The organism is Pseudomaricurvus sp. (assembly GCF_965662505.1).
Taxonomy (GTDB): Bacteria; Pseudomonadota; Gammaproteobacteria; order Pseudomonadales; family Cellvibrionaceae; genus Pseudomaricurvus.
The window spans coordinates 1-57,515 of record NZ_CBFIHX010000007.1 but is presented as its reverse complement, the minus strand read 5'-3'; the positions used below and the strand labels follow the sequence as shown (position 1 = coordinate 57,515).

Genomic DNA, 57,515 nt, shown 5'->3' with positions numbered 1-57,515 from the left:
GGGCAGGCGCCAGTTCGCCCCAATCTGAGCATTGGTGACACCATTTCAGGTATCCATGCGGTACTGGGTATTGTTATGGCTCTGCTGGGCAAAGAGAAAGGTAACAGTGCCGGGCAGGTGGTGGATGTGGCGCTGTATGAGTCCATGTTCAACCTGATGGAAGCGGTGGTGCCTGAGTTCTCCGGGGCTGGTGTGGTTCGTGAGCCTTCCGGTACCACATTAACGGGGATTGTTCCCACCAATACCTACCGCTGCAAAGGCGGTAAATACGTGGTGATCGGAGGCAATGGCGATTCCATTTTTCAGCGGCTGATGATTGGTGTCGGACGGGAAGACCTGAGCGCCGATCCTCGATTGGCCACCAATGCCGGCAGGGTTGAGCACGAGGCCGAAATTGATGAAGTGCTGGCTCAGTGGTGCATGACTCATGAGTTGTCAGACATTCTTGCGGTGATGGAAGAGCAGCGTGTGCCAGCGGGGCCGATTTACAGTGTCGAGGATATGTTTAACGACCCCCATTATCAGGCTCGTGGTATGTTTGAGCGGGTTGAAATTGACGGCAAACCGCTGGACATCCCGGCGATTTTGCCCAAGTTAAGCCAAACGCCCGGGCGGACTCAGTGGCCGGGCGGAGACGTCGGCAGTCATAACCAGGAAGTTCTGGAGAGTATTTTGGGGCTCGGGAAAGAGGAGTTGGCGATATTGGCCAAACAAGGGGTGGTTTCGGAGCTTTAAAACTGAACAGTTAAACAGTTGTTTGAATTTTGCGGTATACTCGCCCGCAGAACATCAATATGTATATCTGGGGCTGATGGTTCGGAGATGTCCCATTGCCCGGATAGATTAAACATAACCCAAATAGAGGTGTAAGAGATGAGTCAACGTGAAGTCGTCATTCTAAGCGGTGTGCGCACTGCCATTGGTACCTTCGGCGGTAGCCTGAAAGATATTCCCCCCACAGATCTGGGCGGTATGGTGGTGAAAGAAGCCGTTGAGCGTTCAGGCCTGAAGCCCGAAGACATCGGTCATATCACCATGGGCAACGTGACTCACTCTGATCGTCGTGACATGTACATGAGTCGTGTATCAGGTCTTAAGGGCGGACTGCCAGAGTCGACTCCTGCACTGACGGTTAACCGCCTCTGTGGCTCTGGTCTGCAAGCCGTGATTTCTGCTGCTCAGTTGGTGTTACTGGGCGATGAGGAAGCCGTTGTTGCCGGTGGTGCAGAATCCATGAGCCGTGTGCCTTACTGGTTGCCAAAAGCTCGCTGGGGCGCCCGTATGGGGGATGCTGAGATGGTAGATGCGATGACTGGTGCTTTGACTTGTCCGATGGAAAACTACCACATGGGCATCACCGCTGAGAACGTCGCTGAGAAGTGGGGCATCAGCCGTGACGAACAGGATGAGTTGGCAGCACTGAGTCACAATCGTGCCCAGAACGCCACAGAGAACAAGTACTTCGAAAGTCAGATTCTGCCGGTAGAACTGAAATCCCGCAAAGGTCCTGTGCAGTTTGCCGAAGATGAGCATGTGCGCTTTGATGCGAAAGCAGAAGACATGGGCAAGCTGCGTCCGGTGTTCAAGAAAGATGGCTCCGTAACAGCGGGTAATGCCTCCGGTCTGAATGATGCGGCTGCAGCCATGGTCATGATGGATTCTGAAGCCGCTGCTGCTCGCGGATTGAAGCCTATGGCTAAACTGAAAGGATACGCCTTTGCCGGCGTTGAGCCGAAATACATGGGTATTGGTCCAATCCCTGCGGTACGTAAACTACTGGATAAAGCTGGCCTGACCGTTGATGATATTGATACCTGGGAAGTGAACGAAGCGTTTGCAGCTCAGGCTCTGGCCGTGGCTAAAGATCTGGGGCTGCCTATGGAGAAGGTTAATCCAAACGGTTCCGGTATTTCTCTGGGTCACCCGGTTGGCGCTACCGGTGCAATTATCACCGTTAAAGCTCTGTACGAGTTGGAGCGTATCGGCGGTAAATACGCTGTCGTGACCATGTGCATTGGCGGTGGTCAGGGTATTGCAGCACTGTTTGAGCGCTGCGAGTAACAAGGTGTACGATTCGCTATTCGAAGCGCATCCGACACTGAGCAAAAAGCCACTCCTATGAGTGGCTTTTTGCTGTCAGGGCTTTCACTATAAGAAACTAAATTAGAAACGAAAAACTGAAATCGGGAGATACCCAAATGGAACAACCTGAACTGAAAGATGCCAGCCTAACGGTTGAGGGAGCTGTGGCAACCTTCACTATGCAGCGCCACGATGTGCGCAATGCATTGACCGGCACCCAGTTGGCGGACGATATTATTGCAGTGACAGACTGGGTCAATCGCAATAAAGCCATCTCCGTGTTGGTGCTCACCGGCGAAGGGAGTGCTTTTTCAGCCGGTGGAAATATTAAAGACATGGCCAATCGCGAAGGCGATTTCTCCGGTGATGTGGAGGCTCAGGCAGAACTCTATCGGCAGGGTATTCAACGGATTCCTTTGGCGATGAATAAAGTCGAAGTCCCTGTGATTGCTGCCGTCAATGGCGCGGCTATTGGAGCCGGATTTGATCTGGCGAATATGTGTGACATTCGTCTGGCCTCATCGAAAGCCAAATTTGGGGAAACCTTTATTAATCTGGGTATCATCCCAGGCGATGGCGGAGCCTGGTTTATGCAGCGACTGATCGGTTATCAGCGCGCAGCCGAGCTAACTTTTACTGGACGAGTGATTTCCGCAGAAGAAGCGTTGGAGTACGGCGTCGTACTGGAGGTTTTGCCGCCGGAGGATTTGATGTCTCGTGCGAATGAACTAGCGCAGGAAATGGCATCGAAACCGGCGCATGCGGTTCGCATGACCAAGCGGTTAATGCAGATGGCACAGCGTCAACAGCTGCCAGACTTTTTGGATTTATGCGCGGTTTTTCAGGGGGTATGCCACAACAATCCCGAGCATATGAATGCCGTGGAAAAGATGCTTGCAGCGATCAACAGCAAATAGCGATTTAGCGTGTCAGTAACGTCTAAGCTCGTTAGCTGCGTTTGTAAGGTGAAGGCCGAAAAAGCGAAAACACCAAAAAAGAAGCTCTGTACCAGAGTCACTATTTGTACGTGAGTCATCAATAGGAAACAGAGCTTCTTTTCGTCAGAGCAGGATACTAATCCGCAACGACATTTTCGGCTTGGGGGCCTTTTTGACCATCGGTGACATTGAAAGAAACTTTTTGGCCTTCAGCAAGGGTCTTAAAGCCAGAGCCCTGGATGGCGCTAAAGTGAACAAATACGTCGGGACCGGATTCCTGCTCAATAAAACCAAACCCTTTGGATTCATTAAACCATTTCACTTGTCCAGTGTGCGTTGTTGACATAACTTAAATTCTCGAACTGTTTTAAAAGGACCCCCGAAAGGGATTGAGCAAAGAAATCCAGGCGGGTTTATGACGGGCAAGGCAAGGATGCGCGGAACTGGAAAGTGCCGGACGGCAATTTGACGGGTCTATCATAAAAACCAGATACATAAATACTTGAGCGTCTTCTAACTGACCAACTAATCTTACTGAAAGCCACCTTCTACACCGCAGTAAGCACTCCAAGTGTCGAACATGACTTATCAGGAGAAACAGGATCACATATCAGTGCACAGGTACAAAACCTGAATCTCTCACTTACGAGACTAGCAGCAGATTTTTCGGTTGCAAAGTATTTCTTAGCCACTTTTTGAGTGAAATGTCGAATGGGTTTCGACTGTGTCAGCTGACTTATCGTTAACCCCTTGTTTTCGTTATAATTGTTACAAATGAATGAGCGTGTGCCTCCATATCAGGTAGATGAGTTAACAGAATGTCAGATAATGAGTTAAAAGACAGCGGGTCAAAAGAAAGCATCATTTTAGTTGGAATGCCCGGTGCAGGAAAAAGCACACTCGGTGTGATGCTGGCTAAATCGCTCGCTAAAGACTTTGTGGATACGGATCTGCTGATACAGCTAAGAGCACATGCGACTTTGCAGGAAGTGCTGGATGCGGAAGGGTATCTGGCGCTGCGTCGACTGGAAGAAGAGACGCTTCTGGAATGTGATTTTGCAAATCATATTGTCGCCACCGGCGGTAGCGCGGTGTACAGCGAAAAAGGCATGGCGCATCTGAAGACTTATGGTCCTGTGGTGTATCTGGATGTGGCCCTGAATGAGTTGCGGAGACGGATCAAGGATTATGATTCCCGAGGGATCGCCAAGCGTCCGGATCAAAGCTTTGAATCTTTATTTGAAGAGCGATGCCAGCTGTACAGGCAATACGCGGATATCACGGTAAATTGCGGGGGATTGTCTCTGGAGGAGACCCTGTCTTCAGTGATGCAGCAACTGTCAGACAGGGTTGCATCTCGTCAGCGCTGAGCAGCAGAGTCGAGAGGCAGGGCCGTGGTGTATTTCACGGCTTTTAGAGCAAATGTGGAGTGTACCGAGGCGACATTGGGCAGATGCAACAGTGTATGTTTCAGGAGTTTCTCGTAGTGCTCGACGCTGTTGACAACGACTCTCAGCAAGTAATCTTTTTCACCTGTGGTTGAATAGCACTCAACAATTTCTTTAACCGTATGTACAGAAGCCTCAAAGGCTTCAAGTGCCTCGCTATTGTGTTCTTTCACAATCACAGAGGCATGCACTGTCACGCTCAGGTTCAATCGAGATGCGTCCAGCAAGGTTACCTTGCCTTTGATGAAACCTTCGGCCTCTAGTCGCTTAATTCTTCTCCAGCAGGGAGTGTGTGACAACCCGACGAGATCACCCAGTTCATTCATCGAATAATCGGCGTTTTCCTGAAGGGCTTTGAGGATTTTCATGTCGAAATCGTCAAGCTGGTGTGCATCTGACATAGTCATATCCTTGTTATAGCCCAGGGCGTTGTTAGGGTTGGAATCTGGTTGGCTATTAAGACATTATAGGTTTCAATTTCAGTCCTTCAATCCGAGCCGCAGTTTTCTTTATAATGCACGGCTTTACAGGTTTGACGGGTTATATAATGCGTCACCAGAAATTCTGCAGTGCAATCGAGGAATATCCATGTTTGAGCGGTTCGAGCCATTACCAACGGATCCCATTCTGGGGCTGTCACTGGCCTATAAACAGGACAATAACCCCCAGAAAGTGGATCTGGGGGTGGGTGTGTACAAAGATGAAGCGGGCAATACGCCCGTTTTAGCGAGTGTCACCGCGGCTCAGCGTCGCTGTCACGAGCAGGAAACCACCAAGGCGTATGAGGGGCCTGCCGGGAATGATGTCTTCAATGGCACAATAGCCCAACTGATTTTTGGCGCAGACTCAGCTCAGCTTGAACGGGTGCAGACTCTGCAAACGCCGGGTGGTTGCGGTGCGTTGAGGGTTGCGGCTGAGCTGATTAATAAATCCAAACCAGGAGCGACCATCTGGGTGAGCCGTCCTACCTGGGCGAATCACATTCCGTTGTTGAGCAGTGCCGGTCTTAAAATCAAAGAATATCCTTACTATGATCCTGCCACCCAAAGTATCGACCGAGATGGCATGATGGCCTGCCTGGCGGAAGTGCCTGCAGGTGACCTGGTGTTATTACACGGTTGTTGTCACAACCCTTGTGGAACCGATTTAACTCTGGACGATTGGCAGCAGATTGCAGATCTTGCCAATAGGCACGGTTTTACACCGTTTGTCGATCTTGCCTATCAGGGGTTTGGGGATGGTCTGGAAGACGACGCTCAGGGTTTACGCCTGCTCGCAGGCTCTGTACCTGAATTGGTGGTTGCCAGTTCGTGCTCGAAAAATTTCGGGCTTTATCGTGAACGCGTCGGAGCCCTGTCTGTTATGGGCAACACGTCGGTTGCGGCAGCCAATACGTTTGGGCAAATGCAAAGTATTGCCCGGGGAATCTACTCCATGCCACCGTCCCACGGTGCGGCATTGGTCGCCACGATCCTGACCGATTCCGCGCTGCGTCAGCAGTGGGAGGGCGAGGTGGCTGAGATGCGTGTGCGCATCAAGCAGTTACGTCAGGACTTGTCCGCGGCTTTAGCTCCTTATGGCGATTTCAGTTTTATTCCTCAACAGCGGGGAATGTTTTCATTTTTGGGGTTGAGTGAAACTCAGGTTGAACGTCTGAAAACCGAGTTCAGTGTCTATATGGTGGGCTCCAGCCGGATTAATTTGGCAGGTATCAATCAACAAAACTTGCCTTACCTGGCAGAATCTGTCGGGAAGGTGTTGTAGAAAGTGTTGTAGAAGGTCTAGTAACAGACCTTACATTGAGCCGTCAGTTAAATGCCGGGATATGTTTAACCTACCTGTGGTGGTGCCGTGCGCGGCACCCATTCCCACCATTCATGTTCGCCTTCCGGCGTATCTTTTTTCGTTTTGTAAATATCCCAGGTCACCAGATAGTCAGGGTTCTCAATATCGACACCGCTTTCGGGGTTTTTGTAATGCCCCGGAGGAGCTGTAAACCAGGCCGTGAGTGTGGGTGGCAGAATAAATACTGGATCTTTATCGCCCTGCGTTGCTTCTTTGCCTTGTAATCTAATGGAGATTCCCTCTTCCTCATCGGCACTGATCACGGTGCCGCATAGCTGAGACTGCTTGAGCAGTTCGCCATCCAGATCAAAGTAGCTGAGGCCAATGAGGCAGGTTTTATTAAGCAGGTCGTTTAAAGTCATGGCGCACGCATCTTGAATGTAAAATGAAATGTGAAAAGAGGAGGGTAGTATAAAGCGTTAACCGCCTGTCTCACAGGCGGTTAACGCAAGGCTCGAGTGAAGATGATGCACTGGTTGGTGCAGGTGTTAGTGCAGGTCCGGAACCACACCCACTTGAGGCATGTTTGCCAGACCGATATCCCGTGCATGCTCTTCAAAGCCTTTGTTCTTCCAGAAAAAGGCGCCAGGCATGGTGGTGGGAACCACAAGTACGTAAAACAGGGCGCGGCCAATCAGGCTGGTCATGATCAGAGTGATGCCTACCACTCCCCAGCCGACTAGCGCCAGAACTCCGTCAAAGGCTCCTGTATAGGCGCCTGCTGTTAGTGACAGGGCAGCCAGCAGATTGATGCTTAACAGTGTGTTGCGCAGGATGTAAGTCTTGCCGAATGTTGTGCACTGAATGTAATGAGACGCTGCACCCTCGTGGCTGGCTTTGGACATGTCGCGATGGTGGCCGATCAATCCTAAACCTTCCAGTGCAATGCCCAATGTGACCAGTGAACCGCAGATGACCAGAGCCGCTTGATACTCCAAACCACTGAACATCAAAGTGGCAACCAGGACGCCACCACCCAACAGTGAGCCCAGAGACATCAGGTTGCCGACAAACGAGGTGCTCACCTGGTAGTGGTTCCAGAACGGACGGGCTTCAATACGGTAGCAACGGGTCATGTAATAGAGCGCAAACAGCGTGAACGTAATACAGAGATAACCGAACACGGTGGCAATGGATGCAGACGTTTCCAGTGAAATCAAATTGCTGACGTCGCTGCCGATCACGGCGCTGTACAGTGATTGGAAGATACTGTTAGTCGGTAACGAGAACAAAATATGCAGCCCCAGCGTGCTCATAAAGCCTGCTACACCCAGAATCTCGCGAGACATAGGCGAGTGGCGCAGGTTGTTAAAGCCGCGATAAAAGCGATGGGGTTTGCCCAAATGCATGGCTGACATGAAGTTACCGGCAGCACCGACCACCAGACAGGCAATCAGGAGTGGAACATACAGGCTGCTGGCTTTGAACTGGCTCAGGACTTCAATATTGAATTGATCACCCAGGAAGGTCAGTGCAAAAGCACCCATCACAGCCTGCATGGCGAGAGTAAACAGCACCAGAGGGTTTTCCCGAGAACTCAGACGCTCAAAGCTCCAAAACTTCTCCTTGCCTTTCTTCTGATCGACCATCGGCGTGTAGGTGCCGTCGTCTTCTTTGTGGTACTTCAGGGGCATGGAATCGGTACGCTTCATCTCATCCGGCATGGTGCGGGTTTGCTGGAAGCGAATGTTCGGATGCGTGATTTCCGGTGTTGGGAAACCAGGAATAGATACTTTAGCTTGCTCACGATTTTCCGGCACGTTTTCAATGACGCCGAAGTCCAAAGCGTTACCCACACAGGCGGAGACGCAGGAAGGCTTGAGACCCACTTCGAGGCGGTCTACACACATGTTGCACTTGGATACCTGACCCTTGATTGGATCCAGTTGTGGGGCATTGTACGGGCAGACCCAGGTGCAATAACCGCAGCCGAAACAGGTTTCCGGATCTTGCAATACAGCGCCGTATTCCGCGTGTTTGGTGTAGGCGCGGGTTGGACAGCCTTTTAAGCAGACCGGGTTGTCGCAGTGGTTACAGGCCATGGAAATGTTCATGCGCTTGTAATCCGGGTAGCTGCCACCTTCGACATAGCCGACGGAACGGAAGGCTAAATGTGCGGGGTTTTCGTTCTTTTCGCTACAGGCCGCCTCGCAGGCGTGGCAGCCGATGCAGTTGTCGGCGGTAAAGAAAAAGCCGTGCTGCTTGTTACGGTTGGGATTAACACCGACGTCCGGGTTTTCATTGATGTACATGGAGCGATTCGCAGGCAAGCCGGTCAGGTCCACAAGATCGATCTTCTGGCCATAGCGGTTGGCGTCGTCCACTTTCTTATCACTCAGAAACGCGTAAGGCTGTTCCTGAGTTCGCAGTTCCCAGTGGCTGGCAGAGGCGGCCACTTCAGGTTTGACAACCGGCTTCATTTCGCGGGGATCAAAAACCTCAACCACGTCTACTGTGTTAGCCGGTTCTAGTGTGCTTTCTTTCAATTGATCGTTCATCTCTATTCCCCTGGATTAAAACGCGCGACGTTCGGCGTTCAGGCGTGCGGCTTCTTTTTGATCTACTTTCTCGATACGTGCAGAGCACTGCTTAAAAGCAGGTTGACGAGAATAGGGATCAAGCAGTCCCAGCGTCAGCCGGTTGACGCAGTCGTGGAAATGGAAAGGGATAAAGACCGCGTTGCGGGCAACACGGTGAGTCAGCTGCACCATCACCACGGCATCCCCGCGGCGAGAAGTCAGACGAACATACTCCTGATGCTTAACCCCCAGTTCTTCGGCGGCATCGGGGTTCATTTCCATGTAGGGCGTTGGACTGTATTTATTACAGTTGCCGATCTTGCCGGTACGGGTACGGGTATGGAAGTGTTCCACTACGCGGCCACTGTTGAGCCAGAACGGGTACTCGTCACAGGGCTGTTCGTTGTTGTTAACGAAGTCTACGCAGATCAGATTGGCCTTGCCGTTCGGAGTCTGGAATTTGCCATCGGTGTAAAGGCGGGGATCGCCTTTCAGGCCTTCCTGACCCTTGCGGCCCTCTTTGCTGGCACGATAGGGCCACTGGATACCTCGGGCCTGTTCGATCTTGTCGTAGGTCATGCCAGAAATGTCCAGTGTACGATCTGTGCCGACAGACAATGTCTTCATTTCTTCGAAAGCGCCTTCCGGTGTTTCCGGGAAGTGGATAACGTGGCCGTTATCAAAGCGCTTGGCCATTTCATTGAAAATCCAGAAGTCTGGTTTGGACTCGGCGTAAGTGGGCAGGGCGTTGCGTACCAGATTCACCCGGCGTTCGGTGTTAGTGTGACAACCTTCTTTTTCAGCCCAAACGGAAGCTGGCAGGTATACGTGGGAGTATTGATTGGTTTCCACGTCCTCGTAGCAATCCTGAACCACCAGAAATTCCAGCTTCTCCATCGCCTTGCGTATGCGTGGTGTGTTGGGCATTGAGGTCATGGGGTTGGTAGCCACCAGCCAGAGACCTTTGATCTCGCCAGTTTCAATTGCTGGAAAGATGTCGGTTTCGGTCAGGCCGCGTTGTTTCGGGAAAAACTCGGGATCGATACCCCAAAAGTCCGCGATTTCCTGGCGATGATCTTCTTTTTCCAGTGCCCGGTAACCGGGCAGGCCGGAACAGGACGACCATTCACGAGTCCCCATGGCGTTACATTGGCCGGTGATGGACAGGCTGGTACCGCCTGGGATACCGATGTTGCCGGTACACAGATTCAGGTTGTTGATGTTGGCCACGCCGTCAGAGCCGTGTGTGCTCTGGTTGATCCCCATCGTCCAGATGGACATGGCGGACTTGGCTTTTGCGTACAGGCGGGCCACAGTACGAATGCGGTCTTCATCAATGCCACACTCGTGCTGTGCGTGAATCGGGTTGTAGCGCTCGGTGGTGACCAGTGCTTCCAATTCCGCCAGGTTATTGGTGTGAGCTTCCAGATAAGCGCGATCTTCCAGGCCTTCTTTAAAGATAACGTACAGCATGGAGTTGATCAGCACGCAGTCTGTACCCGGAGTGATCGGCAGGTGAATGTCGGCAAACTGAGCCAGCATGGTTACGCGCGGATCTATCACGATCAGCGGGAAGTTACGTTTTTCTTTCGCTTCTTTTAATCGCCAGTAGATGATGGGGTGTTGTTCCGGCAGGTTGGAGCCAAACGCCATCAGGCATTCAGTGTGCTCGAAGTCGCCATAGCAACCAGGAGGGCCGTCGGCGCCAAAAGAGCGTTTATAGCCAGACACGGCCGATGCCATACACAGGGTCGTGTTGCCATCGTAGTTGTTGGTGCCAATGCAACCGCGAACCAGCTTACCCAGGGTATAGAATTCTTCAGTCAGTAATTGACCGGTAGAAATGACTGCGAAAGAGTCTCGTCCATACTTGCTCTGAATTTCTTTAATTTTGGTGGCGGTGTAATCCAGTGCCTGATCCCATCCAGCTGGTTGGAAAGGCTGGTGAAACTTTTCCCGAGTCAGTGGGCGGGTGCCACGACCTGGGGATTCAAATAGTTCATGTTCCAGCAGCCCCTTGATGCACAGTTTGCCACGGTTGACGTCTGCGCCGGCATGCCCTCGGCTGGTGACAACTTTACCTTCGTCGCTAAGCCCAATTTCAATGGCGCAACCTGTAGAGCAATAGTTACAAGTGGTGTATTTCCACTCGGCAACCTTCTTTTGAGGGATGGTAATCGGCTTCCGGTTTTTGCGGCCAAATAACATAAATCTACCTGCAGTCTTTTTTGATGTTATATGCACATCTTTTTAATGCATGGGCTGCTCTCTGAGGCGCCCGCTTAATCACGGTGTCATGTATTAGTGCGTTCTTGGAGCGCTACAGACGGCAGGATGGCTGCAAAGAAGATGCCAGCATGCTGATTAGGGTGTTTATGTTTATTTTTACGTCAAAAACACTGTTTATGCATTTTAACGGTGCATAAATGGATTATTTCTGATGGTTTATTTTGGTGTCTAGGCAACTTGTGTGCGAGTGGTTGTGTTCATTGTGGTGCATTGTGACCTATAAAGGTGCTAATTGGTGTTGTTAGACGTCATGAACAGTCAGGTTGCATGAGAAGGAGTGAAGGCTTGGATTAGTATCTGGATCGGGTGTTAGCGAGATCGATCCGCTCGCTTTCCAGCATCAAAATGGCCTTGTGGGCGGGAATTGGTTTGCTGAAAAAATACCCTTGGGCCAGGTCGCAGTGGTTGGCTTTCAGGAAGGACAGTTGTTGAGCGGTTTCGACGCCTTCCGCGACGACGGAGAAGTGAAGTTGTTTGGCCAGGAAAATGATGACAGAAGAGATTTGCATGTCGCTCTCGCTGTCGGGGATGTCTTTAATGAATTCCTGATCGATTTTCAGTGTGTCGACCGGCAGGTTTTTCAGGTAGCTCAGTGAGGAGTAGCCGGTGCCAAAGTCATCAATGGCGATACGGACGCCCATCTCTTTGATTTTTTTGATGACTTCGAGCCCAGCGCTCATGTTTTTCATCAGTAGAGTTTCGGTGATTTCCAGTTCCAGTCGACTGGGATTAATGGGGTACTTTTGCAGGCATTCGTGCAAAAACACCAGGAAGCTTTCTTTGGTGAAGTGTGTGGAGGAGATGTTTACTGCCAGAATGATGTCAGGGTAGTGGGGCTCAAGCACCTTTAATTGACGGAAACTGGCTTCCAGAACCCAGTTGTCCAGCAGGCTGATAAAACCCATGTTTTCCATGGCGGGTATGAATTCGCTGGGCGGCAGCGTGCCCCGATCCGGATGATCCCAGCGCACCAGCGATTCAAATCCCTTGATGATGCCATCCATATTTACTTTGGGTTGTAAGTAGAGCGTAAATTCACTCTCTTCGAAGCCGCGGCGGAGTTCACTTTCCAGCGATAAGTTGTCGTGCGCTTCGGCAGCCATTTGAGAGTTGAACAGTCGGTGAGCATTGCCGCCGCTTTGTTTGGCCTTGTACATGGCAATTTCAGCGTGTTTCACCAGATCTTCCGGAGTGTCTTCAAGGGTTGCCGTAGAGACACCAATACTGCAACTGATCACAAGAGAGGTGTTGTCTACAACCAGGGGTTTGCGGACCAAATCCTGAATCTTTTGAGATAGAGCCTGCAATTGTTCGGGGCGACGTGCTGAGCGCAACAGGATCGCAAATTCATCACCGCCAAGTCGGGCTACCAATCCGAGAGAGTGAATTGCGCCTTTCAGACGCTTGGCCATTTTTTCGAGGAGAACATCACCGAGTTGATGTCCCAGCGAGTCATTGATCCGCTTAAAGTTATCGAGATCCAGTAAAATGACGGCCACGAGATTCTCGCGAGGGCTTCGGGCAAGATGCTCCAGGTCACTTTGGATTTCGTATTGCAGCAGGTGTCGGTTTGCAAGGCCTGTCAGAGGATCAAACAAAGACAGACGCTCGACTTCCTGAGTGCGAATGTCGACGGTTTTTTCCTGGGTTTCCAGCTGATAAGAGAGGGCGGAGAGCGAAGACTCTGCCTCGTTAAATTCTCCCATTCCATATTTGCTCTGATTTTGTCGCAGCTGTTCCCGTAACTGTTGATATTGCTTCTTGCCCAGAAGGGGCAGCAGGGAGGCGTACCGATGAAGACGCTGGCTGAATCTCTCAATCGTCGTAAAGATGATAAAGCTGATAATCAGGCTTAAACCAAGATAGATCAAACCTAACAGCAGCAGGCTTTTGTGTTGCTGCCAGGCTAATGGTGAGGCTTCACTGTGTTGCAGAAGGTACAAGTTGTCAGCGTAGTCATTGGGAAAAGAAATCAGAGACCACACGCTACCACGTGTCGGTGCCATCAAGTTCGGTTCTTGAGTAATGACAGGCTGTTTTTGGATTTTAGTCCACAATGACAAGTCTCTGTTCAGTGGCAGTGGCAGCTTGGAGACTGATTCGACAGCATGATCATTTTGCTTGTTTTCTGACTGCGAAAGCTGAAGATACTGAAATTGCCAGCTTTGCTCACCACGACGTTTGGTGAGCAGTAGCCCTGAAGACTTAATGTCAGCAAGGCCCGGTGTGTCCAAATTAGCGTTAATGGCTAGCGGTTGAAGAATGTCCCTGACGACTCTTAGCTGTCCATTACGCAGCTGTCCATTACGCACCTGCCCGCTACGGTTACCCTCAGTGGTGGCGTTGCTTGAGCGGGGTTGGAGGGCGACATTGATCTTGGTTAGCTCAACACATTCATCGGAATAGCAGCGAACCTGGCTGTGAATATCTCCGTTTTTATGAGGCAGTCCAAACCATTCCTGATATTGATCCATAATGGCTGCATCGCCAGCGGTACTGGTGTGATTGCCGTTATCCCATGTAACAGAGAGGAAGCCCTGATCGCGGTGTTGTTGCCACCAGTTGTGAAGCATCAGAGGGTTCGGCAGGTCAGGGTTTTGCTGGTCGATAAATTGTTGGACAGCTGTCAGCGTGGTGTGTCGGAACTGTTCGGTAAAATGGTCGAGTTGATGTTGCTGGAATACTTGTTTTTGCGAGTAGAGTTGTTTCAGATCGGCTTGTTGAATGCGATGCTGAAGCCAAAGAAGACCGCTAAACACGGTGCTCAGCAAGATGAAGGCAATTAAGGATGCAGTAAAAGGCCAGCGCGCACGACGGTCACGAGTGTCTTGCTTGCCGGGTGGAGGTTGCTGGCCAGACGATGGGTTGCTGGATATGGGGGCAGGTTCGTTCATGGCATCCTTTCGAAAATCTCTGCGCTGATCCAAAAAATCATTTGGCGCTTAATATAAGAGTAGTAACCTTTGTGCAGTTACTTGTATCTTACTGCAGCTCTAATGCCAGCCGCGGCCGGATCGTCTCTTGGAGGCTTATTTAATCGTAAAACCTGCCAAGTTCATAGTTCATCCTTGTGTCGTCTACAAGATCTTCATGATGAATGTGATGTAAATCGGGCCTGGGTGTGAGCCAGGCCACGGTTTTAGGCTGTCCTGGTGGAACCGTCTGTCGGCGGGTGTTTTTCTTTCAATACCAGCATCAACAAGCAGGGCAAAAAAGTCAGGGTGATTACCGTAGAGAACAAAATACCCATTAATACGACGATGCCTACTCCGCGATAGAGTTCGGTGCCGGCGCCCGGAATCAATACCAGCGGAGCCAGGCCAAATATCGTGGTCATGCTGGACATCAATATTGGACGAAGTCGAGTGGAGAGTGCAGACATGACCGCATCTTTAACAGAAGTGGCTGCGGCTTCCAGATTTTTACGGGTTTGATCCACGATCAGAATGGGGTTGTTGACCACGGTGCCCAGCAGAATCAAAAAGCCCAGCATGGTGATCATGTCGAAAGGTTGTCGGAAGCCAGCCCCGTTGAGGGCGATCAATCCGACCAGCCCGCCCGCCAGCCCCAGAGGGATGGTCGTCAGGATGATCAGCGGGTAGCCCCAGTGGTGGAAAATGGCGACCAAAAGCAGATAAATAATCAGTAGAGCTACCGCAAAATTTTCGGTCAGAGCGATTCGTGTGGCGTCTAATTGATCTGCTGCGCCAGATATGTCGATTGACACGCCGTTGTTGATTTCGCCTTCAGCCTGCATGTTGGGGATCAGCTCGTTTTGTACTTTTGCCACAGCGGTTTCCAGAGCCACAGAGCGGGGAGGAATGATTCGCAGTGTCACGGTGCGGTTGCCGTCCACCCGTCGAACCGATGTGCTGTCGACTGTTTCCTGCAAGGTGGCCAGAGCTTCCAGCGGCACGACGGTACCGGAAGGTGTCATGACTGGGAGTTGACCCAGCCTTTCCAGTTGTTGTCCCTGTCCGGCGCTACTGAACAAAAAGATATCGACCTTGTCGTCCTCCAGAAAAAACTCATCGGCAAAGACACCATCACTGAGGGCGGCAACTGCGTAACCAAAATCCTCAGCGCTGTACTGGTACTCGGTCAGGCGCTCCCAGTTCGGGCGAACTTCCACCAAGGGTTGGTCAAGAGTCAGCGAAGAGGGTTCTGATTGAATCTGCGGGTTTTCAAACAGAGCTTCAGCCCGTTGATAAGCATCGTCCGCTGTAGCATAGAGCAGTGCCAGGTCCGGGCCTGAGATGTCCAGATTCACGGCTCGGGTGCCACCGTTGTTACTGGAGATAATCGAACCGCGGGAGGCGAAAGCACGCATGCCGGGATAGCTGCGGAACAGCGTGGTGAGTGAGTCCATCATTGGGTTGATGTCCTCTTCGCGGACGGGTTCGCTCATGACCCAGATCATGGAAGAGGAGACACTCAGTGCGAAGTATTTCAGTGCCGGGATCGGCATTTCGCCGCGATCAAAAGCCGTCGGGTCGGCATTGATTGTCGGTACCATGATGGAACGAACTTCATCACCAATCTTTGCCATTTCCACCAGATTATAGCCCGGTGGTGAAATCATTCGAGTGAATGCCTTGGGTTCTTCCCCTTCCGGTAAATACTCCGCCGGAGGCATAAAGACGGCTGCGATCCCCAGTGTCATTACCAGCGTAGTCACAATGCACAGGCCTCGTCGGAGTGGGGTTTGCAGAAGATTGCTGATCCAGTGGAGAATCTTGCCACGGGGAACTGCCTGTGGTGTATCGCCAGTTGCCACTGCGCTGCTGAAACCCAATCGGGAGCTTGCCGATGGCACAACGGTAACGGCCACCAGCATGGAGACAATAATAGCGGCCGAAATGGCAATGGCGATATCCGAATACAGCTGGCCGGCTTCTTCCTGTACAAACAAAACCGGAGCGAATACCAATACGGTGGTGAGCGATGATGCCAATACCGCAGGCCACACATCTCGGACGCCGGCCAATGCCGAATCGAGTAGGTTAAGACCCCGACGTCTTGCCTGTTCAATGCTTTCCAGTACGACAATGGTGTTATCCACGGTCATGCCAATGGCAAAGGCCACACCGGCGAGTGAGATAACGTTGATGGTGCGCCCAAACATCAGTAAGCCGATAAAGGCGGCGATGGTACAAATTGGAATGCTCATTACCCCGACCATGGTGGCGCGGCCAGATCGCAAAAATAAAAACAGCACCAGGGTGGCCAGTGCCGCACCCAGAGCCAGGTTAGTCCAGACGTTTTTGATGGAAGCCTGTACATAGCGGACATCGTCACCGATCAGCTGCATTTGCAGCCCGTTGGGTGCGAGTAAATCGTCCTGCATAGCTTCGACAATGGGCAGCAGATCCTGCTTGATTTGAATGACGTTGGAACCAGGTTCACGATTGACTGCCAGCCGGATGGTGCGTTCATTGCCGGTGTAGGAAATGTTGCGTACTTCAAAGTGATCCAGCTTTACGGTGGCGACATCTTTCAGGCGAACATTGGCATTCCCTTCGCGTGTAAGGATCAGGTTTTCCAGCTCCGCAGGACTTTCAAATCGTCCCACGGTACGCATGAGGTAGCGGCGTTTGCCACTGTCGATGTCGCCGGCGGAGGTGTCTTTGTTGCGACCGCGAATGGCGTTGCGAACTTCGCTGAGCGTAAGCCCCCGTTGAGCCAGCTTTGTAGGATCGAGCAAAATCTGTAATTGACGCTGTGAGCCGCCGCGGATCTGCACTTCTGAAATGCCGGTGACGCGTTCCATGCGCGGGCGAACATGGTCATCAACAAAGTCGTACATCATGTCCATGTCCAGCTCTAACGGATTGTTGGGCAGGGTCATGACGCTGAAATACATGAAGGCATTTTGTGAGAACGAGCTACTAAACAGCCGTGGCTGGTCGACGTTTTCAGGGTAGGACGGTACCTGGCTCAGTGCGTTACTGACTTCGATCAGAGTCTCATTGATATCAACCCCAAACGGAAACTCCATTTCGATCGAGGCTTCGCCGGTTTCACCCCGCGAGGTCATGCGACTCAGATTGGGCACAGTGCGCAGATAGCGTTCCTGTTCGATCAGGATTTCTTTTTCAATATCCTGCGGCGTAGCTCCAGGCCAGCCAGTGACCACGCTGATGGTGCGCACTTCCAGATCAGGAATCATCTGGATTGGAATGCGGAAGGCGGCCACTATTCCGAGTACACAGATGATCAGTACCGCGACCGTTAGTATTATTCCATGGCGAATACTGGCTTGAAACATAGATTCTTCCTGATGATTCTTCTTTTCAGAGCGTGTGGTTAGAAGCCACAGTGAACGCTATCGATGACTGGTGCGTTATGGCTGCTGACTAGCGCGTTATGGTTGATTAGGGTGCTGTGTGCAGCTCAACGCTTTCCGTTGTGGACTGAATACTCACAGGCTGGTTGTGTCGCAGAATCTCGTTGCCGCGAACGACAACTCTGTCGTTCGCTTTCAGTCCATCGAGTACCTCAACCGAACCATTACTCTGCAGGCCGAGCTGCAATTTACGACGCTCTGCCAGTAGCTGATCACCCTGTTCGCTCACGACAAATGCACTGAAGCTGCCATCCGGACTGCGCAATAAAGCATCCCGGGGAATCATCAGGGATTTCTCATCGCTGGGAGAAAACTCAAAAACCGCCGTGGCAGAGGTGCCAGGCAGAAGTGTGTGCTGTGCGTTTTCCATGACCAGCCGTACCTGAATGGTACGCGAGCCGCTATTACTCACGGGAACAATAGCGGCGATCCGGCCCTCTGTTTGTGTTTGGTTTGAGGTGTCCGGGCGAATGTGTACTGGGGTGTTTGGCTTGAGTTGGGAAAAACGCTCTTGGGGAACCTGAACATCCAGATAAACTTTGTCGGTAGAGACCAGTTCAAAGGCGGAGGTGCCCGGAGTGATCCATTCGCCGGATTCGGTCAATTTACGACTGATGACGCCATCAAAAGGGGCAGCCAGTTTGTGCCATGCCAATCGAGCGGCCTGAGCCTGTTGTTCGGCTTTGGCGGCATCCAAAAGTGCGCTGGATGTGGCAAGAGCGGCCTTGCGCAATGTCAGTTCATTTTGGGGTAAGTGGTTTTGTTTGGTCAGGCGCTCGGCTTCTTTGACCAGTCGGATATCTTCCTGATAAGTCGCTTGTGCAGCTGCAGTCGCAGCCGAGTATTGCTGCAGTACGTGTTGCGCCAAAGCCGGATCCAGCGTCAACAAAATATCGCCAGCGGCCACCTGATCGCCGACATCGACATTAACCTCGGATACCAGTCCCTCAATTCGGGTGGATAGATTTGCGTGCTGTGCAGAGACCAGATTGCCAGTCAGGCTGAGTTGATAGGTTGGAATTGCGGTTTTTGGGAGCGAGATGGTTACAGGAGTCGGTTGTTGTGCCTGGGAGTTCTGCACCAGCAGCAGGGCAGCCGCCACTAGTCCATAAAGACAGTTTTTAATTGGGTTGAGAGTACAAAACTGAAAACCTGAATAACACCGTTCCATCAAATCAAAACCTTTTCCATGATCCCGCGACAGACCACTTATCCAACGACAGACCGCTTATCCAACGACAGAACACTGACAAGTGGTGGCCGGGCGGGGTGCCGGCCAATGAATACTCAACAATAGTGTATATAAAGATGGGCAGAATGGTTAGGGAGGAATGACTCTCATTAGCCTCTCCAAACTAATCTTTACAGTGTTAGCAGGCTTGAGTCTCCCTGATAGTAGAGATCACTCGTATTCCTGATAGTGGATATCAACCAGGTCGTAGCGTTGCTCTCCCTCGGGCAGTCGCAGCACGATTTCATCATCCAAACGCTTGCCCAGTAATTGACGAGCCAGTGGAGCGTCCATACTGAGTTTGCCTTCTTTTACATTGAATTCGTCCGGTCCGACAATTTGATAGGTGATTTCATCACCGTTGTCATCCGCCAGAGTGACGTAAGCGCCAAAGAAAACCTTTTCGCGATCGTCGGGTATGCGGTCAACGACGGTGAGTTCGTCCAGCCGTTTTGTCAGGAAACGCACACGGCTGTCAATTTCCCGCAGTCGCCGCTTGCCATAGATATAATCTCCGTTCTCGGAGCGATCGCCGTTTTTGGCCGCTTCGTGAACCACATCTGTGACCTGTGGGCGTTCAACTTTCCACAGTTGAGTGAGTTCTTCCTGCAAACGCTGAGCGCCCTGTGGGGTGATGTAGGTTGAGCCTCTGCCGCGGGGTGGCCGCCAACGTCCCATCAGCGTTGTTCTCCAGGGTCGTCTGCAGACAGGTTTTTAACTTCAACGGCTTCAATGCTGCCGGGAACATCAAAGCCAAATACCTGACCATAAAAGCTCCATTCGGCTTCCAGGCAGCGCTGGATGCTGCTGGCCATCCGGAAGCCATGACCTTCACCGGCGAAAGGCACATACGCTACTGGCACCTGTTTTCTGTCCAACGCATCGACCATTGCCTGGGCTTGATTGGGAGGGACGACCTTGTCATCTAGTCCCTGAAAAAAGATCACCGGGCAGTTGAGTTGTTCGGCGTGATGAATGGGGGAACGTTCAAGATAGAGCGGTTGTTCCTCGGGGTAGTCACCAACCAGAGTGTCGAGGTAGCGGGATTCAAACTTGTGGGTATCGGTCGCCAGAGTCTCAAGATCTCCAATGCCGTATAGGCTGGCACCGGCTTTAAAGGTGTCGCTGAAGGTGAGGGCAGCCAGAACGGTATAGCCGCCTGCGCTGCTGCCTTTAATGGCAACTTGATCTGGATTGGCGAGGCCTTGATCAATCAGGTAGTTGGCCGCAGCGCAGACGTCTTCCACATCGTGTACCCCCCATGCCCGATTGAGTTGTTCGCGGTATTCACGGCCGTAGCCGGTGCTGCCGCGATAGTTGACATCAATCACGGCAAAGCCACGGCTGGTCCAGTACTGAATCTTTAGATTGAGTCCGGTTTCGGTCGCGCCAGTGGGACCGCCATGACAGAGCACCACCAGAGGAGGGGCGCCATCTTCAGGACTCGTGACGTCAGGATTACAGGGCGGGTAGTAAAAAGCGTGAGCGGTAGCAGTGCCTGCTGAACCGGTAGCAAAACTCACGGCTTGTGGCTGGCTGATAAACCGGGCATCCAGAGGTGTGCTGTTGGATTGCGCAAGACACTGCATGGATTCCACCAGCGTGCCGGAGAGCTGCATCAACTGACTGGCTTGAGCCGGATTTGCAGCCAGAAACACGCTGCGCTGGTTTAAGCTTTGAATCTGGCTGATGTCGGTAAAATCCGTTTCCAGAGGCTGGCAGGTGTATTGATAGGCATCAATGTACGCCAGCTGCCACTGACCGTGCTGAGTGAAGCAGGCCAGAATCTCGTGCCCACTGAGAAAGCTGTAAGTGGACATGCCAAACACCCACTGCGGGGTGGCGAATTCTGCGTCGATGTTGGTGATGGCGGTTAAGCCCTCTTCATCCAGACGATAAAGATTCCACCAATTAGTGCGATCCGACACCAAAAACAGCTGGCCGGAAGGGCTCCACTGGGGTTGAAAGACCGACTCGCCCTGACCGCCGGCTACCAACAGCGGGTTGGATGGCAGGCCGTCACTGTCCAGCGGGCTCAGCCAGCACTCGGTGGTGTCCCAAGGCATGTGGGGATGGTCCCAACACAGCCAGCTCAGGTGGGCGCCGTCCGGTGACAGGCCCGGATTGGAAAAGAAATCATGTCCACTGACCAGCACTTCAACATCCTTGGGGGTGCTGATGTCCAGATCAATTGCGACTAGCTCGTTGATTTCCTCTTGCCCGGCCAGTCGATGATCTTCGCGGACACAGAGCAGGCGTTGACGGTGTGGGTCCAGACAAAAGTCTGCGTAGCGAAAGGGGCCTTGAGGGGTGAGAGGGATGGAATCGGTGCCCGTCCATTGATACACCCGTTGATCGTTGGCGTCGACGTAAAACAATCCCTGGTCCGAGACCAAATAGCTGGCGCCGCCATATTCATGGGCCTTGGTGCGAACGCTGATGTCTGTAGGCAAGACTTCCTGCGCGTTAGAGTCTTCACCAAATGCCTGAAACATCAACACGCAGCGACCTTGTTCCTGAGGCCTGGATTCAATCCAGTAGCTGCCGTCAGAGGATATTTGAGGTTCTCCCAGGCGCACACTTTGTTGTGTCAGCAAGTCGCTGGTTATAGGCGATGGCCAGCTGCCGTAAGGCAGAGTGTGTGGGGTGCTAGGGGATGCGTCTGCTTCTGTACTCATGAGAGATAGTTGCCAGTGTGTTTGAGAAAAGGGTTTATAGCGATGGTTGAGTAAGACTCAATGGGAGCATTGTAGGGCAGCTGATAGAATTGAGCCAAATGGCTGATAGAATTGGGCCAAATGAAAGCCTAACAGTGAAATTTATGCCAAGCGTTTCCGATATTGTACAGAAGTTTGTCACAGCCCATCCCGAGGTCAAGCGCTGGTGGGTGGCTTACAGTGGCGGGCTGGATTCGGCGGTGCTGTTGAAAGGGCTGGTGTCAGTGGGTCCTCCTCAGCCAGTTGTAGCTCTGCATGTGAATCATGGCTTGTCAGATCACGCAGAGGAGTGGCAGAGCCACTGTCAGAAGCAGTGCGATGATCTCGGCGTGGAATTGGTCGTCGAGAGGGTACGGGTTAAGGCGGATGGACGTGGCCTGGAAGACGCCGCCAGACAAGCCCGTTACGAGGCTTTCGAACGGCATTTGGCGTCAGGAGATGCTCTGTTGTTGGCTCATCATCAAGACGATCAGGCCGAAACGCTGTTGCTGAGGTTGATGCGGGGCAGTGGTCCGAAAGGAATGTCGGCGATGACTGATCAGCGCTCAGTGGCGAAAGGCGTGTTGTATCGGCCGCTTTTGGGTGTCAGTCGTACCACGCTGGAAGAGCAGGCCCGGCAATGGTCTTTGTCCTGGGTCGAGGATGACAGCAACAGCTCTCTCAGCTTTGATCGCAATTACTTGCGACATCAGGTTCTGCCCGCTGTGCGGGAGCGCTGGCCGGACTTTGCCGAGCAGTGGCAGCAGAGTGCCGGTCTGTGTCGTCAGTCTGAGGAATTGGTGCAAGAGGTCGCTACCGAAGATTGGCTGCGGATGGAATGGCGTCCGGAGCGATTGGGCAGCAGTATCAGTTTGACGGCGTTAAAGGCATTGTCATCCTTTCGCCGTGGTAATCTCCTGCGGTATTGGCTGGAGCAACAGGGTCTGCCTTTGCCGGAGCGTGTTCATTTGCAGGAAGTAGAGCATCAGCTGATTGAGGGGCGAGAAGACAGCTCGGCGGAGGTGGAGTGGGGAGGTGTCCGGTTGCGGCGATCCCGACAACGGCTGTTTTTGCTTCAGGAAGATAAGATTAGTAGCGCGCCAGTACCCGCCCAGCTGTGGGATGGCCGGGCGCCCTTACAGTGGGGCGGCTGGTCGCTCAGTCTGGAATCAGTAGAGCAGGGAGGGTTCAGGTTACCCGCCCAAGGATTCCAGGTATCTGCGCGTCTGGGGGGTGAGCGTTGCCATCCCAGCTGGAGGGATCGCTCTCAAACCTTGAAAAAGCTGCTGCAAGAGGCCGATATAGAGCCCTGGCTGCGCAGCAAGCTCCCGCTGTTGTGGGTCAATGGTGAAATTGCTGTGGTCGCAGACCTGTGGCATTGCAAAGGTTGGGAGGCCGATTCAGAGCCGGGTTATCGACTTATATGGCGGAGTTTGGATGGGGTGGAATAGGGATAGATCAAGCCATTTGAGCGTTCGCTGTTTGCTGTCTGCCCGAAAAGTCCGCGAAATGTCCGTTTCAGTCTGATTTCCTTTGTGGACAGCCCTATTTCCGATTGAGGCAAAGAGGGCTTTCCGGTAGACTGGCGTCCCATCTTAAGGGCTTGCTGTAGTTCCTGTTGAGACGGTCATCTGAGTGTGACGAAGACGGTCTTTCAATCCGGAACTCAACGATGATTTCAAGCGGCCTTACCCCAATATTTGATCGTTAATTCAGCAAGGTTCTTATGACGCGATATATCTTCGTAACTGGTGGTGTTGTTTCTTCTTTGGGTAAGGGCATCGCCTCCGCTTCTCTGGGTGCTATTCTGGAATCCAGAGGCCTGAAAGTAACGGTCTTAAAGCTCGATCCGTACATCAACGTCGATCCTGGTACCATGAGTCCTTTCCAGCACGGTGAAGTTTATGTGACTGAAGATGGCGCTGAAACCGACCTCGACCTCGGACACTACGAGCGCTTTATTCGTACCAAAATGAGCCGCCGCAATAACTTTACCACCGGCCGGGTCTATGAAACCGTGCTGCGCAAAGAGCGCCGCGGTGACTATCTGGGTGGCACCGTGCAGGTGATCCCGCACATTACTGACGAAATCAAGCGCCGTGTATTGGAAGGCGGTCGCGATGCGGACATCGCTCTGGTGGAAATCGGCGGTACTGTAGGTGACATTGAATCCCAGCCTTTCCTTGAGGCCGCCCGTCAGCTGAAAGTTGAACTGGGTCGTGAACGTGCTCAGTGGATTCATCTGACTTTGGTGCCTTATATTGCCACTGCTGGCGAAACCAAAACCAAGCCGACTCAGCACTCAGTGAAAGAGCTGCGTTCCATTGGTGTACAGCCGGAAATCCTGTTGTGTCGCTCCGAGCGGGAAGTGGATGAAGAGTCCCGTCGCAAGATTGCCCTGTTTACCAACGTCGCCGAGCGCGCTGTTGTGCCTTTGCCAGACGCCAAAACCATCTACTCCATTCCGCAAATGCTGAAAGACTACAAGCTGGACGAAATCGTTCTGGAAAATTTCGGTCTGGAAGCGCCAGACGCCGATTTGTCCGAATGGGATCGTGTGGTTGATGGCAAACTGAACCCTGAGCACGAAATCACTGTTGCGATGGTGGGTAAGTACATGGAGCTGCTGGACGCCTACAAGTCTTTGAACGAATCACTGACTCACGCCGGCATCCACACCCGTACTAAAGTGAACATGAAGTACATCAATGCGGAAGACGTCGAAACGGAAGGCACTTCCCTGATTGAAGGCGTCGATGCGATCCTGGTGCCCGGTGGCTTTGGCGAGCGCGGCATGGATGGCAAGCTGCAGGCTGTTCAGTATGCTCGAGAGAACAAGGTTCCGTATCTGGGGATCTGCTTGGGTATGCAATCGGTCGTGATTGAATTTGCCCGTAATGTCCTGGGTCTGAAAGACGCCAACAGTACGGAATTCTCCAAGGACACCAAAAACCCTGTGATTGGTTTGATCACCGAGTGGGTGACCGCTGATGGTGATGTCGAAAAGCGCGATGAAGCTTCTGATTTGGGTGGCACCATGCGTTTGGGTGCTCAGGAATGCCGTCTGGTTCCGGGCAGTAAAGCTCGTGAAGTGTACGATGCCGACGTGATTGTCGAACGTCATCGTCATCGCTACGAGGTGAACAACAATTATGTGGATCAGTTGCAAAAAGGCGGTTTGAAAATCGGTGGCTGGTCTGCGGATGACAACCTCGTTGAGATGGTCGAAATCGAAGACCACCCCTGGTTTGTGGCTTGTCAGTTCCACCCTGAATTCACCTCAACACCTCGTGATGGACACAAGCTGTTTACCAGCTACATCCAGGCGGCGCTCGATAACAAGCGTTCCTCTTAATACTAGAGCGGTTATTTAATACTGGAACGGTCATTTAATACTAGACGGTCTTTTTGATAGTAAACGTTTCTAAGGGAATCTATGAAAAGTAAGACGATCGCGGTTCAGGGGCTCGAAGTCGCCAACGACAAGCCGTTTACCTTGTTTGGCGGCATGAATGTTTTGGAATCCCGTGATATGGCCATGCAAGTGGCCGAGCAGTACGTCAAAGTGACTGAAAAGCTCGGTATTCCTTACGTTTTTAAGGCGTCCTTCGATAAGGCCAATCGTTCCTCAGTGCACTCGTACCGAGGCCCGGGAATGGAAGAAGGTCTGAAGATTTTCGAAGAAATCAAACAGACTTTTAATGTTCCCGTCATTACCGATGTCCACGAAATCTACCAATGTCAGCCTGTGGCTGATGTGTGTGATGTGATTCAGTTGCCAGCGTTTCTGGCTCGCCAGACCGACCTGGTTGAAGCCATGGCCAAGACCGGCGCAGTCATCAATATTAAAAAGCCACAATTCCTCAGTGCCGGACAGATGAAAAACATCGTCGACAAGTTTGCGGAATGCGGCAACGAGCAGGTCATGCTGTGCGAGCGCGGCAGCTGCTTTGGTTACGATAATCTGGTGGTAGACATGCTGGGCTTCCGTACCATGAAAGAAGTCAGTGGTGGTGCACCTTTGATCTTTGACGTGACCCACGCCTTGCAGTGTCGCGATCCTATGGGTGCCGCTTCCGGTGGTCGACGCCATCAAGTGGCTGAGTTGGGTCGTGCTGGTCTTGCGACGGGTCTGGCTGGATTGTTCCTGGAAGCGCACCCTGATCCGGATCAGGCGAAATGCGATGGTCCGAGCGCCTTGCCTCTGGACAAGCTGGAGCCTTTCCTGGCCGAGATGAAAGCTGTGGATGCCGTGATTAAAAACCTGCCTGCTTTGGATATCCGTTAACGGGTGGTTTGACTGGATAGCTACAGAGACGCATTTAATACATTTTTTAGCAGAATTTGATACCGCTAGAACAGAATTGAATGCAGCTCGAATAGAATACAGTTACAACAGAATTTAATAGTTCGAGATGTGAAGCGAGGGATGGTCATCTATTTCTTGTTGAGCGTTTCATCATTATACAAACGGAGAGTTTGCTGAAATGAGTAAGATTGTTGATGTCAAAGCCTACGAGGTGCTGGATTCTCGTGGCAACCCAACTGTCAATGCCGATGTCATTCTGGAATCAGGTGTGGTTGGTTCTGCGTGTGCACCTTCCGGAGCATCAACCGGTTCTCGTGAAGCCCTGGAATTGCGCGATGGTGACAAAGGTCGTTACCTGGGTAAAGGCGTTTTGAAAGCCGTTGCTAACGTTAATACCTCTATCAAAGACCTGCTGGTGGGTATGGATGCAGCAGATCAGCGCGGATTGGATCAGGCAATGATCGATGCGGATGGCACCGAGAATAAAGCTAACTTCGGTGCTAACGCTATTCTGGCAGTCTCCCTGGCAGCAGCCAAAGCCGCTGCAGCCGACAAAAACATTCCGTTGTATCAGCACATCGCCGACATCAATGGCACTCCGGGTCAGTACACTATGCCCGTACCGATGATGAACATCATCAACGGTGGTGAGCACGCCGACAACAACGTCGATATTCAGGAATTTATGGTCCAGCCAGTTGGCGCCAAGACCTTCTCAGAAGCTCTTCAAGCCGGTGCGGAAATCTTCCATTCCCTGAAAAAAGTACTGAGTGGCAAAGGCCTGAACACCGCTGTCGGTGATGAAGGTGGTTTTGCTCCGGATCTGGCTTCTAACGCTGATGCCCTGGCTGTCATTAAAGAAGCTACTGAAAATGCAGGCTACAAACTGGGTGACAATGTGACCCTGGCTTTGGATTGCGCCGCGTCCGAATTCTACAAGGACGGTCAATACGACCTGTCTGGTGAAGGTAAAGTCTACAGCTCCGAAGGTTTCAGTGATTTCCTGGCTGAGCTGTGTGAGCAATATCCGATTATTTCCATTGAAGATGGTTTGGATGAGTCCGATTGGGACGGTTGGAAATATCAGACCGATAAGCTGGGCGAAAAAATCCAGCTGGTGGGTGACGATCTTTTCGTAACCAACACCAAGATCCTGAAAGAGGGTATTGAGAAGGGTGTTGCTAACTCCATTCTGATTAAATTCAACCAAATTGGCAGTTTGTCCGAAACTCTGGACGCCATCAAAATGGCCAAGGATGCGGGTTACACTGTAGTTATCTCTCACCGTTCTGGTGAAACTGAAGATACTACGATTGCTGATCTCGCGGTGGCTACCGCTGCAGGTCAAATCAAGACGGGTTCTCTGTGTCGTTCTGACCGCGTATCCAAATATAACCGTCTGCTGCGTATTGAGGCGGAACTGGGTGCTGAGAAAGCTCCGTACCGCGGCATCGCAGAATTCAAGAAAGTCTAAGTCTGAATCTGTGTCAGCTAAAACAGGCCGGTATTCCCGGCCTGTTTTGTTTCTCGCCTCGTTTTTTAATGGCTGAAGCTCACTGTTCGTGTCCGATGATTGTGGTATCTTAGGACTGTCTTCCAAGGTGTGTCTGGTTTCGCTATGAAATGGCTTATCCCAATATTGCTGATTCTTCTGGTTGGTCTTCAATACCGCCTGTGGGTGGGTGAGGGTAGCTTGGCGGATGTAGTACGCCTGAATGACGAAATCAAAACACAGTCGCTTGAAAATGAACGTCTGCGCGATAGAAACCGGGTGCTGGCCACAGAAGTTAAAGGCCTGAAATCCGGCATTGATGCTGTTGAAGAGCGAGCCAGAGAAGATCTGGGTATGATCAAGCCAGACGAAACCTTCTTTATGGTTGTCGACCCCTCCGAGAAAAAATAAAAGGCCACAGCGTCAGTATGTCACACTCCCTATCTGAAGAAGGTTACTGGCAATCCGGTCAGGGTTACTGGGTGATTGTTCCGGCGGCCGGTGTGGGTTCTCGCATGGGAGCTAATAAGCCCAAGCAATACCTCACACTGAACAACAAAACCATTCTTGAACATACCCTGGAACGGTTGCTGCAATTGCCAAAGCTGAATGGCATTGTGGTCCTGGTACATCCTCTGGACTCCTATTGGTCGACGCTGTCTGTTTTTAATCACGACAAGATCAAAGTCATTGAAGGTGGTCGGGAACGTTGTGACTCGGTGTTGAATGGTCTGGATACTCTCGATGAGCACATGCAGCCTCTGGATTGGGTGCTGGTACACGACGCGGCTCGTCCCTGTGTCGATCTGAGGGATATTGAAGAACTGACTGAGAAGCTGGAAGAGCATCTGGTCGGTGGTATTCTGGGAGTTCCGGTCAGTGATACCGTCAAGCGTCTGAATGACAATTACGGTATCGAAGAAACCGTAGATCGGCGAGTATTGTGGCAGGCGCAAACACCGCAAATGTTCCGCTACGGAATTTTAGCCCGGTCTCTGCGTGCGGCTCTTCAGCAAGGGATAACCATTACCGATGAGGCTTCCGCAGTGGAAAATGCGGGTTACGTACCCTTGATGGTGGAAGGTCGTCGGGACAACATCAAAGTGACTCGTCCCGAAGATATACCCATGGCTGAGTTGATTCTCAAAATGCAGAGCGAATAGCGATGCTGGTTTTAGTCTCGTTATCACACATTTAGACAAGGTAATTGCATGCGCATTGGTCACGGCTACGACGTTCACGCTTTCGGCGAAGGTGAAAAAATTATCATCGGCGGTGTGGTGATTCCTCATGAGAGAGGGCTGGTTGCTCACTCCGACGGGGATGTGTTGCTACATGCGCTTTGTGATGCTCTGTTAGGAGCTGTGGCACTGGGTGATATTGGCAAGCACTTCCCGGATACTGATGCGAACTATAAAAATGCCGACAGCAGAGCCTTGCTGCGTATGGTGTTTGCCAAGGTCAAATCCAAGGGCTATCGCCTGGCAAATGCCGATATGACCGTTATCGCACAGGCGCCTAAGATGGCTCCACACATCGAATCCATGGTTCATAACATTGCTCAGGATCTGAATGCCGAGATGGGGCAGGTGAATGTTAAAGCGACCACCACAGAGAAACTGGGCTTTACCGGTCGCAAAGAGGGGATAGCGGCTCATGCTGTCGTCTTGCTGGAAGCCAGTTAACTTCCCCAAAAAGTGTCGTCATAATAATCTTTTCTCCTGTGACCCTCTGAAATACTTCAACCTTTGCCATCGCTCCTGGTGGTATATTTTTGCGATTTCTTCTTGATCTTGATTTTTTCTTTGCCAAGGCCTCATTAATTCCGAATTGATGGCCTATCGGGCTAAAGTTTAGGCTCTGTGCAGTCGATATAGAGAATTATGAATCACTCTATGACTCACAGGATTACTTCGAATGACCCTAACGATTAAACATAAACTGCTGATGGTGGCAGTTATCGCCGTACTGGGCCTACTGCTTGTTTGGGGGCTGGTGGTGATGAATTCTGCATCGCGAGAAAATCTGGAAGCTTCAGAACGGGTCCTATTGGGGACAGAAGCGACTATTCTCAAATTGCGCCGAGCAGAAAAAGATTTCATCGCCAGGAAGGAATTAAGCTATTTGGAAAGCTTCCAGCAGGACTATGTTCGAGCTGAGCGACAACTGAAGACCGTCGATCAATTGCTAGAAGGTTCTGGTGTAGATACTTCCAGCTTATTGGTTATGGAAGGCTATATCCAAACCTACAGCGATACCTTTAATCAGTTGGTTGAAATACAGCAACGTATTGGACTGGATAGCCAAAGCGGGCTGTACGGAACACTGCGCAAAGCGGTTCACGAAGTTGAGCAAAACCTGACAGATAACCCGGAAATTAAAGTGTCGATGCTTATGCTGCGTCGTCATGAAAAAGATTTTATGCTTCGTCGCGACATGAAGTACGTGGCCCGCTTCGATGAAGAGCTTAAATCGTTTAAATCCCTGGTGGAACAGGCTGCTGCTGAATTACTGCTGGCTCCGGATGTGGCCGAGCAGGCGTTAGTGTTAATCGATCGTTACTCGTCTGATTTTAATCAGTTAGTCGCCGCGGAACAGGAGATTGGCCTTAGCAAAAGTGATGGCGTCAGAGGCGATATGCGAAGCGCTATTCATGCGATGGAAGAACAATTTGAAAGTATGCTGGATGAGTTGGACACCAATATTATCGATGCTTTGGAGCAGGATAAAACACAGCTGATGGTGGCGATAATGCTCGTTATAGTCGTTGTCGCCGGTTTCAGTTATTGGGTATCCAGATCTATCTTTGTGCCTATTGGTCGCTTTAAAGACAATATGGTGAATATTGTTGAAACCCGCAACCTGAGTGTTCGTTTGAACCATCCAAATAACGACGAGCTGGGTCAGATGGGCGCCGCCTTCGATCGGATGCTGGATGTGTTGCAGGAAATGATGAAGCAAATTCAGGGAACGGCAACACAAGTCGGTGCCGCTGCTCATCAGATGTCAGGTTCCAGCGTTGAGTTACAAGATTTGTCGGCTTCTCAAAATCGAGAAGTGGAACAAGCTTCGGTGGCCGTCAACGAAATGAACAGCACTATTCAGGAAATTGCCCGTAATGCCTCTGAGGCCGCGGCAACCGTCACGCAGACCCTGGAAGAAGTCATGAACGGCACCCGCTCTGGCGAAGAGGCGAAAGGTGAGATTCAGTTGCTGACAGAAGAGGTTCAGGCGGCAGCAGCAGCTATGATCACGCTGGAAGAAAACAGCAAGAACATCGAAACGGTTCTGGACACCATTCAGGGGATTGCTGAGCAAACCAATCTGCTTGCCCTCAATGCTGCCATTGAAGCCGCTCGTGCGGGAGAGCAGGGCAGAGGTTTTGCCGTAGTTGCCGACGAAGTTCGTACCCTGGCTCAGCGCACGCAAGAATCAACGGTAACCATTCGCGAAACCATTGCAGAGTTCCAGAGCGGTACTCACGAAGTGGTTGGCAAGGTAACACGCTCCAATGAGCGTGCAGAAACCGGCATTAGCCTGGTGAGCCGCTCAGCGGAGATTCTGGCTAATATTCATAACATGATGCATCAGGTCAATGATATGAATACCCAGATTGCGACCGCAGCTGAAGAGCAAAGCCACGCGGCTGAAGAGATTAATCGCAACGTCAATCGTGTGGCGGAAATCTCCCACACCCTGACAGAACAAAGTGATAATACCTCGGCGGCAGGGAAAGAGTTATTGGTGATGGGCAATTCACTGAACGAAGTCGTTAATGAGTTCAAACATTAAGGAGTTTAATTTCTAGGAGTGAAGCCTTGTAGGCTTGCTTTCAAAAAGTAAAAAAGAGGCCTGATGGCCTCTTTTTTTTGCTCAGATCACTCATAGTTGTTTATATCGGACGTGCCATATAGATATACGTTTTATTACTATATTATATTAGCAGGATCTAATGTATTGGTTTATATTAGAGGTATCTAATATCTTTGGTTTGAAAGTCTATGGATCTCTCCAGATTACAAGTTCATGCGGGAGAAGCTGCATCGCTTCTGCAGCAGTTGGCCAACCCCAACCGCTTGATGATCGTATGTACCTTAATTGATGGCGAAATGTCAGTGGGTGAGTTGAACGAGAGGATAGCATTGAGCCAGTCGGCTCTCTCGCAACATTTGGCGAATTTACGTAAGGCCAATTTAGTGGCGACCCGGAGAGAAGGTCAGACTATTTTTTATCGCATTCATGGGGATCGTGCCGTGCGTGTGGTTGCCTTGTTGAAAGAGTTATTTTGTCCGGATGAGGATGTGTTATGAGCTATCAAACGATATCGGCCGATGAATTTGCCAAGCGTATTCAGAGCGACGATCGCCCACTGTGTGTTGATGTGCGTACCAGTGCGGAATATGCCGGTGTGCGTTGTCAGGGATCCGTCAATTTACCCTTGCAGGACTTAACGGCAGACCAGTTAAAGGAGGTTGTGCTGGATAGGGCGTTGGGGGTGGATAGTACGGTATATCTGATTTGTCAGGCGGGTAAACGCAGTGAAATGGCAGCAGATAAAATCTGTTCTGAGCTAACCAGTCCAGTCTGTGTGGTGGCAGGAGGTGTTCAGGCTCTGCCTGCCAGCGTGCAGGAGCGTGGAGAGCAAAATGTTATGTCACTTGAGCGCCAGGTGCGCATAGCCGCAGGGGCTTTGGTGTTGCTGGGTGTGGTTGCGGGAGTATTTGTGACGCCTTGGGCTTACGCTTTGTCCGGATTTGTCGGCGCTGGTTTGGTGTTTGCTGGTATTACGGATACTTGCGGTATGGCTATGGTGTTGGCTCGTATGCCTTGGAATAAAGCCGCCTGAGAAAGAAAGGAGACACAAATGATATTTCGTCAATTGTTTGATCGTGACAGTTCGACCTATACCTACTTACTGGGCAGTAATGAAGGAAAGGCTCTGATTATTGATCCCGTTAAAGAGCAGATTCCCCTCTATCAGCAGTTGTTGAAGGAGTTAGGGTTGAAGCTGGAAGTTGCAGTGGATACCCACGTGCATGCCGATCATGTTACGGCTTTGGGAGATCTGCGTGACATGACTGCTTGTGTCACGATGATGGGCGAGCAAAGTGGCGCGGCTTGTGTTTCTAAAACCTTTCGGCATGGAGATGTGGTTGCTTTGGGAGAGCTGTTGTTGGATGTGCTTTATACACCGGGCCATACGGACGATTCCTACTGCTTATACCTTCGGTGCCCAGAGGGGAATCGTGTCTTTACCGGGGATACTTTGTTGATCCGGGGAACGGGACGCACGGATTTTCAAAACGGTGATGCATCTGACCAATACCACAGCCTTAAGCATTTGCTCAGCTTGCCTGATGCAACATGGGTTTATCCCGGACATGATTATAAAGGCTGGACAGTCAGTACCATCGGCGAGGAAAAGCGTTTTAATCCTCGCTTGCAGGTGAGTAACGTCGACGAGTATGTGTCATTGATGGAGAATCTCAAGCTCGCGAATCCTGCGCAAATGGACGTAGCTGTGCCGGCGAACCTGAAGTGTGGCCAGACTACTTCTCGGCCGTAGCGATAGCCTATAGCGGATTGTCTGTGGCGAATGTCTGTGGCGAGACGTCTGAAATAGGTCAGACGCCTGTCTTCGTAACGGTCGATTCAACACTGCCTTTGGCAAGGCGAGTGACAATCGTATCCCCTGTCTGGAGCGCTTCACTGGAGCGGATGACCTGACCCTTGTTGTCCGTGGTGACGGTATAGCCCCGCTGTAAAATATTCAGAGGGCTGACGCTGTCGAGCAGGGCAGAGCTTTTGCCCAGAGCCTGGCGGGCGGTTTTCAATTGGTGTTGAATGCCAGTTTTAAGACGCTGTTCGAGATAGCTAAGCTGTTTCTGGTGTTGGGCCAGTGCTTTTTTGGGGTTCAGGCTGTCGTGGTGTGCGGTAAGGCCTCGCAGTTGCTGTCCCTGTTGCTGCAGCATTCTCTGAATATTCTGGCGCAGGCGAATTTCCAGATTGTCGAGGTGTTGTGCCTGGGCTTGAAGCCTCTGACGAGGGTGCTGTAACCGGGAAGAAAATGCGGTGAGTCGCTCTTGTGCTCGGGACAGGCGGCGTGCCATCGAATCCTCAAGCAAGGCTTCATAACCGTAAAATTGCTGCAGCATTTCTTGTCCGTTCGGTGTGCAGACTTCAGCTGCAGCAGAAGGTGTTGGTGCCCGTACGTCCGCGACGTAATCTGAAATTGTGATGTCCACTTCGTGCCCGACAGCACTGATGACGGGGATTCGGCTGTCAAAAATGGCCCGGGCGACGATTTCTTCGTTAAATGGCCAAAGATCTTCCAGAGAACCGCCGCCGCGACCAACAATGAGCAGGTCGCAGGAGCTCTGCTGATTGGCGTTATGCAGAGCTTTTACAATTTGCCCCGCAGCCTCTGCCCCCTGAACGGCGACCGGAAAGATCGAAACCGGGATGGAGGGAAAGCGCCTCGCCAGGACATGCAATATGTCGCGAATTGCAGCGCCTGTGGGGGAGGTGATGACTCCAATGTGCTCCGGCAGTGCAGGTAAAGGCTTTTTATAGGCTGGATCAAACAGCCCTTCCTGATGCAGTTGTGCTTTAAGGGCCTCGAAAGCTCTCTGTAGGGCTCCCTCGCCGGCATCTTCCATGTGCTCTACGATCAGTTGATAGTCGCCGCGCCCCTCATACAAGCTTACACGAGCCCTCAGTAATACTTGTTGTCCCTGTTGCGGGACATTCCGCACTCGCTGGTTGCGATTGCGGAACATGGCGCATTTAACCTGGGCGTTGGCATCCTTCAGGGTGAAATACCAGTGCCCGGAGGAGGGGCGGGCAAAATTGGATATCTCACCTTCCACCCACAGTAAAGCCATGTGAGTTTCCAGCAACTGGCGCGCGCGCCGATTCAGCTGAGAGACGCTGATAACGTCGCGTTGGGGGAGTTGGGGCTGGAGGGGGTCGGATGTCTGCATGGCCGGCATTGTGGCATTCAATGGGCATGGACTCAATCTGTGTTCGACAGATATAGGTGTGGAGAATTGAGTGCCATTATACAAATAGGGGGTGTGACGCCGCGGTCATTTCTCGCGGATTGGCCGGGTTCACCATTCTGTCACGGGCCTCACCTCAAAATGGGCTAGAAAGCGGTATCTATAGGAGCTTATAGAGTGATTATGAGTTTCTTCTTAAGCACTTTTAGCCTATAATTCCGCGTTTATCTCGGAACCGCCATTACAACGATCAGAGGGGCCTCAGAAATGAGTTTACTTGCCCCGGTTTTGTCGTATTCGCGGTTCGCAAACTCTGTGATTGAGGTTGGATCCCTATGTTACGTATCGCCCAAGAAGCATTGACCTTTGATGATGTCTTGTTAGTTCCTGGTTATTCGGATGTGACTGCCAAGGATGTATCCCTGAGAACTCAATTAACTCGCGATATTCACCTGAATATTCCTCTGGTGTCCGCAGCCATGGACACTGTGACTGAAGCCCGTCTGGCCATTTCCATCGCTCAGGAAGGTGGCATCGGTATCATCCACAAGAGCATGTCCATTGAGCAGCAGGCTATGGAAGTGCGCGGGGTGAAGAAATTCGAAGCTGGTGTCGTGAAAGACCCGATTACTATCGAGTCTAATGCCAGCATCCGCGACCTGGTGGCACTGACCAAGCAAAATAACATCTCCGGTGTGCCGGTTTTGGAAAACGGCAATCTGGTTGGTATCGTCACCGGCCGTGATGTGCGTTTTGAAACCAATCTGGAAGCCCCGGTTTCCAGCATCATGACTTCCAAAGAAAAGCTGGTTACCGCCAAAGAAGGTGCTGAAGCGGACGTTGTTCGCGAGCTCTTGCACAAGCACCGTATCGAGAAAGTCCTGGTGGTCAATGACCGCTTTGAACTGCGTGGCCTGATTACAGTTAAAGACATTAACAAAGCAGAAAGATACCCCAACGCCTGTAAAGATCCAGAAGGACGCTTGCGTGTAGGCGCATCAGTAGGAACCAGCCCGGACACGGACGACCGTGTTGCAGCTCTGGTTGCGGCTGGCGTCGACGTTTTGGTTGTTGATACCGCTCACGGACACTCCAAAAACGTGCTGGACCGGGTGAGCAAAATCAAAAAAGAATATCCGGAAGTTCAGGTCATCGGCGGCAACATCGCTACCGGTGATGCGGCAAGAGCTCTGGCTGAAGCCGGTGCAGATGGCGTTAAAGTGGGTATTGGCCCTGGTTCTATTTGTACGACCCGCATCGTTAGCGGTGTCGGTGTGCCACAGATCTCCGCAATCGCCAATGTGGTCGAAGCATTGGACGGTACGGGTATTCCGGTGATTGCCGATGGTGGTATCCGTTTCTCCGGTGATATCGCCAAGGCTCTGGTGGCCGGTGCTCACGCGGTGATGATGGGTTCCATGCTGGCAGGTACTGAAGAAGCTCCGGGCGAAGTGGAGTTGTATCAAGGCCGTACCTATAAAGCATATCGCGGTATGGGGTCTCTGGGAGCGATGTCCCAAACTCAGGGTTCTTCCGATCGTTACTTCCAGGATGCCAGTCAAGGTGCTGAAAAACTCGTACCGGAAGGCATTGAAGGACGTGTCCCCTATAAAGGCCCGTTGGCGGCGATCGTGCACCAGATGATGGGTGGCGTACGCTCTGCTATGGGCTATACCGGCAGCCTTGATATCACGGCCATGCGTACCCAGCCACAATTTGTCCGCGTGACTTCTGCAGGCATGGGTGAGTCTCATGTGCACGATGTCCAGATCACCAAAGAAGCGCCTAACTACCCAGTCGGTGGTCGTTAAGCCAACGAAGAGATAAAAACAGACACTGAGTCAGATCCCATCACAGGATCTGACTCTTTTGCATTAAACGAAACTGTTATTGTTTAACAGCCGATATTTTCACAACCGAGACAGGCAATGACCCAGGATATTCACGCTCAACGTATATTGATTCTCGATTTCGGATCACAGTACACCCAATTAATCGCTCGCCGCGTTCGTGAGATTGGCGTTTATTCGGAAATTCGTGCGTTTGATATGAGCGCCGAAGAGATTCGCGATTTTGATCCCAGTGGCATTATTCTGGCCGGTGGACCTGAGTCTGTCACAGCAGGGGAAAACTCTCCCCGTGCTCCTGAACTGGTGTTCACCTTGGGCGTGCCGGTTCTGGGTATTTGTTACGGCATGCAAACCATGGCTGAGCAGCTGGGTGGCAGCGTCGAAGGCTCCAACATTCGCGAGTTTGGTTATGCTCAGGTGAATGTACACGGCAAGAGCGCCTTGCTTCACGACATTCGCGATCATGTGGATCACGACGGTAGCTCATTGTTGGATGTGTGGATGAGTCACGGCGACAAAGTGTCCCAAATGCCGGAAGGTTTCGAATTGATGGCATCAACTGGCTCTTGTGCCATTGCTGGTATGTACCACGAAGAGAAAGATTTCTACGGTGTGCAGTTCCATCCAGAAGTGACACACACTCTGCAGGGTAAACGCATCTTTGAACACTTTGTGTTGGAAACCTGCGGCTGTGAAGCGTTGTGGACGCCAGCCAATATTGTGGAAGACGCGATCAACAAAGTTCGTGAGCAAGTGGGCAGCGACAAAGTGCTGTTGGGTTTGTCTGGCGGTGTTGATTCTTCGGTCGTGGCTGCCTTGTTGCACAAAGCCATTGGTCCACAGCTGACTTTCGTGTTTGCGGATAATGGATTGTTGCGCAAAGATGAGGGCGATCAGGTCATGGACATGTTTGCTAAAAACATGGGCGTGAAAGTCATTCGCTCCGATTCCGCAGACTTGTTCCTCGGTAAGTTGAAGGGTGAAGCGGATCCTGAAGCGAAGCGTAAAATCATTGGCAACACCTTTATCGACGTCTTCGATACTGAAGCCTCTAAATTAAAAGACGTGAAGTGGTTGGCCCAAGGCACCATTTATCCTGATGTGATTGAATCTGCAGCGGCCAAGACTGGCAAAGCTCACGTGATTAAATCTCACCACAATGTTGGTGGCCTGCCTGACGATATGGCATTTGAATTGGTTGAGCCTCTACGCGAACTGTTCAAAGATGAAGTGCGCAAAATCGGTTTGGAATTAGGCCTGCCATACGACATGGTTTACCGTCACCCATTCCCAGGGCCAGGTTTAGGTGTTCGTATTCTGGGTGAAGTGAAAAAAGAGTACGCCGACATTCTGCGTGAAGCTGATGCTATTTTCCTGGATGAGCTGCACAAAGCCGATTGGTACCACAAAACCAGTCAGGCCTTTGCCGTATTCCTGCCAGTGAAATCGGTTGGAGTTGTGGGTGATCAACGTCGTTACGAGTGGGTTATCGCACTCCGAGCCGTAGAGACCATCGACTTTATGACTGCTCGCTGGGCACACCTGCCTTATGAGCTGCTGGAAACCGTTTCCAACAGGATCATTAATGAGATCAGTGGTGTTTCCCGAGTTAGCTACGACGTGTCGAGCAAGCCGCCTGCTACGATTGAGTGGGAGTGATTCCACACCAGTTTAGTTGCCGATCAGTACCGACAACTAAAAACCTATGAAACCCAGCTTATGCTGGGTTTTTTGATTGTGGTCAGTTTTTTGTGGAGATGATTCTAAACTCCGCCATGAGTCAGCTTCAACGGATCGAGAAGACGTTCCAGCTCTTCCCGACTCAGATCCGTGTGTTCAGCTGCCACGTCGATAATCGGGCGGCCTTCCTTGTAGGCCAGTTTGGCAATTTCCGCCGCTTTCAAATAGCCGATGACCGGGTTTAGGGCGGTTACCAGAATGGGGTTGCGGGCCAGAGCTTCTTTCAGAACGTCTTCACGCACATTAAACGTAGCGATGGCTTTTTCGGCCAGCAGGCGGCTGATGTTGCTCAGCAGCTCGATGCTCTCCAGCAGGTTCTTGGCCACCAGCGGCAACATCACGTTGAGTTCGAAGTTACCTGACTGGCCGGCGATGGTGATGGTGCTGTCGTTACCGATAACCTGTGCGGCGACCATGGTTGCTGCCTCCGGAATAACCGGATTGACCTTGCCGGGCATGATGGAGGAGCCGGGTTGTAAGGCCTGCAATTCGATTTCGCCCAGACCGGCCAGTGGGCCTGAGTTCATCCAGCGCAGGTCGTTGGCGATTTTCATGATGGAGACGGCAGTGGTTTTGAGTTGGCCGGACAGTGATACGGCGATATCCTGCGAGCCAATGTGGGTGAAAAAGTTTTTCGCTGGGGTAAACGTGATTCCGGTTTGAGCGCTTAAAGCGCGGTTGAAAGCGGCAGCGAAATCCGGGTGGGCGTTGATTCCTGTGCCCACTGCAGTGCCGCCCTGTGCCAGACTTTGCACGCTAGGTTGTAGCTGTTGCAGGCGCACGATGTTCTGTTCTATCTGGTCGCCCCAGGCATTTAAACTCTGACTCATGCGTACTGGCATGGCGTCCATTAAGTGGGTTCGACCGGTTTTGACATGTTGATCCACGCTGTCGGCTTTGTGGCGAATGGTACTGACCAGTGTCTGCAAGGCGGGCAAAAGATTATTGTGCAGTTCCAGGGCGGCGCTGATGTGAATGGTGGAAGGGATGATGTCATTGCTGCTTTGGCCGCAGTTGATGTGGTCGTTGGCGCCCACTTCCTCGCCGTAAATGTCGCTGGCCAGGGTGGCCAGTACTTCGTTGGCGTTCATGTTGGAACTTGTTCCTGAACCGGTCTGGTAGACATCCACCGGGAAGTGTTGCATGAAGTCCTCATTCAACAGTCGATCAACTGCCTGACAGATGGCATCTCCCATTTTCTTTGGGATTTGGTCAAGTTCCGTATTGGCTATTGCTGCTGCGTGTTTTGCCAGTAGTAGAGCGCGAATAAAAGCCGCGGGCATGGTTTCGCCACTGACAGGAAAATTATTGACTGCACGCTGGGTCTGAGCGGCGTAGAGGGCGTTGGCTGGGACTTCCAGTTCACCCATACTGTCTTTTTCAATGCGGGTGTTGGTCATGGTATTGCCTGCTATTCCATGAAGAGTGTTTTATGAGTGTGCAGGCTGAGCTTGGATTGGTCAAACCGTCTGGATTAATACTGTTTCAGTATCTGTCTAACGGTTTCCTTGACGGCTTGGGTGCGGGCTCCATAGGGGACTCGAGGGCGCTCTTCAGTACCGTTGATTAATATGGCAAAGGCACCCCAGTTACCATCTTTTTTGCGGAAATAGCCCGCCAGACCCGATATCGAAACAGGGTCGTTCATGGTACCTGTTTTGGTCGCGATACGCGCACGCCACTCTGGGTCACGGCTTCGATAAAAGTTTGATCGAGAAAACTCCGGTACCGTTAATGATCCAACAAAGGCCGGGAATAGATCGGTTCGTAGGTACATGCTTTTCAACACAGACACAATGTCTGAGGCTGACAGTGAGTTTTCAGGTGTCAGCCCACTGCCACTGTTCAGTATCAGCGTGTTATCTCCGCCATCATGCAAAGAATTTATTGTAAGCAGCTTTTGCCCAGCGTCTTTTAGTGTGAGCGGGCGGGGCTGTCCCGGTGTTTCTGCAAGAAGATTTAGGGTGATTACATCCGCCATATAGTTGTTGCTGTAGATCATCATGCTGATCAATTGCTCGGCCAATGGAGCACTTTCAAGCTTAGCCAGAGTATTTAAGTTTTGAGCAGTGGGGCTCGACTGGATCTTTATGTCACCGGTGATGGTGATGCCGACTCGTTTTAAAACTTCGCGAAAGACCAGACCCGTTTGTAATGGCGGATTGCTTACGGAGCGATAAAATTGAAAGCCAGGATGACCTTTGTTAATTTTTCCCGACACTCGGAGTTTATCGACGTTATCTTTGCTTTTTCGGGAAACATGAACAAAACCGGCATCACGGGCTACCGTGTCAATCTGGCCTGTAATTTCAACGTCTGGGAGTGCCAGCTGACACAGCCGGGTATTGGCAGGTGATCCGGATTGAGGGGCTGGTGAAATATCCACGCACCAAGTGGCAAAGTTGATTCCCGCTGAAGACAGCGGTGCATCATAAGAGTTTAGACCCTTTTCTGTTGCGTTACAGCGGTCTTCACTTTGACAAGGAACTTGACCAAATAATGACTGATCAATCACAAGGTTCCCTTGAGCTTGAAGAATACCCAGTTCTGAGAGCTGGGCTGCTAATTGCCAGATACCACCGGTATCAAGAGCGGAATCACCTCCGCCGACAAAAGAGATGTCGCCATGTACGATGCCTTGGCGTGGCGCGGGCCCCACGATACGAGTGAGGAATGTTTTCCTTGGGCCCCATTTTTTGAGTGCCGCAGCAGAAGTGAGCAGTTTACTCAGTGACGCAGCTCCCAAACGCTGATCAGAATTGAATTCTGCTAATACTTTTCCTTCAGGAAGGTCTATTACCAGTCCGCTTACCTCGGCGCCGGACGCATTCAGCTTTTTCAGAGCTGTGAGGTTTATGCCTTTGATTTCAGCAGTTGTGCTGGCTGAAACAGAGAAGAGCAAGAGCAGCTGCACCGTGGTCTTGAAAATGCGGAGGACTGAGTGATTAGCTGTGCTGAAATTCATAAATACGAGCTATTTGAGTGGGCAATTCCCAAAGGATAGTCAGAAAAGTAACTAAAGTCATTAATGTGTGTCAGTGTCGTGATGTCGAATAAAAAAACAGCATAGGGCTGTTTTTTTATTCTGTTGAGGGTGTCTCCAAATAAATTTCCACGACCATCATGTCAATATTGCCGAAGAATTGATAAGGCGTTTATCATTTTGGAAGTTATTCCGCTGGCTACTGGGGGTCTGCCAAAACGTCAGGATTTCTCTGAATAACACCACAACCAATTCGGTTACCAGCATCGCCCGCCGGGTCGGTAGTCAGGTCATCCGCTTCTTCGTGAATCACCACAGCTTTGTGCAAGATGTTGGCGGGCCCTGAGAAAGCGAGCCCTTCGAATTCTAGCTGTGCTTTAATTTCTCCCAAATCATCGGCTTCTACATTGCCCAAGTCGCCCAGGTGACGTTCAACATCATCTCGACTGCCATGATCTTTTTGATAGGGATTGAAATGACCGCCAGCGGATGAGGCGTCTTCCGCTGAACAGTCGCCAATTTCGTGAATATGGAAACCATGCTTGCCCGGTTCCACTCCGGAGATATCGATTTCCACAACCATAACGTCTCGATCTTCGGATGGATAGAAGCGAACGGTGCCTGCGGCATTGTAATTTTTGGTGGGTTCAACATTGGCTATCGCTAAATCGACCAGACTGAATTGTGCCATTTCGCTCGCTTCTCCGCTGTCGTCTGTAACGCTGTAATCACGCTCCGGTGCGTTGTCTGACAAAGTCGACGGCGTATCTTCGGGAGTGGTTGGTGTTGCTTGTTTGTCGGAATCACAGGCGCTGAGAAGTATTGTTATTGAGGTCAGGGCGAAAAAAAATAGCCGGGTTTTATTGTGTGTGGAACGGTATAAACGTTGGAAGCGCGACATAACAGATTTCTCCTGTTGGGTTTATGAGCTCAGGCTTGTGTACCCTTCAAAATAGCATAATCTTTACCAATCGCCTTTGAGTGGCGTGTGTTATTGCTTTTTGCGATTCGTTTCGCGGTGCTAGCCTTTCATTTGAAGCTTCTGTTAAGTCGTAAATAAGCACTTGGCGCCCAGCGGCGAGCTCTGATGTGGCAGTTGATACAGCCTCGGGGATGGGGAGAATGAAACGCCATCAATAAAGAAGTATTCTGAGAAGATCCCTGCAATATCGTGTGTGGTAATAACTCCAGTGTCTATAATTACTATCAGGTCAGGGGCTCACGCCATAGCGGATGCCATACCCGAAAACGGAACGGCTCGGCCGTATATTCAGGAGTTGCATGGCTTTTATAAGAACCCTCACGGTTATGGCGGTGTGTTGCCTGATCCCACTATTGGTGCACTCACAAAGTGCTGTTGAGCCCTCCAGCTCTGAACCTGCTGCGTCGTCAGTTGATGCGCCTTCTGTTTCCTCTCCGCCCGAGCAAGCGGAGCCTTCCATAGTCCCCCCTCCTGAGTCCCCACGTGTTGCAGTGATCCCAGGATGCAGTGATGAATTGGTCTTATTGCAGTCGTTAAAGCAGGATCTGGCGAATCTTGAGGCTCGACAAGCCGTCTATGCATCTATTTATACCGATCAATTGTCATCCGACCTGACACTGGAGGAAGCTCTGCCCGAGCCGATTTCCGAAGTGAGCTTGCAGGCGTGGCCTGAAGAGATCGATTGTCCAGCGTTGCAGAAGCAATATCACGCTTCTCGTCATGCTTTAATCAAGGCGCGGGAGCGATTGCTCAGACATCAGAAGAGTTGGGCGGAGTTACCCGAACCACTGAGAGATATCCTGCTGAGTGTATGGGAGTCACGACAGCGCCTGTTGCGGCACGACCAAGCGCTGCTTTTGGGGCTGGATTCAGCCACTGGGATGGCTGAGAAAGTTCGCCAAAACAGCGCTGCCGTGCAACTTCAGCTCAGTGACCAGCGGCGTGAGTTCTTCGATTTGTTGTTCTCCAGCTATCGGCAGGTGACTCCGGCCAGAATTGCTGATCTGCTGGCCTTGTGGCGAGGTTCTTTCGAGCTTAATCCGTCGGCCAATTTGCCTGCGGAGGAGGTCCTGGATGAGCTTTCTGCCGAAGAAGAGGCCCTGAGTCGTGACTATTTTCAGGTGGCGAACTTTGATGCAATGGTGCAGCGCAATGCCTTCAATGACGTGCGGGCCTGGTTGTGGCGTGAGCGCCATGAAGTGTTTCTTGAGGTGGACAAGAGGGACAGAAAGGGGTTGCTGGTAGATGAAGGCGAGGCGTTTCTCAATCGCCTGTCATGGCTGATAGCGGATACTCGATTCAACTATAGCGGCGACGACACCGGCAGCTCCCGTTTTCGGGGCTGGATAAAGGGCTTCGCGTATCTGTTGGGTTTTTTGGGCTTCTTTTTACTGGTCATCATTGCGCAAAACCTTGAGGCTCCAGCGGCCAAGCTACAAAGCCAGTTCGCACACTGGAGCCGCAAGCGGCGGTTGGCATCACAGTTCAGTCGAGTGACCGCCGGGTTGCCGTTGCTACTGCCCTGGTTAGTGGGGTTGCTGGGTTTGCACCTGCTGTATCAGTTGTTTACCTATTACCATCTGCCTCTGTTGAATTCGCTGGTTCCATTAGCGCGGTTGTTCATTCTCTACGGGTTGATTTACCTGGCGGGAGAGTGGCTGCTACAGCGGATTATCCAGCAGGCCGGCAGCTTTCTGAATGAAGAGCAGCTCAAGCAGGTGCAAAACCATGCCCGAGGCGCTGCCGCAGTGGCGGTATTACCACTGCTGGTGGAGGACTTTGTCGAGCTTGGTGTTGGGCCTTCGAAACTATTGGATCTTTGTCATTGGTTCAGCATTTTTGGTGTTCTGTTGGCTCTTGGGTTGTTACTGCGCACTCGCCGCCAGGACTTTATCAATGCGTTGAAATCCGTTCTGCCATCCCGGTGTGACAATCTTATTGAGACGTTGCTGGGTGAGCGTCTGTTTTTGCTGGTGGCACCGGTCGCAGCGCCGCCGTTACTGTTGGCGCTGTTGGGCAGTTTTCTGCATCAAGCGCTGTTTGATTACGACTGGTATCGCAAGGTATTTGCCCGCAGTTTCAAGTTGCGGGCTGCTTCCGATGCGTCACAGCAGGAAGAGAAATCCGATCCGGTCTCGAAAGAAGATTACGAGCGCTGGTTTCTGAATGACGTCCAGGGTCAGATACCGTTTATCGATTCCGGACTCTATGAAAGGGTACGCAAAAGTCTGGACATGTGGGTCGCCGATAAATCCTGTGAAAATTCGTTACTGTTAACCGGAGCGCGAGGATCTGGAAAATCCAGCGTTCTGCATCGTTTACAGCAAAACATGGCCGAAGAACACCCAGATGTGGCGGTGAACGTGGTTGAGGTTCCGGCCAAGACCATTAGCGAAGAGGGGGTGCTTACGCTTGTTGGGGAGGCGCTGAATACCGATCTTGAGGCCGGGCCCTCAGCGCTGGTACGGACGGACGCCGAGAGACAGCCGACGTTGATCATTCTGGATAATGCTCAGAATCTTTTTCTGCGTCGGGTGGGGGGACTGATTGGTTGGGAGACGCTGTTGAGTCTGATCAATGCCCGAGTCGAGAATGTGTTCTGGGCGGTTGTTATGAACAATCAGAGCTGGGCTTACTTGAGCAATATCTATGGGGAAGATTATCAGTTTCGCAATGTAAAAGTGGCGAGACCCTGGACGCAAAACGATGTGCGTTCGCTGATTCTGTCGCGAAATCATCTCAGTGGTTACAAAATCCGATATGACGAAATTCTGTTAACCACTCGAGGACCAGAGGCAGGCAATATTCGAAACGCAGAGCAACTCTATTTCAGTCTGTTGTGGGACGATTGTCTCGGCAACCCGATGCTCGCGCTTCGCTTGTGGTTGACTTCCGTACGGCTGGATGGAAATTTCGCAGTGGTAGGCATTCCTGAAGAGGTGTCCGGTGGCTGGTTGGAACAACTGAGCAACGACCTGCACTTTGTTTATGCTGCGATTATGATTCACGAAAATATGACCAGTGATGAATTGGTGGAAGCTACTGCTCTGCCGGAAAGGGTCGTGCGCACGGCATTGAAAACTGCGTACGACGCAGGGTTTATCCAGCGCTCTGAGAATCGCCGCTATCGGATTGTCCCTTTGTGGTTTCCCACTATTATGAAGCTATTAGCCAGGAAGAACCTGCTGCATGAATGACGATAACCTAACACAAGAGCTGGCTGCATTTTCGGAGATGTTCAATACGAGCACTCTGGTACTGTTGATCTTTTCGATCTTTTTCCTGTGGATGGTTAACTGGTTTATTCGTCAGTTTATGACCCGGTTGATGGCTCGTTTTCCGACTCGACGATTCGCCATTATGCAGCTGTCCACGCTGCTGAGTTTTACGTTGTATATTGTGGGTGGCGTGGTGTTGGTGGTAGGAGTGCTGCGGCCACCTCATGAATTCATGATCGCGGTGGGTGGTTCGGCGGCGGTCGCGTTTGGTTTTGCAATGAAAGATGTGGCAGCTTCGCTGGTGTCGGGCCTGATTCTTTTATTCGACCGACCCTTTCAGGTGGGCGACCGGGTTACCTTCGATGATGTTTACGGGGAAATTATGGCAATTACCCTGCGTACCGTTCGATTGAAAACCCTGGACGACAATATTGTCACCATCCCCAATTCCCGCTTTATCACCGATGTGGTGGCTTCAGGTAATCTGGGTGCGATGGATATGATGGTGGTGACCGACTTTCACCTGTCTCTGGATGCGGATATTCAGGCGGCACAGGATATTGTTCGTCAGGTGATTGTGACCAGTCGCTATGCCTACCTAAAAAAGCCGGTGACATTCTCGGTAGAAGAAGTACAGGTAGCTGAACGCTTGTCAATTCGTCTGAAAGCCAAGGCCTATGTGTTAGATGTGAATTACGAAAAAGCCTTCCAGAGCGATATCACGATTCGCTCTACGACCTTGTTTCGCGAGCGGGGAATTCCCCGTCCGACGCGATAAGGTCTCATCCGGTAGTAACAGATAAACAATTGCAGAGAGTAAAGAAGTTGCAGATTCCCCACTCTCTGCTTTACCCATTTGCTGATAATAAGTATCATTTCGCATCAAATCTCAACGAGGGAATCGTTATGCAATCTGTCGTCAAGAAACTAATCGTTCAAAAACATCGCAGAGCAGGTCTTATCGCGGGGCTGTGTACCTTATTGATGGCAGGGCAGGCTGCTGCCAATGGCGCCATCGGTGACCATGTAAACCATTTACAGGACCACTTGGGTCAATATACAGAAGAAGTTAATTGGCTGGTTGGCAAGTATGACGGTGTCGTCGATACCTATGAAGAGAAGGGTCAGAAAGCCGCTCACTCAGATTCAATGATTGAGTTCTGGGAAGAAGTGGATTTTCACTCTGCTATTGAAACCAATTATGTTCCTGTTTATGCCTCAATCTGGCAGGGCATCTATGGTGTGAAACAGGCCATTGATGGCGGAGCATCGATTGAAAAAGTACGTGCTGAGCAGGCCAAATTAGACCAGGCATTGTGGCAAGCGCTGGGTGCGGTTAAACTCGCGGCCCAATATCAGCAGAAGGGCTTGCTGAACAAAATTCAGACAACTGAAGTTGAGCCTACCACCGCTCCTGAAACTCTGGAAGATATTAAACACCGTCTGGATCGTGTTGTTGCCAAATACGCAGAGAAATTGCCTGATGCGGCTACCACCATTGTCCACGATACGTACCTGCAGCGCTTTGAAGGTGTAGAAGGTGCGTTAATTGAGCAAGATGCTCACTTGGTGGAAGATTTGGAGAAAGACTTCAATGTAACCCTGCCACAGGCATTGAGCGGCGACGCCAGTGTTGACGATGTACGTCAGGTGGTCAGTGCGATGCAGGCTAAGCTGGATAAAGCCAAAGCCCTGTTACTTGAAGCAGAAAAAGACCGTAAAGACGTTTTTTAAATCGGTTAAGCATTAAACCGTAAGGATATTAAGTTGCAGCGCAGAAGCTTTATACAGGCTCTGGCTGCGGCTGGAGCTCTCGGCAGTTTGCCGCTGGCTGTCAGTCGCAGTCTCGCCGACGACAGCACTCAGAGCAGTACTCCTGGCGATCACGGAAACGCTATATCAGTCGAGCAATTGCCCCCTTTGGAAGGCGATATTACGCTCTATCTCGGCCGTGGTGAGGGTGGACTCTACGAAAACGTCCTCGACGCCATTCGTAAGCGCAACCCCAAACTGAATCTTCAGGTTCGCCGAGGTGCAACTGCGGCTCTGGCTAACTCCATTGTCGCAGAGGCCAAAGCCGGTGTACGTCGTGCCGATGTCTTTTGGGCGGTGGATTCCGGAGCCATTGGACTGGTGAGCGATGCGGGACTGACTCGAGCATTACCGGCGGATTTGACGTCTCAGCTTAAGACCGGATTTCAATACCCGGACTGGACTCCGGTCACAGGCCGTATCCGTACTCTGCCTTATAACACCGATCGTTTAACGGCTGATCAGATCCCAGACAGTGTCATGGCACTGGCGGACAGTGATCTGTCTATCGGTTGGGCTCCGGCTTACGCGTCATTCCAATCGTTTGTCACCGCCATGCGATTACAGGAAGGCGAGAAGGCCACCGCTGATTGGCTGAAAGGAGTTAACGAGCATGCCACCAAATACGCCGGTGAATTGGGTGTTGTTATGGCGGTGGAGCGTGGAGAAGTAGATGTGGGCTTTGCCAATCACTACTACACCTTGCGGTTAAAGTCTGGCAAGCCCGATGCGAAGGTCGATTTGGCGTTCACCCGAAACGATGCCGGTTGTCTGGTAAATGCCTCGGGTATTCTGGCGCTGAGTGAGGGTGATCTGCCGGTCAACTTCATTCGCTATTTGTTGACCAAAGAAGTCCAGTCTTACCTGGCAACTGAAGCTTACGAAATTCCACTCGTGAATGGCGTTAAGCTGCCAGAAGGGTTGCCCGCTCTGAATACCATTTCTCCACCCAAAGTGGATCTGACCCAGTTGGCGGATTTGCGTCCAACCCTTAAGTTGATGCGCAGCGTTGGCGTTTTATGACCCGTTGGCCAAAGTCCTACCCGCTGGCATTCATTATTGCCTTGTTGGCACTGGTGCCAGTGGGGGTGTTGATCGGGCTGGCTTCCGACACAGCTGAGCTGTTCGATGCGCACAACCTGAAGGTACTTACCAATACCCTGTTGTTAATGATTCTGACGGTTCTGGGGTCAGTACTGATCGGTGTTCCCCTTGCTTTAATCACTGCCTACGTACAAGTTCGCTGGCGCAAGCTATGGCTGGTGATTCTGGCGGCACCACTGGCCATGCCCAGCTATATAGGCGCTTTTACACTGTACGCGGCTTTTGGCCCCGGTGGTGAGATCGATAACCTGTTGGGAATCCCGACGCCGTCGATTAATGGTCTGGCCGGTGCGACGTTGGTGATGACTCTCTATTCTTACCCCTTTGTGATGCTAACCACCCGTGCCTCGCTGCTCAGTCTGGATACCAGTCTGGTGAATGCGGCCCGTACTCTGGGCATGTCTCTGGCTGCCTGTCTCTGGCGAGTGGTGTTGCCTCGCGCGGTTACCGGGATTGCCGCAGGCGCCTCATTGGTGGCTCTGTACACTCTGTCAGACTTTGGTACACCAGCGATTATGCGTCTGGATACGTTTACCCGGGTGATCTTTGTCGAATACAACGCATTTGGTTTGAGCCAGGCCGCCATGCTATCGCTGCAATTATTGGTGATTGTGGGGCTGGTACTGTTTCTTGAATCCAGAGTGAAAGGCAATCAGGAGAAGCCTGGTCGACACCTGTCTCTGTGGCCTGATGGCTGGCAAAAAGCCTTAATGTTTTTGCTGATCACTCCTGTCACCTTACTGGCGATCGCATTGCCACTGTTGGTCTTCGGGGTTTGGTTAGTGCGAGAGGGAACGGGCGGGTTTGATTTCAGCTACGCCTGGAACTCCACGCATGCTTCTTTGTTGGCGGCACTGTTTGCGGTCATTCTGGCGATACCCGTCGCTCTTGCGGCAATTGCCGGGCGAGCTGGCCGTTGGATGGAGCGGGTTACCTATTTGGGATTTGGGGTGCCGGGTATCGTGATGGGGACGGCACTGGTCTATATCGGCCTGCAGTTACCGTTTCTCTATCAGACGCTAGGATTATTGGTCATAGCCTATGTTCTTCGGTTCCTGCCTTTAGCGGTGGGTTCCGTGCGTTCTACGGCAGAGGGGCTGGATCCTAGCCTGGTGAAAGCTGCGCGATTATTGGGTGCCAGCCCTCGAGAAGCTTTTCAGCGAGTGACCTTGCCTTTAACCCTGAGAGGCATGGTTGCGGGTGCTGCTCTGGTGTTTCTTGAGGCGATGCGTGAGCTTCCAGCCACTTTGATGCTTGGTCCCACAGGGTTTGAAACTCTGGCCACTTACTTGTGGCGAGTGTATGAGGCGGGTTATTTTGGCCGTGCGGCGATCCCCGGTTTAATATTGGTGCTTATGTCCGCATTGGGTCTGGCGCTAATGTTGTCTGGCGAGCGGCGGGCGGAATTTGATGTTACAGAGGATCGGCACCATTAATGTTGAAGGTTAGTAATCTGTCCGTGAACTACGGTTCGACTCGTGTGGTCAATGACTTGAATTTGTCATTGGCCGAAGATGAAGTGCTGATGCTGGTTGGCCCCACAGGTTGTGGCAAAACCACCATTCTGCAAGCTCTGGCGGGTTTGGTTCCGATTTCCGGAGGAGAGATTCAACTGGGAAAGTGGCAATCAACACCTTCGAAAATGGTGCCACCTGAAAAACGCAATGTGGGTATGGTGTTTCAGGACTTTGCCCTGTTCCCTCATCTGACGGTTGAACAGAATGTGAACTTCCGTCTGAGGGACAGTTCTCTGGCGGATCACTGGATCAAGCTGCTGGGGTTGGACGCTTTTCGTCAGGCAAAACCGGGCAGGTTGTCGGGTGGACAGAAACAACGTGTCGCACTGGCGCGTACTCTGGCTCATGAACCGTCGTTTATTCTGCTGGATGAACCCTTGTCCAATCTGGATGCGGCGCTCAAAGACAGCCTGCGCTGGGAAATTCGCAATGCCTTGAAAGCCGCTGGAGTACCAGCGATCTGGGTGACTCACGATCAGGAGGAAGCCCTGTCGGTGGGTGACAGAGTGGGTATTCTCAATGGTGGCGTGCTGGATCAACTGGATACACCAGAGACCTGCTTCAGTGAGCCTGCGAATCGTTTTGTGGCCCGTTTTTTAGGCGAGGCCAGCTTCCTTCCTGCTCACATGGAGCAGATTAATCAGGTGTCGACGGCACTAGGCGTAGCTCCGGCCGTCGCTATCGATGGTGCCAGTGGTGATGTTGACCTGCTGTTACGTCCGGACGATCTGTCCCTGATTTTGGCACCTGACGGTAATGGTGTGGTGGAGTGGGTACGCTACGAAGGTGGTTCCCGCCTCTATGCGGTTAACCTGGATGACGGTACCCAGTTGAAGGTTAGGGTCAGTCACGAAAATCATGTGGCCATTGGTGATCGAGTCCGTATGGGGATAACTACGACTCATCCTCTGGCAGTGTTTCAGCGAGACAGTTAAAACGTACAGCCTGTCTGGTTGATGGGTTCGTTATAGAAAAGCCAGTTTAGAAGCGAAGAAAAGTCCTATGTCTGAATTAATCTATTGCCGCGATGAGTTTTCCGGAGCTTCCGGTCAGCCGCTGTTGTTAATACACGGCTTGTTTGGGGCGTCTGAAAACCTGATGGGCATTGCCCGTGGGTTTGAGGATCGTCCAGTCGGTCTGGTCGATCTGCGCAATCACGGTCGTTCCTTCCATGCGGATTCCATGACTCAGACTGAAATGGCAGAAGATATTATTCGACTGTTGGATGCCAAAGGTTGGGATAAAGTGGATGTGCTCGGACATTCGCTGGGCGGCAAGGTGTCACTGCAGTTATCACAGATAATGCCTGAACGAATCAATCGTATGGTGGTGGCTGATATTGCGCCTGTCGATTACAAACCTCATCACCAGTTGATTCTGGAAGCCCTCGACGCTGTCGATACGGCAACGATCAAAAGCCGCTCTGAAGCCGACAAAGTAATGAGCGAATACATTGAAGAGGCCGGGATACGCAGCTTTCTGCTGATGAATCTGGTGCGCTCTGCTGAAGGAGGCTATCAGTGGCGTTGTAACCTTGACGGGCTTAAAGCAAATTATGAGGTCATACGCTGTGCACCGGAGTTTCAACAGGCTTTCGATGGGCCTTGTCTCTATATCCGGGGTGGAAGCTCAGACTATGTGGTAGACGCTTATCGAACAGAGATTAATCGCTTTACCCCCGGGGCTGAGATTAAAACACTGGAAGGTTGTGGTCACTGGCTACACGCAGAGAAGCCTGCGGAATTTAATCAGCTGGCAAAAGACTTTTTGGGATGACGCCGGGCTGAACCTCTATCTGGCAGCTTTTCTGGCTGCCTACTCCTTATTCTTTCTTTTCTTTGTGTTTTTCTGATCCAGCTTCTTATGCTTCGGCACGGCTTCCCGATTTTCTCTCAGTAGGATTCAGAGGCTGTAAGTGAACCGCCTGAAACGGGATGGCTGCACGTTTAATGGCAGCACGTACACGTCGATTTCTGCTGGCAAAATACAACACACCCGCAAGCAGCAACAAAACTACGACTCCGCCAATTAATGTGTTTCTGGATGCTGCACTTCTTAGAGGGTTACTGATTCCAGCCTGCTCCGAAGTGCCCGCAGAAGCCATCGCCGGATTGGCTTTTACGTGTAGCGTTCTTGCCGGCAAAACTTCTGTGCGGAGTTCTTCTGTGTCGAGATCAAACCAGGTGAAGCGAGTTTCCGGAATGACAAATTGTCCGGCCCGTTGGCACAGGTAGGTAATTTTGTCTTTGCGTACTCCCACCAGTGTGCCGCGATTGTCACTGTCCAGCAGTTGCCTTTTTTCATAAACGCCCACGCCGTCGATCTCGTCAGCCGGAAACGGTGGGAAGATCATGCCCGGAACATCGGGTGCGGTGAAAGTGATGGTGCGGGTAAAAGCGGTGCCGGCTTTCACTGTGTCTTCACCGGGTTCCGGGCTCCAGTTTTCTTCAAATTTAAGGTTGCGCGCACTGATGACAGTGCCTAGTTGTTCGGCTCCTGGTGGTTTTTTCACCGAGAAGGGCTGAGACGGTATGGTGACTTCCGCGGGTATTCCGTCCGTGTCGAGGGGGCTGGGTTTGAAGGAGAAGCGGGCGTTGATGGCAGGGATGGTTTGCTGACCTGCGCGCATAGACCAAGCCCGAAGTTCGTATTGCTGTACGGTATAGCGGACGTCGTCGATAACTTTCGTGCTTATCACCGGGTGACTCGCTGGGGGCATCAGCAGTACCCCTTGTGGATCCGGGATGTCAAAACTCACCGAACTGTCGAAATAGCCAGGAGCGGCAATGGAGACTTGCATTGAAACGGCTTGCCCAACCCAGACGGTACCTGTGGTGGATAATTTTGCTGTGACCTTTGGCGCATGCTGAGTTGTTGAAGCCTGTGCGGCAGCCTCTTCAGCGACCGTGTGCGTTAATGAAAACATTAGAAGTACGCTCAATATCAGCAGTGCGCTCAATGGTTGGGTTGCAGGTCTTGCTAGCATCATGGTGTTTCGTCCTCATCCTGAGGAGTCTGGTTATCCTGCTCGGTGTGCGCAGCTTGCCAGGCGACTTTGGCGCGGAGGAAATCAGCTGGTGTGGTCTGTACGCGACGCAGCCAGCTGGCTCGCAAATCGGAGTTTGAAAGGTCCTGTGCGCTCAAATCTTTGGGCTTGCGCTCTTTGTCGTCGCCTTTTTGATCGGCAATGGTTTCATCCGGGTCGTAAGCGTCGGCGGATTCCTGATCGCGATTTTCGCCGGCATCATCAATGAGTTTTTTACGTGCGATGGCCAGCGCTTTATTGTCTTCCGCTTCTTTCCAGTGGGGCTTAAAACCCAGGGCGCGGTCGTAGCTCTTAATCGCGTCATCGTATTTACCGTGCATCAACCAAGAGTTGCCTTGATTGAAAGCACCCGTGGCACCGGGGACTCTGGCAAAGGTGTGAGCGGCATCCTCAAAGTCACCGTAGCGGTACTGAGCAACACCCTTGCGCCATGAATCGGTGTAGGTTTTTGCCGCATCCTGATAGTGCTTTTCAGACATCAGGTGATCACCACGTTGGTCGGCGCTGAACCAAAAGTTGGGGTTGCTCCAGGTGCCGTAAGCCAGTATGGCCAATATCAGTAAGCTGACGATGATTGCCAGTTTTTTTCGGGATTGGAAAAGCAGGGAAGCGTTCATGATGCCCGACGCTCCATAGACACCATCCAGCCACGACGGAAAAACATCAGTAACATCAGGGCAAGAATGGGGGTGAGCCAGTAACCGCTTTCTGCCCAGCGGGTATCGTTTGAACCACCGCTGATGTCAGCAAATTTGGCGGCACTGGCCAGGTTTTGTACATCCGAATCGTCCGCGGTCAAGGAGACGAGCTTGGCGTCTACCGCACGGGCCGTGTCTGTTAATGTATCTAGCTCATCACCGGGTAATAAGGGCGGCAAGAGCCGCACTTCAGTGCTCGAAGACCGTCGCCACTGATTCAGCGCTTGAGCTTGCTCGGGAGCAATGCTGTCGGTAATCCACAGAATAGAGCCTCCGCCAGCGGCCTCGAGTGTCTGATCTGCCAATTGTAAGGCCTTGGCGGCAGCATCACCGTCTTGCGGCATGATCTGTGGCGTCAGAGATTGGGCGAAAGAATTAATAATACCTGCGTCTTCAGTGGCTGGCATCACGCTGTGGGCGGTTCCTGAGTAAGCAATCAAAGACGCCTTGGCGGTGCCTCGTATTTTCAGCAAATCGTGAATTTTCTGTGTCGCTCTTTCCTGTCGACTGGGTTGCACATCCTCGGTTTCCATAGAGGGAGACACCTTGACGACGATAGCAAGTGCGGCGGTGTCATCGGCGAAAGGCGAGGGGACGTGTTTCCAGCTGGGACCGGCGATGGCAAGTATGAGAATTAGCCAGCTGAGACCGACCCATTCCAGGGGGCCGAAGCGGGATTGTTTTTGTTGTCCTCCCCAAAGATGATCCAGTAATTGCGGCGCAATGATACCGCGCCAGGCGCGCTGGGTTTCAGTCTGTCGGTGCAACAGCCACCACAGCAAAGCGGCGGGCAGCAGCGCTAGCAACCATTCAGGGCGAATAAAATGAAAGGCAAACGGCAGGATACCTGCTGGAGCCACTGAGTTAAGCGTCGAAGCAGAAGATGGAGAAGAGGAGGAGTGAGAGGATGAGGAGCGAGAGCCGTTTTCTGGAGGTGTTTTCTCTGTGTTTCGCAACGTGAGTAACAACCCTGCAGAGAGGTACAGCATGGAAGCCGCCAGGCAAGCCACCAGCGGCCACCAGTACACATCGCGACGCGGACGATGGGAAATTGTCTGTACCTTGCGGGTTTCAATTTGATCCAGCTGATCGTAAATGGATTGCAGTTCTTTTCCGCTGGAGGCGTGGGAGTAGATTCCTCCGGTACTCGATGCGACACGTTTGAGTGTGGTTTCATCCAAGGCGTCTTCGCCCACGGCTTTGGGATCGCCTACAGCGACCGTGTGAATCACAATGCCTTTGTCGCTGGCTATCTGGGCGGCCTTGTCTGGTGGAACCTGACTGGTGGTGTCGTTGCCGTCCGTTAAGGCAATTAAAACGCGCTCTTTGACGGTACTGCGGTCGAACACATTGATGGCCAAGCCGAGGGCATCGCCAAAAGCGGTTTGTGGGCCTGCCATGCGTACTTGTGCTTCTTCAAGCAGTTGGCGGCAAACATCAAGATCTTCGGTGAAGGGCACTTGTACAAAAGCCGCACTGCCAAACAAAATCAGCCCGACGCGGTCGCCCTGACGTTTGGCCAGGAAGTCATCCAATACGGTTTTAACGGCCGAAAGCCGATCAACCACTTGCCCCTGTGGGTTTGTGAAATCCTGGGTTTCCATGGAGCCGGAAAGGTCTACCGCCAACAGTAAATCCCGAACCGGAATTTCTTTGCTCATGGGTGGTTCAATCAATTGAGGACGGGCAAGGGCGAGAACAATGCACAGCCAGCAAAAGATTACGGTTAGCCAGCGCAGAACGCCACCTTGCGTCACCGTCGCGCCGTGGCTGGGATCGTGACCCACCATCGCTGCGAGGCGTGGCAGAAAGGGCACCACCAGACCGCGACGGGGCATTTGGTGCGGCGGTACCAGCCACCAGACCAGAAGCGGCAGGGGTAGCAACAGAAGAACCCAGGCGTGTGCAAGTGTCAGGTTGTTCACGCAGCCTCCTGTTTTGAGGCGGTTGTATCTGTCGTTCCGGACTTGGCCGGATCATTGGCTTGTTGATGCTGGCGAATCCAGATGCGGATCTCGGCAATCAGCGCTGTAATTTCTGAAGCTTGCAGCGGTTGATCCGTAATCTGATAGATCACCGACTCCAGCTTGTTTCCCAAACCCTCCGAAAAGCGTGTGTTGCCTGTGCTATCCAGAAACGCAAACCAGGCAGGTCCTGTGAGGGTGGCGACCTCAGGGCGAGGGAAGGCCGTGACAGCAGTCCGTTTCAACAATGTGGACATGCCACACAGAGTGGTGTGTTGATGCTGAGAGTGTTGATACTGAGAGTGTGCCGCGTTCGATTCCAGTTGAGCCAATTCTGCCAATGCTTCCCGGCGATAGCGGTTCTGCTGATAGTGAATAATTCCCCAAATGCATCCGCCTATAAGCAGGATTGTGACGATTGCCAGTAACCAAAGCCAGCCCGGTGCGGGTGGCCACCAGGGCGCAGGTGCAGCCGTGATGATGTCGTGCAGTTGGTCAAGACCGGTAGGATTGCTCTTCATCGTGGACGTACACCCAATCGTCGACGGATCTGATCGGTCACTTCTTCGGCGGTACTCAGAGGAATGACCGGTGTTTCGCGCTGGAGCAGAAAACGGCGACCTCTGCTGCGTGTAGTGGCGAAGTCATCGCGAAAGCGTTCTTGCAGGCTGCGTTGAGTGGTGTCGATTTCCAACTGATCCTCGCCGTCTTCAAAGACCAGTGGCCCGGCATTGGGCAGCTCACCTTCGAGCGGGTCGTGGACAAAGCCGAACAATATATCGTTGTGTCTGGCAATACGGGTAATCAGATGTCGGGTTTCTTCATCCTGTCCGTGGCCATCGCTGATGATGCACACCAGACAGTCGTGCTTTGCCAGCCTGTCGCAGCGGCGCAGCGCTTCATTAAACATTTGAGGGTTGCTGCGCACTCCTGCAGTGACTGACAGTGCGTGGTTTTGCTTAACAATCGCCTGCAGAATTCGGATAACCGCGGAGTGGCTCCGTTGGGGACGCACTTCGACGATATCGGAATCATTAAAAATCAATGCTCCGACTCTGTCCTGTTGTGCCAGAACTCTCCAGGCTCCCAGCGCGGCAGCTTCGGCGGCCGTGACCGATTTCATTTGTCTGACGCTGCCAAAAAACATCGTAATACGTTGATCAACCACCAACAGCGTGGTGCGTTCGCGCTCTTCGGTATAAACCCGGCTGTGGGTTTTGCGAGTGCGAGCGGTCACCTTCCAATCGATCTGGCGGATGTCGTCACCGACCTGATATTGCCGGATTTCTTCAAAGTTGAGTCCCCGGCCACGCAGGCGAGAGGAGTGACGGCCGGCCAGTAAAGAGTGGACAGGCTGTTTGGGTAAGAAGCTGAAGCCTTGAGCGCGATGGCGCATGCCGACCAGATCTTCCAGCCGGGTATAGACGCCCTGTTGATCAGAGCGTTGCTCGGGGCCTTGGTTGGGGCCTTGGTTGGGGTTGTGCCCGGAAGAGGACTCGGTCATGCAATCGCAACCTGCGTTAACACTTCGTCGAGTACCTTATCTCGGGTGATGCCCTCCGCTTCGGCTTCATAGGTCAGAATCACGCGATGACGAAGACAGGCATGGGTGACTGCTTTGACGTCATCTGGCGTGGCTGCGTTACGGCCTTCTAACCAGGCGTGAGCCCGTGCGGCACGGTCAAGTGCCAGCGTCCCACGTGGGCTGGCGCCGACGTGTAGCCATTGTGACAGCGGCGAATCCGCATAATCAGCTGGGCGTCGTGTTGCCGCGATAATCGCGACAATGTAGCGCTCAACCGCATCGGAGACCTGTACGTCCAGTACTTCTTTGCGTGCATCGAGAATCGTCTGCGCGGGAATTTCACCTGCCTGCTCTGTGGTGGTACCAGCATCTTCTCCACGCACCAGACGCAGGATCTTGCGTTCATCGTCGTCGCTGGAATAATCCACATAAACATGAATCAGAAAGCGATCCATCTGTGCCTCGGGCAGGGGATAGGTGCCTTCCTGCTCAATGGGGTTTTGGGTGGCCAGCACCAGGAATAGCTCAGGCAGTGGATGGGTTTTCCCTGCGACGGTTACCTGACGTTCTTCCATGGCTTCCAGCAGTGCCGATTGAGCTTTGGCGGGGGCGCGGTTGATTTCATCGGCCAGTACCAGATTGCCGAAAACAGGGCCCGGTTGAAACTGGAACTTGTCTGAAGACGCTTCGCCAATGTAAATCTCGGTACCGGTAATGTCACTGGGTAGCAGGTCCGGGGTGAACTGAATTCGACTGAATTCACTTTCTACGTTTTTTGCCAGCATTTTAATGGTACGGGTTTTTGCCAAGCCAGGAAGGCCTTCGAGTAAAACGTGACCATTGGCCAGCAGGGCAATCAGTAATTGTTCGATAACGGCCT

The 57,515-nt window shown here is 51.9% G+C and carries 45 protein-coding genes; 25 read left to right on the top strand and 20 right to left on the bottom strand.

The genetic code is table 11. The annotated features are described in order from the left end of the window. From ACTG33_RS01905 to ACTG33_RS01895, 3 genes are all read left to right on the top strand, one after another. On the top strand, nucleotides 1–735 hold a 735-nt coding region (locus tag ACTG33_RS01905), incomplete at its 5' end, for a CaiB/BaiF CoA transferase family protein (RefSeq protein ID WP_439133482.1). A 138-nt stretch (nucleotides 736–873) separates the two neighbouring features. Beyond that, complete coding sequence (locus ACTG33_RS01900) at nucleotides 874–2,061, top strand: acetyl-CoA C-acyltransferase family protein (protein WP_439133481.1); 1,188 nt, start codon at nucleotides 874–876, stop codon at nucleotides 2,059–2,061. A gap of 137 nt (nucleotides 2,062–2,198) precedes the next feature. Beyond that, nucleotides 2,199–2,999: an enoyl-CoA hydratase-related protein gene (locus ACTG33_RS01895; RefSeq protein ID WP_439133480.1), complete on the top strand. Its 801-nt coding sequence runs from the start codon at nucleotides 2,199–2,201 to the stop codon at nucleotides 2,997–2,999. Between the two features lie 157 nt (nucleotides 3,000–3,156). On the opposite strand, the gene ACTG33_RS01890 is transcribed toward ACTG33_RS01895, so the two are convergent. Continuing rightward, entirely contained in the window at nucleotides 3,157–3,366 is a 210-nt protein-coding gene (locus ACTG33_RS01890) for a cold-shock protein (protein ID WP_439133479.1), read from the bottom strand. A gap of 472 nt (nucleotides 3,367–3,838) precedes the next feature. Here ACTG33_RS01890 and ACTG33_RS01885 point away from each other — a divergent pair, with 472 nt between their 5' ends. Then, nucleotides 3,839–4,390 carry a shikimate kinase gene (locus ACTG33_RS01885; RefSeq protein ID WP_439133478.1) on the top strand — a complete coding sequence of 184 codons (552 nt, stop codon included), beginning with the start codon at nucleotides 3,839–3,841 and terminating at the stop codon, nucleotides 4,388–4,390. Here ACTG33_RS01885 and ACTG33_RS01880 read toward each other — a convergent pair. Continuing rightward, nucleotides 4,381–4,869 carry an Lrp/AsnC family transcriptional regulator gene (locus tag ACTG33_RS01880; protein WP_439133477.1) on the bottom strand — a complete coding sequence of 163 codons (489 nt, stop codon included), beginning with the start codon at nucleotides 4,867–4,869 and terminating at the stop codon, nucleotides 4,381–4,383. The genes ACTG33_RS01885 and ACTG33_RS01880 overlap by 10 nt on opposite strands. A 187-nt stretch (nucleotides 4,870–5,056) precedes the next feature. Here ACTG33_RS01880 and ACTG33_RS01875 point away from each other — a divergent pair, with 187 nt between their 5' ends. Beyond that, the gene (locus ACTG33_RS01875) at nucleotides 5,057–6,232 is read left to right on the top strand and encodes an aromatic amino acid transaminase (protein ID WP_439133476.1); all 1,176 of its coding nucleotides are present in this window, start codon (nucleotides 5,057–5,059) and stop codon (nucleotides 6,230–6,232) included. 65 nt (nucleotides 6,233–6,297) lie between these two features. Here ACTG33_RS01875 and ACTG33_RS01870 read toward each other — a convergent pair whose 3' ends face one another. From ACTG33_RS01870 to ACTG33_RS01835, 8 genes are all read right to left on the bottom strand, one after another. Beyond that, a complete protein-coding gene (locus ACTG33_RS01870) occupies nucleotides 6,298–6,675 on the bottom strand; it encodes a hypothetical protein (RefSeq protein ID WP_439133475.1) in 378 nt (125 codons plus the stop codon). A gap of 126 nt (nucleotides 6,676–6,801) precedes the next feature. Then, a complete protein-coding gene (locus tag ACTG33_RS01865) occupies nucleotides 6,802–8,811 on the bottom strand; it encodes a DmsC/YnfH family molybdoenzyme membrane anchor subunit (RefSeq protein WP_439133474.1) in 2,010 nt (669 codons plus the stop codon). 15 nt (nucleotides 8,812–8,826) lie between these two features. After that, nucleotides 8,827–11,040 (bottom strand): molybdopterin oxidoreductase family protein, encoded by a 2,214-nt coding sequence (locus ACTG33_RS01860; protein WP_439133473.1) that lies wholly within the window; start codon nucleotides 11,038–11,040, stop codon nucleotides 8,827–8,829. Between the two features lie 371 nt (nucleotides 11,041–11,411). Further along, on the bottom strand, nucleotides 11,412–14,015 hold the full coding sequence (locus tag ACTG33_RS01855; RefSeq protein WP_439133472.1) for a putative bifunctional diguanylate cyclase/phosphodiesterase: 2,604 nt from the start codon (nucleotides 14,013–14,015) through the stop codon (nucleotides 11,412–11,414). Between the two features lie 245 nt (nucleotides 14,016–14,260). Next, nucleotides 14,261–17,389 carry an efflux RND transporter permease subunit gene (locus ACTG33_RS01850; protein WP_439133471.1) on the bottom strand — a complete coding sequence of 1,043 codons (3,129 nt, stop codon included), beginning with the start codon at nucleotides 17,387–17,389 and terminating at the stop codon, nucleotides 14,261–14,263. A 106-nt stretch (nucleotides 17,390–17,495) separates the two neighbouring features. Next, nucleotides 17,496–18,638, bottom strand: coding sequence for an efflux RND transporter periplasmic adaptor subunit (locus tag ACTG33_RS01845; protein WP_439133470.1), 1,143 nt, complete (start codon nucleotides 18,636–18,638; stop codon nucleotides 17,496–17,498). Between the two features lie 231 nt (nucleotides 18,639–18,869). Next, nucleotides 18,870–19,376 (bottom strand): transcription elongation factor GreB, encoded by a 507-nt coding sequence (gene greB / locus ACTG33_RS01840; RefSeq protein ID WP_439133469.1) that lies wholly within the window; start codon nucleotides 19,374–19,376, stop codon nucleotides 18,870–18,872. Then, nucleotides 19,376–21,376: a prolyl oligopeptidase family serine peptidase gene (locus ACTG33_RS01835; protein WP_439133468.1), complete on the bottom strand. Its 2,001-nt coding sequence runs from the start codon at nucleotides 21,374–21,376 to the stop codon at nucleotides 19,376–19,378. The genes greB and ACTG33_RS01835 overlap by 1 nt, the downstream gene beginning before the upstream one ends. Before the next feature lie 143 nt (nucleotides 21,377–21,519). On the opposite strand from ACTG33_RS01835, the gene tilS reads away from it, so the two are divergent. The 11 genes from tilS (at nucleotide 21,520) to ACTG33_RS01780 (ending at nucleotide 32,761) form a co-directional block, all read left to right on the top strand. Beyond that, nucleotides 21,520–22,845, top strand: coding sequence for a tRNA lysidine(34) synthetase TilS (tilS, locus tag ACTG33_RS01830; protein ID WP_439133467.1), 1,326 nt, complete (start codon nucleotides 21,520–21,522; stop codon nucleotides 22,843–22,845). Nucleotides 22,846–23,120: 275 nt separating this feature from the next. After that, on the top strand, nucleotides 23,121–24,749 hold the full coding sequence (locus tag ACTG33_RS01825) for a CTP synthase (protein WP_439133466.1): 1,629 nt from the start codon (nucleotides 23,121–23,123) through the stop codon (nucleotides 24,747–24,749). An 81-nt stretch (nucleotides 24,750–24,830) separates the two neighbouring features. Continuing rightward, the gene (gene kdsA / locus ACTG33_RS01820) at nucleotides 24,831–25,682 is read left to right on the top strand and encodes a 3-deoxy-8-phosphooctulonate synthase (protein WP_439133465.1); all 852 of its coding nucleotides are present in this window, start codon (nucleotides 24,831–24,833) and stop codon (nucleotides 25,680–25,682) included. Nucleotides 25,683–25,881: 199 nt separating this feature from the next. Next, a complete protein-coding gene (gene eno, locus ACTG33_RS01815; RefSeq protein ID WP_439133464.1) occupies nucleotides 25,882–27,177 on the top strand; it encodes a phosphopyruvate hydratase in 1,296 nt (431 codons plus the stop codon). A gap of 144 nt (nucleotides 27,178–27,321) precedes the next feature. Further along, complete coding sequence (gene ftsB, locus ACTG33_RS01810; protein ID WP_439133463.1) at nucleotides 27,322–27,606, top strand: cell division protein FtsB; 285 nt, start codon at nucleotides 27,322–27,324, stop codon at nucleotides 27,604–27,606. A 17-nt stretch (nucleotides 27,607–27,623) separates the two neighbouring features. Continuing rightward, on the top strand, nucleotides 27,624–28,358 hold the full coding sequence (gene ispD, locus ACTG33_RS01805; protein ID WP_439133461.1) for a 2-C-methyl-D-erythritol 4-phosphate cytidylyltransferase: 735 nt from the start codon (nucleotides 27,624–27,626) through the stop codon (nucleotides 28,356–28,358). A gap of 48 nt (nucleotides 28,359–28,406) precedes the next feature. Further along, nucleotides 28,407–28,880: a 2-C-methyl-D-erythritol 2,4-cyclodiphosphate synthase gene (gene ispF / locus ACTG33_RS01800; protein ID WP_439133460.1), complete on the top strand. Its 474-nt coding sequence runs from the start codon at nucleotides 28,407–28,409 to the stop codon at nucleotides 28,878–28,880. Nucleotides 28,881–29,112: 232 nt separating this feature from the next. Beyond that, a complete protein-coding gene (locus ACTG33_RS01795) occupies nucleotides 29,113–30,987 on the top strand; it encodes a methyl-accepting chemotaxis protein (protein WP_439133459.1) in 1,875 nt (624 codons plus the stop codon). Between the two features lie 209 nt (nucleotides 30,988–31,196). Further along, nucleotides 31,197–31,505: a metalloregulator ArsR/SmtB family transcription factor gene (locus ACTG33_RS01790; RefSeq protein ID WP_439133458.1), complete on the top strand. Its 309-nt coding sequence runs from the start codon at nucleotides 31,197–31,199 to the stop codon at nucleotides 31,503–31,505. Then, nucleotides 31,502–32,041: a rhodanese-like domain-containing protein gene (locus ACTG33_RS01785; RefSeq protein ID WP_439133457.1), complete on the top strand. Its 540-nt coding sequence runs from the start codon at nucleotides 31,502–31,504 to the stop codon at nucleotides 32,039–32,041. The genes ACTG33_RS01790 and ACTG33_RS01785 overlap by 4 nt, the downstream gene beginning before the upstream one ends. A gap of 18 nt (nucleotides 32,042–32,059) precedes the next feature. Next, on the top strand, nucleotides 32,060–32,761 hold the full coding sequence (locus tag ACTG33_RS01780) for an MBL fold metallo-hydrolase (RefSeq protein ID WP_439133456.1): 702 nt from the start codon (nucleotides 32,060–32,062) through the stop codon (nucleotides 32,759–32,761). 58 nt (nucleotides 32,762–32,819) lie between these two features. Here the strand turns inward: ACTG33_RS01780 and xseA are convergent, their stop codons facing one another. Then, complete coding sequence (xseA, locus tag ACTG33_RS01775) at nucleotides 32,820–34,178, bottom strand: exodeoxyribonuclease VII large subunit (protein WP_439133483.1); 1,359 nt, start codon at nucleotides 34,176–34,178, stop codon at nucleotides 32,820–32,822. A 353-nt stretch (nucleotides 34,179–34,531) separates the two neighbouring features. On the opposite strand from xseA, the gene guaB reads away from it, so the two are divergent. Together guaB and guaA are read left to right on the top strand one after the other, a co-directional pair. Beyond that, on the top strand, nucleotides 34,532–36,007 hold the full coding sequence (guaB, locus tag ACTG33_RS01770; protein ID WP_439133455.1) for an IMP dehydrogenase: 1,476 nt from the start codon (nucleotides 34,532–34,534) through the stop codon (nucleotides 36,005–36,007). A 117-nt stretch (nucleotides 36,008–36,124) separates the two neighbouring features. After that, nucleotides 36,125–37,705 (top strand): glutamine-hydrolyzing GMP synthase, encoded by a 1,581-nt coding sequence (gene guaA, locus ACTG33_RS01765; RefSeq protein WP_439133454.1) that lies wholly within the window; start codon nucleotides 36,125–36,127, stop codon nucleotides 37,703–37,705. 104 nt (nucleotides 37,706–37,809) lie between these two features. Here the strand turns inward: guaA and ACTG33_RS01760 are convergent, their stop codons facing one another. The 3 genes from ACTG33_RS01760 to ACTG33_RS01750 form a co-directional block, all read right to left on the bottom strand. Beyond that, nucleotides 37,810–39,186, bottom strand: coding sequence for a class II fumarate hydratase (locus tag ACTG33_RS01760; RefSeq protein WP_439133453.1), 1,377 nt, complete (start codon nucleotides 39,184–39,186; stop codon nucleotides 37,810–37,812). 74 nt (nucleotides 39,187–39,260) lie between these two features. After that, on the bottom strand, nucleotides 39,261–40,751 hold the full coding sequence (gene dacB, locus ACTG33_RS01755; RefSeq protein WP_439133452.1) for a D-alanyl-D-alanine carboxypeptidase/D-alanyl-D-alanine endopeptidase: 1,491 nt from the start codon (nucleotides 40,749–40,751) through the stop codon (nucleotides 39,261–39,263). Nucleotides 40,752–40,968: 217 nt separating this feature from the next. Continuing rightward, nucleotides 40,969–41,670, bottom strand: a complete 702-nt coding sequence (locus tag ACTG33_RS01750; RefSeq protein WP_439133451.1) for a superoxide dismutase family protein — start codon at nucleotides 41,668–41,670, stop codon at nucleotides 40,969–40,971. Nucleotides 41,671–42,050: 380 nt separating this feature from the next. Here ACTG33_RS01750 and ACTG33_RS01745 point away from each other — a divergent pair, with 380 nt between their 5' ends. From ACTG33_RS01745 to ACTG33_RS01715, 7 genes are all read left to right on the top strand, one after another. After that, a complete protein-coding gene (locus ACTG33_RS01745) occupies nucleotides 42,051–44,948 on the top strand; it encodes an AAA family ATPase (RefSeq protein ID WP_439133450.1) in 2,898 nt (965 codons plus the stop codon). Beyond that, on the top strand, nucleotides 44,941–45,747 hold the full coding sequence (locus tag ACTG33_RS01740) for a mechanosensitive ion channel family protein (RefSeq protein WP_439133449.1): 807 nt from the start codon (nucleotides 44,941–44,943) through the stop codon (nucleotides 45,745–45,747). Before ACTG33_RS01745 ends, ACTG33_RS01740 begins: the two co-directional genes overlap by 8 nt. A gap of 128 nt (nucleotides 45,748–45,875) precedes the next feature. After that, complete coding sequence (locus tag ACTG33_RS01735; RefSeq protein WP_439133448.1) at nucleotides 45,876–46,703, top strand: hypothetical protein; 828 nt, start codon at nucleotides 45,876–45,878, stop codon at nucleotides 46,701–46,703. Nucleotides 46,704–46,736: 33 nt separating this feature from the next. After that, the gene (locus ACTG33_RS01730; RefSeq protein WP_439133447.1) at nucleotides 46,737–47,804 is read left to right on the top strand and encodes an ABC transporter substrate-binding protein; all 1,068 of its coding nucleotides are present in this window, start codon (nucleotides 46,737–46,739) and stop codon (nucleotides 47,802–47,804) included. Then, a complete protein-coding gene (locus ACTG33_RS01725; protein ID WP_439133446.1) occupies nucleotides 47,801–49,321 on the top strand; it encodes an ABC transporter permease in 1,521 nt (506 codons plus the stop codon). The genes ACTG33_RS01730 and ACTG33_RS01725 overlap by 4 nt, the downstream gene beginning before the upstream one ends. Further along, complete coding sequence (locus tag ACTG33_RS01720; protein ID WP_439133445.1) at nucleotides 49,321–50,337, top strand: ABC transporter ATP-binding protein; 1,017 nt, start codon at nucleotides 49,321–49,323, stop codon at nucleotides 50,335–50,337. Before ACTG33_RS01725 ends, ACTG33_RS01720 begins: the two co-directional genes overlap by 1 nt. Before the next feature lie 67 nt (nucleotides 50,338–50,404). After that, nucleotides 50,405–51,178, top strand: coding sequence for an alpha/beta fold hydrolase (locus ACTG33_RS01715; protein ID WP_439133444.1), 774 nt, complete (start codon nucleotides 50,405–50,407; stop codon nucleotides 51,176–51,178). An 85-nt stretch (nucleotides 51,179–51,263) separates the two neighbouring features. Here ACTG33_RS01715 and ACTG33_RS01710 read toward each other — a convergent pair whose 3' ends face one another. From ACTG33_RS01710 to ACTG33_RS01685, 6 genes are all read right to left on the bottom strand, one after another. Next, nucleotides 51,264–52,391 (bottom strand): hypothetical protein, encoded by a 1,128-nt coding sequence (locus ACTG33_RS01710; RefSeq protein ID WP_439133443.1) that lies wholly within the window; start codon nucleotides 52,389–52,391, stop codon nucleotides 51,264–51,266. Beyond that, nucleotides 52,388–53,065, bottom strand: coding sequence for a hypothetical protein (locus ACTG33_RS01705; RefSeq protein ID WP_439133442.1), 678 nt, complete (start codon nucleotides 53,063–53,065; stop codon nucleotides 52,388–52,390). The genes ACTG33_RS01710 and ACTG33_RS01705 overlap by 4 nt, the downstream gene beginning before the upstream one ends. Beyond that, complete coding sequence (locus ACTG33_RS01700; protein ID WP_439133441.1) at nucleotides 53,062–55,071, bottom strand: VWA domain-containing protein; 2,010 nt, start codon at nucleotides 55,069–55,071, stop codon at nucleotides 53,062–53,064. Before ACTG33_RS01700 ends, ACTG33_RS01705 begins: the two co-directional genes overlap by 4 nt. After that, the gene (locus ACTG33_RS01695; protein WP_439133440.1) at nucleotides 55,068–55,631 is read right to left on the bottom strand and encodes a DUF4381 domain-containing protein; all 564 of its coding nucleotides are present in this window, start codon (nucleotides 55,629–55,631) and stop codon (nucleotides 55,068–55,070) included. Before ACTG33_RS01695 ends, ACTG33_RS01700 begins: the two co-directional genes overlap by 4 nt. Further along, nucleotides 55,628–56,614, bottom strand: a complete 987-nt coding sequence (locus ACTG33_RS01690) for a DUF58 domain-containing protein (RefSeq protein WP_439133439.1) — start codon at nucleotides 56,612–56,614, stop codon at nucleotides 55,628–55,630. Before ACTG33_RS01690 ends, ACTG33_RS01695 begins: the two co-directional genes overlap by 4 nt. Further along, nucleotides 56,611–57,515, bottom strand: a 905-nt coding sequence (locus ACTG33_RS01685; protein ID WP_439133438.1) for an AAA family ATPase, incomplete at its 5' end; no start/stop codon positions are given. The genes ACTG33_RS01685 and ACTG33_RS01690, both read right to left, overlap by 4 nt.

What these genes read in the sequence shown, in the direction of transcription:
- ACTG33_RS01695 (WP_439133440.1), bottom strand. Translation starts at nt 55,631, where the DNA reads ATGAAGAGCAATCCTACCGGTCTTGACCAACTGCACGACATCATCACG.
- guaA (WP_439133454.1), top strand. Translation starts at nt 36,125, where the DNA reads ATGACCCAGGATATTCACGCTCAACGTATATTGATTCTCGATTTCGGA.
- eno (WP_439133464.1), top strand. Translation starts at nt 25,882, where the DNA reads ATGAGTAAGATTGTTGATGTCAAAGCCTACGAGGTGCTGGATTCTCGT.
- ACTG33_RS01715 (WP_439133444.1), top strand. Translation starts at nt 50,405, where the DNA reads ATGTCTGAATTAATCTATTGCCGCGATGAGTTTTCCGGAGCTTCCGGT.
- ACTG33_RS01725 (WP_439133446.1), top strand. Translation starts at nt 47,801, where the DNA reads ATGACCCGTTGGCCAAAGTCCTACCCGCTGGCATTCATTATTGCCTTG.
- ACTG33_RS01735 (WP_439133448.1), top strand. Translation starts at nt 45,876, where the DNA reads ATGCAATCTGTCGTCAAGAAACTAATCGTTCAAAAACATCGCAGAGCA.
- ACTG33_RS01705 (WP_439133442.1), bottom strand. Translation starts at nt 53,065, where the DNA reads ATGAACGCTTCCCTGCTTTTCCAATCCCGAAAAAAACTGGCAATCATC.
- ACTG33_RS01780 (WP_439133456.1), top strand. Translation starts at nt 32,060, where the DNA reads ATGATATTTCGTCAATTGTTTGATCGTGACAGTTCGACCTATACCTAC.
- ACTG33_RS01790 (WP_439133458.1), top strand. Translation starts at nt 31,197, where the DNA reads ATGGATCTCTCCAGATTACAAGTTCATGCGGGAGAAGCTGCATCGCTT.
- tilS (WP_439133467.1), top strand. Translation starts at nt 21,520, where the DNA reads ATGCCAAGCGTTTCCGATATTGTACAGAAGTTTGTCACAGCCCATCCC.
- ACTG33_RS01895 (WP_439133480.1), top strand. Translation starts at nt 2,199, where the DNA reads ATGGAACAACCTGAACTGAAAGATGCCAGCCTAACGGTTGAGGGAGCT.
- ACTG33_RS01900 (WP_439133481.1), top strand. Translation starts at nt 874, where the DNA reads ATGAGTCAACGTGAAGTCGTCATTCTAAGCGGTGTGCGCACTGCCATT.
- ACTG33_RS01890 (WP_439133479.1), bottom strand. Translation starts at nt 3,366, where the DNA reads ATGTCAACAACGCACACTGGACAAGTGAAATGGTTTAATGAATCCAAA.
- ACTG33_RS01845 (WP_439133470.1), bottom strand. Translation starts at nt 18,638, where the DNA reads ATGGAACGGTGTTATTCAGGTTTTCAGTTTTGTACTCTCAACCCAATT.
- xseA (WP_439133483.1), bottom strand. Translation starts at nt 34,178, where the DNA reads ATGCAGACATCCGACCCCCTCCAGCCCCAACTCCCCCAACGCGACGTT.
- ACTG33_RS01745 (WP_439133450.1), top strand. Translation starts at nt 42,051, where the DNA reads ATGGCTTTTATAAGAACCCTCACGGTTATGGCGGTGTGTTGCCTGATC.
- ACTG33_RS01690 (WP_439133439.1), bottom strand. Translation starts at nt 56,614, where the DNA reads ATGACCGAGTCCTCTTCCGGGCACAACCCCAACCAAGGCCCCAACCAA.
- ACTG33_RS01710 (WP_439133443.1), bottom strand. Translation starts at nt 52,391, where the DNA reads ATGATGCTAGCAAGACCTGCAACCCAACCATTGAGCGCACTGCTGATA.
- ACTG33_RS01795 (WP_439133459.1), top strand. Translation starts at nt 29,113, where the DNA reads ATGACCCTAACGATTAAACATAAACTGCTGATGGTGGCAGTTATCGCC.
- ispF (WP_439133460.1), top strand. Translation starts at nt 28,407, where the DNA reads ATGCGCATTGGTCACGGCTACGACGTTCACGCTTTCGGCGAAGGTGAA.
- ACTG33_RS01885 (WP_439133478.1), top strand. Translation starts at nt 3,839, where the DNA reads ATGTCAGATAATGAGTTAAAAGACAGCGGGTCAAAAGAAAGCATCATT.
- ACTG33_RS01860 (WP_439133473.1), bottom strand. Translation starts at nt 11,040, where the DNA reads ATGTTATTTGGCCGCAAAAACCGGAAGCCGATTACCATCCCTCAAAAG.
- dacB (WP_439133452.1), bottom strand. Translation starts at nt 40,751, where the DNA reads ATGAATTTCAGCACAGCTAATCACTCAGTCCTCCGCATTTTCAAGACC.
- kdsA (WP_439133465.1), top strand. Translation starts at nt 24,831, where the DNA reads ATGAAAAGTAAGACGATCGCGGTTCAGGGGCTCGAAGTCGCCAACGAC.
- greB (WP_439133469.1), bottom strand. Translation starts at nt 19,376, where the DNA reads ATGGGACGTTGGCGGCCACCCCGCGGCAGAGGCTCAACCTACATCACC.
- ACTG33_RS01875 (WP_439133476.1), top strand. Translation starts at nt 5,057, where the DNA reads ATGTTTGAGCGGTTCGAGCCATTACCAACGGATCCCATTCTGGGGCTG.
- ACTG33_RS01825 (WP_439133466.1), top strand. Translation starts at nt 23,121, where the DNA reads ATGACGCGATATATCTTCGTAACTGGTGGTGTTGTTTCTTCTTTGGGT.
- ispD (WP_439133461.1), top strand. Translation starts at nt 27,624, where the DNA reads ATGTCACACTCCCTATCTGAAGAAGGTTACTGGCAATCCGGTCAGGGT.
- ftsB (WP_439133463.1), top strand. Translation starts at nt 27,322, where the DNA reads ATGAAATGGCTTATCCCAATATTGCTGATTCTTCTGGTTGGTCTTCAA.
- ACTG33_RS01870 (WP_439133475.1), bottom strand. Translation starts at nt 6,675, where the DNA reads ATGACTTTAAACGACCTGCTTAATAAAACCTGCCTCATTGGCCTCAGC.
- ACTG33_RS01750 (WP_439133451.1), bottom strand. Translation starts at nt 41,670, where the DNA reads ATGTCGCGCTTCCAACGTTTATACCGTTCCACACACAATAAAACCCGG.
- ACTG33_RS01785 (WP_439133457.1), top strand. Translation starts at nt 31,502, where the DNA reads ATGAGCTATCAAACGATATCGGCCGATGAATTTGCCAAGCGTATTCAG.
- guaB (WP_439133455.1), top strand. Translation starts at nt 34,532, where the DNA reads ATGTTACGTATCGCCCAAGAAGCATTGACCTTTGATGATGTCTTGTTA.
- ACTG33_RS01850 (WP_439133471.1), bottom strand. Translation starts at nt 17,389, where the DNA reads ATGTTTCAAGCCAGTATTCGCCATGGAATAATACTAACGGTCGCGGTA.
- ACTG33_RS01740 (WP_439133449.1), top strand. Translation starts at nt 44,941, where the DNA reads ATGAATGACGATAACCTAACACAAGAGCTGGCTGCATTTTCGGAGATG.
- ACTG33_RS01865 (WP_439133474.1), bottom strand. Translation starts at nt 8,811, where the DNA reads ATGAACGATCAATTGAAAGAAAGCACACTAGAACCGGCTAACACAGTA.
- ACTG33_RS01835 (WP_439133468.1), bottom strand. Translation starts at nt 21,376, where the DNA reads ATGAGTACAGAAGCAGACGCATCCCCTAGCACCCCACACACTCTGCCT.
- ACTG33_RS01760 (WP_439133453.1), bottom strand. Translation starts at nt 39,186, where the DNA reads ATGACCAACACCCGCATTGAAAAAGACAGTATGGGTGAACTGGAAGTC.
- ACTG33_RS01855 (WP_439133472.1), bottom strand. Translation starts at nt 14,015, where the DNA reads ATGAACGAACCTGCCCCCATATCCAGCAACCCATCGTCTGGCCAGCAA.
- ACTG33_RS01720 (WP_439133445.1), top strand. Translation starts at nt 49,321, where the DNA reads ATGTTGAAGGTTAGTAATCTGTCCGTGAACTACGGTTCGACTCGTGTG.
- ACTG33_RS01880 (WP_439133477.1), bottom strand. Translation starts at nt 4,869, where the DNA reads ATGTCAGATGCACACCAGCTTGACGATTTCGACATGAAAATCCTCAAA.